The organism is Ruminococcus sp. YE71 (genome assembly GCF_900119155.1).
Classification (GTDB): domain Bacteria; phylum Bacillota; class Clostridia; order Oscillospirales; family Ruminococcaceae; genus YE71.
The window spans coordinates 1-48,470 of the sequence record NZ_FPIR01000024.1 but is presented as its reverse complement, the minus strand read 5'-3'; the positions used below and the strand labels follow the sequence as shown (position 1 = coordinate 48,470).

The window sequence follows — 48,470 nt, the reverse complement described above, 5'->3', positions numbered from 1 at the left end:
GTTGTTCAGTTCTGCCGATCTCTCAAAAAACTTCAATGCCTTTGCTATATCTGATTTTGTTCCTTTTCCGTCACGGTACATCTGCCCGATTTTATACAGCAGGTTATCATCGGCAGCATCCGTTTCCATATTGAGAAAGCCTTGAAGTGCTTCTTTATAGCATTTTTGCGCTTTTTCATCATCCTTATCAACATACTGTCCCCGGCTGTACATCTGACCAAGTGCGAATGCCGCATACGGCATTCCTTGCTGATATGATCTTTCATACCATTCAAAGGCTTTCTGAAAATCTTGTTCAACTCCGGTGCCGTAATAATACATATTGGCAAGCGAAAACTGTGCATACTTGTTGTTCTGATTAGCAGAACGTTCAAACCAATCATGCGCTTCAATGTAATCTGTTTCTGTTCCAAGTCCGTACTGATACATTTTGCCTATCCGGTACTGTAAGTACGGCTTTTGCTTGTCCGCTGTCTTTTCAAGTTCCCTAAAAGCAGTCAGCGCAAGTTCATAATACTGATAAGATTTTGTTTCGTCTTTTGTTCCGAGCTTTTCAGTCGAGTACAGCTTACCAAGTGCAAAAGTCGCAAGGGCATTTCCTTTGCCACTCTCAGCAAGCAATATTTTTTCGGCTGTTTTTATATCATCGGCTGTCGAATCTCTGTTGTAGATGATCTTCTGAGCCTTTTTATATTCTTTCGACCAATCGAGTTTATATCCTTTTCTGTTATCGCTGATATTTTGTTTTTCATGTTCAGTCTTTTCATATTCATAGGTGTAGCTCTCATCAACCGGATCACTATCCTCCGGGATAGGAACATTTGAACGTAAATTCCTATTTTTTTCTTTTATAAGATTGGGTGCGGCAGCTTTTTTTACTTCTTCCGTCATTGTAGGTTCGTGAGCATCATCTTCGTATTTCAGCTTGTATATTTCCTGAAGCAGCTTGTTTCCGGCAGCGTTATAAAAATCTTCAATATGATTTACGGCATATTCTTCAACCGGAGTTTTTATGTCGGTTCGTTTTCCGTATAGTTCCCGATACTGTCTGCTCATATTTTCGAGCTTAGCTTTGAACTCGTCAAACTGTGCAGACAGCTCGCTGTCGCTCTCGATTATTTCATCAACACAGCGTTTGATCCTGTCACGGTACGGCAGCATTTTTGCGCGTCCGTACTGCCATGCCTTATTGGTCGGCGGCAGATCGTTCATCAGATCATTTACCTCTGCTGTCGGTGAAAACTTTTCCGTGATAGACGGCACAAGTATCTTCCGTTCGATTTCAGTAATGATCGGAGTCTGTTTCCGGGTCAGAGTGTCACTCAGAACAGTTGATTTAAGTTTTTCAAAAGCGCCGGTTTCTATCTTGTCCCTGCCCTTTCCGGAATAGGTCACTCGTCTGTCCTCACGGCGCTCTTTTTCTATTAGCTGAAAGTGTATGTGGACGTTATCCGTGTTGGTATGTATTGCCGCAATCCACACTACATTATCCGCATCGAGCTTGTCAGATTCATTTATCATAGCGGCTATCGCTTTTCGTGCGCAGTCCTTTAGCTTATCCTTATCGAGAGTTGTTCCGACTATCCAGCCGTTCTGAATGAGATAGTTGTTGTCAAAGCTGATAACGCCAAGATACTTAGGACACCCCTGTTCCATAGCTGAACGTTCAAGCTGACGAAGCTGCTGTTTTTCAGCTTCACCGAGAAGATCACTTGAAGCTGAAAACAAACCGTCAGATTTATCATCGTTACCCATGTATTCGAGATAATCGTAATACTCCGATTTCTTGTCAGCTATTCTGTTGCTGAACGCTTCGGGTCTTTCCATGTAGTCAAGATAACCGCCTATGTCCCATGTATAACGGAACGAAGTTTTAAGCACAACGGCGGGCATTATTTCCGACCTCCGAAATTCGTGCTGTCGGTTCTCAGTCTTTCTGCCTTACGACGGTAATTCTCCAACGATTTTTTCAAAAAGATGCTGCCATCGTAATTGTCGCTGTCCTCATCAGCAGAACTGAACGGAACCGAACCGTCTTGCGGGAGCGAGTAGCCTATAAAAATGTTTATCAGATCACGAAGCTGATAAACGATCTTCTCAACGTCACCGACACGAAGATCAACCTCGCGTATGGTAGAGTTTGTTTTGTCGGCTGTGTCAACAACTTTTGAAGTTGAAGTGAGCAAAAGGTTTTCAAATCTCGTCTGACCTTCCGTATAATTATACTTGATCTCACGGTCATCGTATATGCTGTCTTTCACTTCGTCGATCTCCAGTATTCCAAGTTCAACACCCTTCTGAAGAATGAAGCTGTTAAGCAGCGTCGATACCGGAATATTTTCAGACAGGCTGATCTGTTCAAGGACAGCTACTGCTTCTTTATCAAGTGTGTATGTTTTCTTTACTTTTGCCATGATAATTACTCCTCACTTTCTGTTATTTGAAATGAACAATGCCCATTAAGTCATTTGACCTAATGGGCATTGGTTTTATACCTGTTATGCTATTTTAAATCACGCCGCTGTGTCTTTGAAGTTGAACACAGCGATCTCCGTCAGAAGTCCCTCACACTTATCGAGAATAGCTTCTATCTTCTTCATCGTAGCACCTGTGAAGCTGACCTCTCCGCACTGTGAACATTTCAGGCATGGGACATTTCTGATGATAACGATACAGTTTTCCAGTTCGGTCATGTATGTTGTGACCGATTCGGTAATATCGCCTTTACAGTAAAAGCATTTCATACTTATGACCTCCTTGTCTTGTAGTCATCGAGCCATTTATCCTCCGATGGATAGTATGCTGTGATTATCCAAATATATTCACCGTCTGAACCGCAGACAACGTGCAGATAACGCTTGTTCAATGCCATGCCAAGAACAAGACAACTCGGATATGGATAATCTTCGGGATACTGTTCGATGATCTCACCGTTGTCAACCGCCGAAACAATATCACCGTATCTTATGCCGCGCACTCTGAGCCTTTGTGCGGCATGACCTGAAACGATCACATGGTCATCGTTCTTTATCATTCTTTTCAGTTCTTCAATGTCAAGCATTGCATCATTTCCTTTGGTGATTCTTTACTTTATTTTATCATAACTCTCTCTTTTTGTCAAGCAAGATATGATTCAAAAGCAAAGATTTTTAAAGCCTAAAAATCAGTATCAAACTTGCATAGACCTTGCTTTTTTCACGACACAGTTTCCACAGCTTTTAACTACAAAGTAATCATTGTTTTTGAAATTCACAGTGGTAAAAAAGTTAATGAGCATAAAGGAAGTGCAAGCACTTCTAACGAAAAAGTCCGCAGTGCGGACTTTTTTTACACTTTTGAGTGCTTGCACTTTTTTTCAAAACAGTATGTACGACCATACTTTTTAGTATGTATAGCCATACTTTCGAGTATGTACGACCATACTTTTTAGTATGTATAGCCATACTTTCGAGTATGTACGACCATACTTTTTAGTATGTATAGCCATACTTTCGAGTATGTACGACCATACTTTTTAGTATGTATAGCCATACTTTCGAGTATGTACGACCATACTTTTTAGTATGTATAGCCATACCGTTTTTTCACAGCGCAGCGATGATTTTTTCGATTTCATCGTCTGAAAAATCATTTTCAGACGACAGAATTGCAAACAATTGCTTTGAATCCATGCCGTCAACGCTGAGATTTTCAAGCTGCGGGAACAAAAAATCGTTGAGTTTTTCATTCGTTTTTGTCATTCTCACAGCGCAAATCAGTATCAGATTCATCATAGATCTGACCTCTGAACGCATATCTTTTATCTCACTTCTGAGAACAGACTGAACCACATCGGGGAGCATTTTATGCATCCCCTCACGCTGACAATCAAGGTAAACTTTCAGAATTTCATTGCAAAGCTGATTACGAGACATTCCTCTTTTATAAGACAATTCATCAATCTGCCGCAATGTTTCATCTGAAACATCTCGTATATAGATCGTGTTTCCCATTGATTTTTCACTCACTTTCATTCAATGCCGCAAGATAATCATCGGCATTTCCGTATTGTTTCAGGAACTTTTTCGACCTCTCAAAACCATTGATCGTAAACAATTCATCGACGGCATAGAGAAAGAAAAACTGTTCGTAGCTCATCGGATTTATCGAGAATAGAAACAAATTATCGGTGTTTGGCATGAGTTTTTTGCCGGATAAAATGTCAAATTCCTCAATAAATGTATTGCTTGTTTCGGCAATTCCTATCTGAAATTTTGTGTATTCATCATCGGAAAACCGTGCTGAAACTATATCTTCATACGATACATTCAGCACTTTTTTTCGTCTGCCATTGTAATAGGAAAGCCGCATTTTATCTTCGTATGCTTCAATTGACAGCATAGTCACGGCTTCTTTTTGTGCTTTTGTTTTGAAATAATAGAAGAAAAAAACTACCTGAATCACGATAAGAATGAGGAAAAGCGATGAGATTTTTTCAAGAAACGGCATCAGAAAAAGTAATAACAGTACAAGGTTTTCGCCGACTATTATTGCAATTTTCTTCTTGTTTTTTGATTCTTTTCTCAGTTTTTCTTTGAAGTGTTCTTCTATTATTTCTTCATCTTCGGGGTATTTATAGTAATAATCGTTCATGATTTTACTCCCTTTTTCTTATGAAACAGTAACCATACAGCTTGCTTTCAAACCGCCGTCAATGCTCTCACAGGTGATGATCGCCTTGCCATTTCCGACTGCTGTTATCTCTCCGTTCTCATCTACCTTAGCAATATCCTCGCGGTTACTTGACCATTTAACGGCTTTATTTGTCGCGTTTTCGGGTCCTATAACGGCATGGACAATGGTCTTGCCGCCTATACTCAGCTTAATAAGATTGCCGGGAAAATCGCTCTCGATGCTTATGGTATCAACGTGAACAACAGGCGGTTCTGTAACTTTTATAGTAGTAGTTGTTGTAGTTGTTGTTGTAGTTGTTGTGGGTGTTGTAGTAGTTGTTGTAGCCGGCGGCTCTGTCTGAACCGGCTCTGTTTCAGTTAATTTTGTTGTTTCAGTTGGTTCATTTCCACCGCCGCCGCCACCGTTTCCACCACCTCCACCGCCGCCGTTCTCGGGCTGACCGGAGTTAGTTTCAGATGATATTGTGCTTGATGATGAGCTGTCAGGCACACTTGAAAGATCAGTCAGAGCACTCAAAGATGATGATTCTATGCTTTCTTCAATGCTCTCAGATGCATCCTCACTTGATACATTTATATCTATCTCATCATAGGATTTACTGTCATCAGAATCAAGAATTGTGCTTGTTTCATCTGTCTGACTGTCATTATCATCAACTGGTTTCAGCTTCAAAAACTCATCGTATTTAAGATACTTTACGTCCTTTTTATCTATCTGAACATATATCTGTTTCTTGACTTCTTCGTGAAGCTGACCTTCAATTTCGTCGCCAAATTCATCCGTTGTTGGTGGATCACGATACTCTGGAATGACTGATTCAACAAACACTCTGACGTACATATAATCGTCGATAACACCCGCAACATGGACATATTCTGATATATCTGTACGCTCGGAAAAGCTGTATTCGGGAGCGTAAGAAGTCTTTTTTTCATGCTTTGAAAACGTCTCGAAGTCATACGGAACAGGCTTTGCTCTGTCATCTGCTCCGGCTTCTTTTATTACACTTAATGCATAAACAAACTCTTTTTTATCGGTCAGATACATAGGTTCTGTTACCTTTATTTTGTAGTTGTTCATGACTATCGGCGTATTAAGGTCGATAGTATATGAAGTGTTTTTAGCGCTTGCTCTGACGGCAGCATAGATGATAAACAGCGACAGAACAGTAAGAGTTGTGATGATAAATGTCAGATATATAGCATTACTTTTTCTTGCATTCATCATTTTTTACACCTCTGCTTTCCGCATGAGCGAGCCTATCAGATCGTCCGTGCCGTCTGCGATAATAGCATCGAGTGTGTCTGAATATCCAATTTGTAGGTTCATTCTCTTATGCATATACTCAACAAATTCTTCCTTGAAGTCAATTCTGAGCTGCTCATTTCCGCTTAGTTGATAGCCGTAATCTGCTTCATCAAGAGCGTTCGGGTTATTGTTTTCGATATACAATTCTGAGAAATAGCGGTTGAAAATCACCTGTGTATCCTCCGAATTACCCATATAAAGCAGATTCAGATCGGTCGCACGGCGCGTACAATGCAGCTTGTTGCGTGCGCTGTCAAGAGCCATAAGCATTTCACCCGGCTCAAAATCTGTTGTACTTTTCAGCTCACTTTCCGTAAACTGAGGGAAAGCCTGATGCAGAACAGGGAGTGCGGAGCTTTCCTGTTTCAGCAAAACTTTATACTGCACAAGCTGAAAAATTATCTTTATCCTGTCCGCAACTCTCCCCGATGAATTGATACCGTTGGGAAGAAAATCGAGGATAGACTGTGTTGCAAACCACAGTCCCGAAAAGTATTTTCTCGAACGGCGCACAAGTTTTTCAATGAATTCTGTACACATCGGCTTGTATTCCGAGATGAATCTGTGCGCTTCGTCGATAAGCGCGACAACATATTTGCGGTCATAAGGATTGATTATGTTGCGGTTTATTCCTCTGTTTTTGCATATCTCAGCCCACATCATCGACAATATATTGAACAGCTGTGCGTTATAGATCTTCTCGTCCATTTCCGATAATGACTTAACGTTATATACGATAAGGTCTTTATTTTCGACCTCAACGTTTGTGTAATGGTCGAATATTTCATAGCTGCCGCCCTTAGAAAGCTGTCTCAGCTTTGGCTTTAATCGGGCAAGTATTTCCTTGTCAAACTCGTTGTCTGCGGCATCATAGCGAGCATTACAGATGCTCAGAACATCGCTGAAAATAGGAAATTGTTCGTTGCTTACCGTGCTGAGATTGGTCGTGTTGTCTATGTTTTTCTGACGGTATGCTTCAAGCAAAAGGTCTGAAAGGATACGCAGTTCATCGTCCGAAGAATCGGGATTCAGTTCCGTGAAAAACGTTTGTATCCTCGATAATTCTTGCAGGAAATTCTGTTCTGCGGCTTCTTTTTCGGTCATTTCCTCTGCCGCCGCATCGACTGTGATATTAAGCTGCAAGGGGTTGATACAACTGTCCTTTGTCATACGAATTATCTGACCGCCATAGACCTTTACCATCGGAGAATACTCGTTTTCTATATCAATAACCATTATCTTGTTTCCGATAAGCAGCTGATCTTCGAGCATTGTTTTGAGAGTTATTGACTTACCGCCGCCCTTAACACCCATAGCGATCATATCAAAAGATGGTCGGCTTTTGTCTCGCGTAAAGGTGTTTAACAGCACAAGCCCTCCGGTATCTGTCTGTCCGAAGTACATTCCCATAGGGTCAATATGCTGTTGATAGTAGAACGGAAACTGCCTTGAAAATGTATCATAGAGCGGAAAAGGATTGCCGATCTTATTCGACGGCAGCACCATATTGAAGTATTCATCTATCATCAGATTGATAGGAATGAAGCCGTGAATACCGTCATCTTCAAGTATTTTACGGAGTTTTTTCAGCTTGTCATCAAGCTCATTATCTTGCTCTGCCGACAATATAAAGCGCCATGTGACCTGATATACCTGTTCATTTCCATTAACAATATTATTATAAAGCCATTGGATTTTCTCAAACTCTGTGCTATTATCCATAGCATCCGAAACATTCTGCTTAATGCTGCTCCGGCTCATAAGCTCGTCCATAGAACGCTTTATTTCGCCTTTCAGTTCCTCACGGTCACGCTTTTTTACGTCAAGCATGATGCTGACATCACTATTTTGAAGCACATAGCTTGCAACTGTAAGGTCATTAAGATTCGCCGGATAATCGTTAATTACAAACACCGAAGTATGGCAGATCCCATCAATAGTAAATCTGTCTTGTTTAAAATCTATTCGGTCAGGATAGATATACTCGTTCAAATCCGTACTGTGTTTCTTGCGAGGTTCTGAATCAACGCAAGCGGTTTTATGCAAAAGCATTTCAAGCGAATACTGATCGAGCCTTTTGATAAGTACGTCGGACATAGAACGAGAAAACATTTCCACTGAATCCTCAAGCTGTTTCTGACTATCGGCATACAGCAACAGATACGACAATCTATCTCTGTGTTCGTTGGATAATCTTTCATATTCATCAAGTCTCTGTAACAGATTATATCTGACAAAATCATCAGAGTAAGTGCTTTTATATCTGAGAAAATCCTTTTGCGTACTCAGATCGGGTACAATATCAGTGAATATATACTTGTGTTCGATCTCCAATGCGGCAGATGCCTGTGCAAAATTATTAAATACACTGCTTCGTTCTGAATCGCTGTAATGAAAAATATCTATTCCCATAATTGCTAATGCACCAACGTAATAGGTTTTCTTTTTCATCACATCGGTAAGTTTTACACATCCGTTTTCACCGCCGCTTTCAGTACGCTCGAATGTAACATAGCCGCCGGTTATCTTTGACGGATTAAGATTTTCTCCGCTTTTCTGCTTTCTTTTCTTGTTTTCTTTCCTTAGCAGCTTCACTTTGCTCTTGCCTCCTTCTGTATTCCTTGTATTCCTCACTGCTCTCTCCGTATATAGACTTAGGCTGCACAGCGTAGAATATCCAGTCCTTTAAGCCTTGAATAAACAGCTTTGTCGGGTCGGTCGGTGCTTTGAGAACACATACAATATAAACAGCACAGCTAAACAAGGTAAAAAGCAGCTTAGACCAAACTCCTTCAAAAAAGAGAGGATTTATAATCACAGCGCATATCACAATCGTCACAATAAGTCCGACGATCTTGAAGAAACTGATACTGTTATGTATCTTGTTTTCTTGTTTTGTAGATTTAGGAACAAGTCCCATAAACATTTCCTCCAATCATAAAATAATAGCCGCTCATCTCTGAACGGCTATTACTATCTATGTTTAGTTTTTGGGCTTTTTCATATTCGGGTCGAATTTCTGACGAGGTTTCTTAGAATCGGCGGGTTTGGTGCGCTTCAGATTTGTTTTACTTCCGGTAAAATCACTCGGATCATAGAAACCTCCGCTGCTTGCACCGACATCACCGAACGGGTCAAAATCAGCATAGGAACTGTCAGTATAGGCTTCGGAGAAGTATGCTTCATCAATCGGTGAAGTTGAGCTGCCGCTTGTGATAATACCGCCACCCGGCGCTTCGGCTGGAGCTGAATAAGCAGTTTGTACTGGAGCCGAATATGAAGGTGTCGGAGCATCGGAGCTGACCGGAGCAGAAGAAAATCCGGCTGTCTGTGCTGACGTGACAACAGGTTTCATTACACTCGACATCATTTTCCCTCTCGAAGTATAAACGCCGACATTCTGTAATGCACCGCCGGAGCTGTCTGTAAAGCCGCCCGAGCTGTCAGGACACGCATCGACAAGATTTCCGGCACCGTCAATACCCTTGACAGAAAGACCGCCCGATGCAAATCCTGAGCCGCCAAAAGCGATAATCTGAGATTCATTGTACAGATTTCCATCGTTGTCGATATAACCGCCGTTAGCGCCCTTAACAGGTGTCAGACCTCCGGTTGAAGATACGGCAGCCATGTTGAGTTTACCGCTGTTGCCTGTGCCGCTGTATCCCTTAACATTCGACAAAGGCTTTCCGCTATTGCTCACAAAATTGCCCGAACCGTCATCAACGGCAGATACAAGATTGCCGTTTGCATCCTCTCCAAAGAAACGAACATCAGCATTTCCGCTAACCGCTTTCCCCCCGGCTGTTGATGGTGTATCAGCGGTACTTGCTGCGGTATTACTGTCTGTGTTGCTTGTACCATTTGGTACTGCCGTGTTTGTTTCATCAATGGGCTTATGGCGTTCTCTTTGTACTGTCCGAGGGTCAAGTCCTCTCTTTCCATCACCGGAGTTATTAACTCTGTCATTCATCTGCCGTCTCGCTGGCGAACTGCCGCCCATACTTTCCGATGATGAATTATTGCTTTCTCCGGAACTGTGTTCAGCTGTTCCCGATACAGCCGATGAAGAACCTGAAACTGAATTACCGCCGCTTACTTTTGAACTTTCATTCGGAACAGCCGTGCTGCTTTCACCGCTGTCCATTATACTTTTTGCGTTATCATAGTCTTGAATCGCTCTTGCATTCTCTGAATAACCGCCTTTAAAGCCTTTACGAGCACTGCTTAATACTGGAGCATGACCCAATACAGCTCCGGCAACAGCCGCTGTTTTCCCGGCTGCTCCCTCGGCATTCTTAACGCTATTTGAAATACTCTTACCCTCTGCCGCAGCCTTTCCTACTCCTCTGCCAACAGCTCCCGCAATCTTAGAAGGAGCTTTTGCCAAACCAACGGCACCCTGAACAGCGCCCTTAGTGAGCTGTGCCGCACTTCTCAGACCCATGATCGTATTCAGACCACTCTTAACGCCGGCATCAATTCCGGTCAGCTTTACAATGAGATCGGGTCCGTCAATCACGAATTTAGCGCCTGCAAGTGTGATAAAAAGAATGACCCAAAAATTTACCATGCCGTCACTTATACTTCCGGTCCCTAAAGGGTACTTCTCATAGACAGCACTCATTACCGCAAGATAAAGCCTTAAAATGAAAATAACAGCGATATAGCAAATATTACAGCCCAACAAATTCATAATGACCTGTTTGCCCCTGCCGCTATTTGTCATATCAGTTGCAAGTGCTATCGGAGCAACGATCTGTGCAAATAAAACATCGAATAAAAGCGAAGCTAATTTGATACCTGCAAAAAGCATACAAACAGCAGTTACTATCAACATTACGAGAAGTCCCCAAAAATTATAGTGATAACGATACAAAGATTCGTTAGCATACTCTTTTCCGCCAACTAATACTGCATTTATGATCTCACCTATCTCAGCATCATCTTCATCGTATTCCGCAAGGTTTTTCCACTTAATATCATCGACGTTTTTTCCCATTACCTTTAGTTCTTTTTCTTCTTCTTTGAGTTTTTCTATTATGCCGATGTTTTCTTCAATATTAAGCCATTCCATTACGGATAAGGAATGACCTTGATACTCGATTTTCAAGGATTCAAGTGCTTGTAGTGCATCATAAATTGTAGAAGCTTGTAAAATATGTGTGCTTATCCAAGCTGGATTAACATAATAATACCAATTAGGGGGCAAGTGATTTCCAATTCTATTAGCGGAAAGCGCATTGGCTAATTTGAGACAAAGGAAATGCTGATAATTCCAAACAAAGTCAACATTATCATATTGCTTAACTTCATTCCAAGCAAGACCAAGCCCCCTTTTCCATTCAGTTCCCCATCTGATCGGTCTATAATACAGTTCTCTTTGTTCTGCTAAACTTTTACCTTCTTTTTCGGCTTCACTAACAGCATCAACATCCTCATATGCAGGTAAAAGCTCACCTGTTTCAAATATTTGATAAGCGGGATTCCATTCGTTTCCTTCTTTCTTGACAACGCAATAGATCGTAGCGCCATCATTTGCGTGTATCTTTCCACCGACCTTACAATAATATACATTACCATATTTTACTACTGTAGAATCCGATTTGTTTTCCCAAATGGTAAGATATTCAGCTATGCCGGTTTCTGTATGAGGTCCAGAGACATCGGAATACTTTGTTGACATTCTATCTATCAGTTTTAGTTTTTCCAGTTCATTCAAATCTTTATAATCGGTTTGAAAAGAATATGCATCAGTATAATAGTATTTTAAATTCTTTTTTGGTTTTTTCTCATATTCATCGGGGTCAAGAGCTTCATTGATATTTATCGTATCTACGGTGATTTTTTCAGATACAAGTGTAGGTTCATTATTATCTATGGATTCACCCATATCATATAGCTGATTTATTACGATTCTGTCTCCGAGTTTTACTTCCTGTACTGTTCCCGAACCATCATCAATACTATAATCAGCATAACCATCGAAAGCAGTATCTGCAAAACTTGTACCCTTTGTTTTCAAATCGGTAACTGTCGAGGAAAGTGCCGGCAGCGCAATTATGAGCATGGCACTGCACAGAATATTTCGCAAAAAATCACTTATCCTTGCTTTATCAGCATTCAAAAAGAGCAGTAACGTAGCAAATATCAAAGCCGCAGATGCGACAGCACCTGCAATTGGGTAGATAGTTGATTTAATATTGAATATATCCTTGATCAACTCATACAAATTCAATTCTATCAGTTTATCTATCGCTTTATCAAATCCATTTATCACATCTGCTAAAAAAGTGATTATTAGAAAACCAAACGATCTAATATGATCGAGCCAAATAGTTCGTACAGTTGCGTGTTTGGTTATCCATGCACTTAAGCTCTCCCAATCCTTTGCAAAAGCTGTTATTCCGGTTGTCAAGGATAATAATAATGAGACGAAAAAAAAAGAAAAAACACTTTTACAACTCTTTTTTCGCCCAAGTTCAACATACTTTTTCATAGTCGATCTCCTTTTTGAAGTTTTTGGGGTCTTACGCCCTTTGCAAGATACATGATTCACGCATCACACACCTTGTAAAAGGCGCACAGACCTTTCAGTATGTGCGCCTGCGTTTAAATCATGCACCAGCCGATGACATAAGTGCCGAGAGCAAATCAGGACCCGCCGCGAGTACAACTACTCCGACACCGATTGAAATCGCAAACGGCTTAGCTTTCTGTAAACCCTGCGCACCGCCTGCGATAAGTACGATAGCGAGAGCAATCACTGAGATACCGGCAATAGCAGCTGCAATGATCTTTAAAGCACCGGAGATCTCATTCAGAAACGAGGTGATGCCGCCGACATCGACCATAGGTGTGAGTACGGGGATCGCGGCAGGGGCATCACCAAGTCCTAAAGCCGAACAGGTGAGCGCATTGGTGAACATTGCGGCAAAGAGCATAACAAGCATCATGCAGAATGTCGCGAGCTTCTTGTTTTTCTTTTTCATAAGAAAAACCTCCTTTAAATATTTTTATATACCAAAACGGCACAAAGATATTTGCTCTGTGCCGTCAATTTGGTCTTTGGGGTAATAAAAACGCCCTTGCAGGTTGCAAGAGCGTTTAAACTATTATAAATATTACATCATGCTGATAATTATGATGACTTAATTATCTCCAAAACTTTCATTTTTATCTTGTCGTATTGTTATTTTACACACACCAACTAAATTACTAATCTCAAAACTGATTTCTTTATTATCCGAGTAGTAGGTGAGCTTTTCAGTTCTAAAATCTTCTTCTGTATAGTTTCTGTGATCAACAGATGGTTCTTCAGTTTTTGATTTATTCTCATAATAAATTGATGATGTAGCGGGGCGGGAATTAAAATCATTTAGCCACTTTTCAGCAGAATCGGTTATGACTTCTTCTAATTCATCAGGTTGTCCGAAAACATCAATTACTTCTTCTTTTGATGAACCAAAGGTGATCTTACCCGGTGTAGTTAAACCGATAATATAAACGGTACCGTATTCATCGTTTGTTGAGAGCATTTTTTTATATAAAAAACGAGTATTGTCAAGTTCTAATGCAGTCAAAACACTTTTATTATCCTTTGGTTGTATGTTAATATGTATGCTACCTTCTTCTCTTATAAATTCAAAATATTCAAGGGATTGAGCAGTCCCATAAGATTCAACTAAATCATCATATCCCCAACCTAAGCAATCAGACCATCCTCTGTCATATAAGTCCTTTAATGTTGTTTCGCCAAGTGTATAAACTTCATTATTCAGCACAAACTCAAGATCAGTCCAGTCGCTGCTTATCTTGACTGTTGAAGGCTCAGGTGATATACTGTCAAACTCACTATAAGTCGGCTCGCTTGCATCGCTTGATTCATCGGTGCTGGTATCGGTATCGGGGACTGTACTTGTTTCGTCAGCGACACTTTCAGATATGCTGATTGAACTAACATCGGCACTCTGAACCGATTCCGCTGTCGTTGCTTTTGTTTCTTCCTTCGATGAAGTTGCTTCGCTGTCATCAGCGCTGTTTCCGCAGGCTGTTGCGGTCAATGCGGAGATAATCAACGCTGCTGTCAGTAGTTTTTTGCTTTTTCCTTTGTACATTTCAAAGCACTCCTTTCAAAAACTATTTACAATTTTACCACATAAATCAACAATAGTCAATACTAAAAAAACAAGTGTTGTGTAATTTGAAATTCTGCCACATGGCAGAATTATTACCGTCTGCCATATCCGCTGTTTGGCATTATTGGTATAGCATTTTCAGACTTAGTGAATTTTAAGCGAATCATCGCTTTCGATCATAATGTATTTATCATAAAATAATCTGTTGTTATGATTTTCATAATAGTATTTCAACTTTGCGAGTGTATAGATAAGCGACATTCTGAAATCATAACATATTTCATGTTCATCAAAAAAACGATGCACCCACTTCACGCCATTTGTTGACACATCATCAAATTCGATTATCTCAGATTCATTCATCCTGATGATCTTATCTTTTTCAGAATTATAATAATGACTGAAAAGCGGCGGCTTAGGAATATTATTCTTCTGACCACTTTTATTTGATTCAGGATATATCATAAAGCTAAGATTGTCAGCTTCCATATCTTTTTTTATGACCCGAATGTAATAATCCAAAAGCATTATTTTTTCATAATCATTTTCGGCTATATTCAAATATCCTAATATAGTTTCAATACTCGTAAAATACTGAATTGTCGGATCTTGTTTTTTATTTTCAAGGCTCTCACGTTCTTTTCTACGTTTACTTTGGAAAATCATCTTTCATCACGATCTTTCCCGCTTCAAGAATTGCCGCTCTTGCCCCTCTGTAAGTACAAGAGCGCACATCAATTGCTTCACTGAGTGCATATGCGGCTTTGGAATAATCACCGTTTAAATAGCATATTCTAAACTCAGTCAGAAAAGCATAAAACGAAGAATATGTCAAAAAACTTGAACGGAGCGATGAGCTGTCTGCTTCTGTGTATTTTTCACATTCATACTCGTTCAGCCTTTGAAAAAAATCCTTTAGACCCAACAGGGCTTCGTCCTGTTGTTTTTTCAAAAAAGCATTTCCGAGTATTTCATTGAACTCTCGACAGCTTTGTTCCATTCTCTTTGATATTTTATCATATTTGTTAATGAAAATCAACCCTCTTTCTGCCACATGGCAGAATTTATATCGCATATTTCTTTTTCAGCATTCTATGATTCTCTGCCACATGGCAGAAAAATCAGCGTCTGCCATATCCGCTGTTTGGCATTATTGGTATAGCATTTTCAGTTCTTGTTGTTATCTGAGGTCTGCTGTTTTGAACTTCGGTCTTGCATTTTACTATCTGTAAGCATTCATTATAGTCCTTGCCGAACCGTGGCTTGATTCTCTTACAGACATATCCAAGTTCTCTGTATTTCTCCATGAGCATCTCAGATTCACCGTTCCCGGCATCATCGTTATCAAGTGCGAACATCAGCATTGTGATATTACTGTTTCTCGAAAGATACGCTGACAATGCTTTATCAGATTTTCCCGACAGCGACAGCCGATTAACGCTGCGAATACATCTATTATCAGGCATTCGGTTTTCGCTTTCAGCTTTTCTTTTCTCAGTCATCAGAGAAAAGGTCATGTGGCTCATAAGGTCAACCGGAGCTTCAAAAATATAAAGAACGTTATTCCCGGCAGGATAACGTTCTCTGTCAGCCGATACATTGAAGCTGTATGCTTTGTCAGAACCGGCAATATTTATAGGGTGAAATTTCTTCTTTCCATTTTCGTTTTTTAGCGCGGCTATGTAAGTGTTTGTAATCTTACTCTCCGCAAAACGTGCTGTTCCACTCTCGTCGTAGCCTACAAATACACAATTATGATACTTAGCTTCTTCATATATCATTTTTTCTTTTACAAGTTCTGAAACAACAAAAGGATCAAGTTTTCTTTCATTTATAAGATATGCAAATACTCTTTTCATTTGTCCTTCGGCTTTAGGCGGCAGAACAAAATCCTTAGTCTCAGGTGCTGGTCTTATTCCATCAAGCTGCGGCGCTTTTTTGTATCCGCTTTGCCGTGGTGGTTCATCGGGTGTCCCTATCAGCTTTTGCAAGGATGATTGATAATCATATCCCTCTATATTCTCAAGCCAGTCTATGACATTTCTGCCATGAGATTTTCTTGAATTCCAGTACCATGAACGCTGATCGGGCATTACAACAAGACTGTCATGTTCTTTACAAATATACGCTGAACCTTTATTCTCGAAGGTGAACCCATACTCAGAATTAAGAAAGTCTATCATACTTGTCTGCTTGACTTGTTCAACCTCCTCCGGAAGATACTGAATATATACATTACCGTCCCATTTTGTTCTCCATCTCGGCATTTTTATCCCTCCTACTATCTTTTAAGTTTTGGTGACGGGCGAAGCGGAATCTCCTTTTTGGGCTGTTGGTATTGCTCATCCTTGTCAAGCCCCTTATCGGGGATAAGATCATCATGATCGCCAAGTTCGTTAATGCCTCTGCCTATCATAGCCGAAGCGGTATATTTTTCAACCGTAGAAATACAGCTTTCCATCATTTTCTTCTGTCCGCTTGCAGCCGCCGCGATAGCCGGTGCTTCTTTCAATGATTTCAATATCTCGTTTGGATTTTTGGAAAGCTCGGCTTGAAGTTCCGCTCCGCTCGCACTAAGCTGATAACCCGCAGCATTGAGTTTGTACATAATAATATCGGCAGTTGATGCTGTCACAAGATCTTCCATCGTATTCGATTTTATTTCATAATCTATTGCCATAGCGACAGCCTGACCAATGTTTTCAGCATAGCTGTCCTCAACCATTTTAAGCTGTGTAAGCACTTTGTCAGCAAAGCGCTCACTCCGCAGCAATTCGCCCGGATACTTCCCGATCCGCTCTGTCTGATCGAGGTACTGCATTATCTGATCGAGCATTATCTCGTCTTTCTTTTCAAGATACGCTTTGAATAATTCATCATCAGACAATTCAATAATATATTTTCGTCCGTTAATCTCGCGCTGTATTTCCATACTATCTTCCTCGCTTTTTTATCATTCGCCTTTTTACATATCCATGCTCAGCAAGCCAACTTTCAGCTTTTTCTCGGATTTCAGAAGGTACATCACTCATATCGAGAATAATAAAACAAATATTACGCCACATTTCGTTTTCATCGTCGGGAACGGTTATGCCGTACTCTTCAAAGAATCTAAGTATTATTTTCTTGTCAAAGCTGAGATATGCTTTACGCTGTGCGATAAAAAACTCGATCACAGCACTCATTTTCCGCATACCTCCTTATCTGCGATAACCTTGCTGATTACTGATTGACAGATCAACACCTTGTCGCTGACTTATTTCAGCCGCAATGCTTTTTCTTTGATATGCATTTAAAGCATAGGCTCTTGCTATAGTTTCATGCTTATTACGCTCACTGATAATGTAAAGCGCTTCGGGAGACATATCAACCTTATAAGCATCGCCGTCACTATCGACGCATTTCACAGATACCATCTGTACGTCTGATGCTTTCAGACCATTTTTGTTAATGTATTCTCTTGCATGATCGTATGACATCCAGTCGTCCACACCTTTTAAAAGCAAACTCTCAGCACTTAAAACAGGCAATTCACACAGATAACAGCCTGAAAAAACTTTGCAATTTAGTTCGCCGCCGTTTTCATGTGTTCTCTTGCCTTCTTCAATTATTTCACTCATAAAGCTATCAGTCTGCATAATATCCACCTCACTTTCTGCCACATGGCAGAAAATCATTTCCTGCCGACATTCTTTTTGCGACTATCAGACTGACTATCCTCTGATGCACTAACTGTTTCCGCACTTTTTAACAATTCCTCATACTTCTGCCTTGCTATTCCCGCCGCTATGCTGCTCTTAATTGTATGCTGATTCAGAACGTACAGCCCTTCGGGAGTAAGGTCTTTTACTCCGGGACGACCGTCATTATCGTAACACTTTACAGCGACCATATCAATACTGTCTGCTGACAGCTTGTTATCGGTCATATACATGATAGCTTCATCCCACTTTTTCCACTCGCAGCTATTCAGTTTTATTTGCTCCAAAGCAAACCGGGGATTACTCATTATGTATATCCCTTTGAACGCCGAATTTGACATTTCCGGTGTATCAGTATGCTTCTTTTCTCCATTTAAAAGAAGATCGTAAACAACATCATCGGGATCAAGGTACATCATCACAAACTCCGAATCATCATAGGTTCTTTTCAGTCTGTCCTCCAAATACTTAGGCAATTCGTAGGTACGAGGGTCATTTTTAAAGTATGCTTCAAGAATCAAAAGTTCAGATGATACTGCATCTCGTTCGTTTCTTTTCTCACGTTCATCTCCGCAGCTTATTACAAACTGTTCGCAGCGCACCTTAACATTATCATCTACACCATTTTCGGGACGAAGCAGCGATTTTCTTACGTTCTCCCAATCGGGAACATCGGTAACATCTGAATAACGACCCGGATATAGCTTTACCATATCTCCCTCAAAATGGAATTTTGTGAAAACAATATCCTGATCGCCGTGTTCCATATTTTTCTCTAATTCCTTTGAAAAAAGCTCTCTTGCAGTTTCGTAAAGGTCAAAGCGCAGACCGGGCATATCTGTACCTGTTGTCTGCAACAATAATTCTTCTGCTGCTTTTATATCCGCAGCGTCCATGCCGCTTATCTGCTCAATTCCATTCAGATAGTCATTCGCTAAAAAAACAAACCGTTCGTTTTCAAGAAGCTCAGTGATCTCATCAACAGGTACTTCCGCCGCCTTTGCAAACTCGGAACGGACAGGTTCGGTCTCAACACCAATATATTTCAAGCGTTCTTTGCAGTCAGTGAAAACTTCATCTATTATCTGCTGCTTTTTTATCTCGGCTGCATTTATTATACCTTCATTCTCGGTATTATTATTTTCAAAAGAAACATTATACTTATTTTTTGATATACAAGCAAAAACCTTTTCAGTCAGATCCTCATTACCCAGTTCATCATATATAGCCTTTTTGATGCGATTCATTTTGATCTGATCGTTCTCCCAACCATGAATGGCAGCACCGTCAAAAGCCGTAAGGATATTTCTGATCGTTTCGTCTGAGATATCGGGAACAGCTACTTTCATATCATCGCGCACCCACCAGAAAGCAAGATCATCAAACTCATCATGTATCATGTCGATAAAAGTCTGTCCGACTTCCTCATAGGACACAATGCGTTCTCTGTCAAACAAACTCAGCTTTACGCCATCTTCCGCTTTTTCCATGTGCAGCTTATAACGAGGGGTATCCCTATCATACTTATAGGTTGAGCTTGTTATGCCATCATCGCCAAAGACGATTTCTGTATCACCATTATAATCCAAAAGACCGAGTGCAAGTTCTTTTCGTATATCTTCACCATTATGAAAGCGGCGGGCTATCTCAAATACCTCCGGTTCTCCTAAATGTCCAAGTATGCTTTTTTCGCTCGGTTTATGCTTATCAATATAATTGTTCTCAAATAACGGATAAGCTAAACTTTCCCATTCATCGGAGGAAAGCGATTCCTTTGCAACAAAACGTGCAAGATCGGCTTTCATAAATTCCTCACGATCTTCCAGTGAGAAACCATACACAAGCGGAAAGTATTCCGAAAGATAATCGCCGCATTCAACGGCTATCAGATTTTCAGCTCTGCCAAGTTCATCATGATACAACGGATTAAAGCTACTATCTGTAATATTCCAATACCATGTTCTACCGTTAATATCTGCAAGATCAATATAATATGTAAATCCGTTAACTGAAATGTAATAAACTGTGTCTCTGTTCGTTTCTTCGTCAAAGGATTCTGAAAACGGCTCAAAACCGTATTCTTCAAATGGATTCTTCATTTTTTTCGCTCCTTTTTGCTGTGAAATTTCCTTTAAATACTCAGATAGGGGCTTGACATTTTTTGTCGTGTATGCTATACTAATATCAAAGCAGTAAACTGAAGTCGTTTTGGATAATTGGTATCCTATAGTCGTGAACAGTTTATCTGCTTTTTCTTTTTTTATTGCTAAAATATCTTTCTCATGTTTAAGCAAATAATTCAATAAGTTTTCTTTGCCATAAGCGCTCGTTACTTTATTAACCGTTCCTTTTGTACCTCTAAGATCAAGTGCTATCGGCACAAGTATATTATTATTTTCTTTGTTTTTTAATTCTGTGATCAAAACTAAAGTACCCTCATGTTGTCCTTTTATTACCAACAATGGGACTCTTATGGCTTTTGATAGTTGTCTTAACACATTTTCAGATATATCATGCCCCTGACTATGATGATTTACTTTATTATTGCTGTCTAACAGACAATTTTTTAAAACACTTTGCTTCACCGTTATTTTTTCTGAACTTGCTCCAAAATAATGCAATATAAGAGGAGTATGTCCCAAAGAAACCGTTTCATAATGTGGTATTTCACCACTTATAAACCTATCTATTTGTTCAGAATACAGTAGGTCATCAGCATTGTTAAGCCTCATTCTTTCTTTTTCAACATCTGTAAAATCTGACATAGCTTTTTATACCTTCAGCAATTTTGAGTTATTATTTCTAAATAGCATTTTTTTAATATACTATTTAGCATCTTTTTTTCAAAGAGCTTTATGTTTTCAATGAAAGACGCTGCCATACATAATTCTTCCCATGTCAAGAATGTATCTATCATAAAATCTTCCTTAACGTTTTCTTTTTCTATTTTCATAAAACCATAAAGATCACTTAGGATATTTGCAAGCTGTTCGGGAGAAAGACCATAATTGGGATATGCTTTGAAAAATTCATACTGGATATAAATAATCAGATATTTAGTGTATATGACACACTTATCTGAATAAATACAAATATCGCTATATGAATCAAAATGTATATTTGATAACTTAATAATCATTTTTACCACCCTATGTTAGGAGATTAATTATGAATACAAAATTTGAAGAAGCTATTTATATCAATAATAACATCAGAAAGCCGTATTCTGTTGAAGAAATAAGTGAAATGCGTAGAAATGATCTTGATCAATTTCTTAGTGTTAAAGGTTTCTTATTTTGTCCGGAGTGTAATCTACCACATCTTGCACACAATTCTTGTAATAATAAAACAGATTATTTTTCCACATATCCTAAAGATGAACATGATGAAAATTGTTCGTGTATATGTCAGAAAGCTGATCGAAAAATACTTGTTCAAGTTGACCAAGATATTAGCTTATCGAGAATTAAAAACAGACTCGAAGATTGCTTATCTTTGCTTATTAATGATAAAGCCGTTGCGAACAATCCATTTAAGGTTTTCAGAAATGAACAATTACTAAAAAAGGCAATGCCTACCAAAATAAACTATGATTCTGATTACTATATTCCGAGAAAAAGACTTACACAATACATGGATAGTGATTATGCAGACCAGTTTTACATCTTTTATGGCAAAGTTAAATTAAAATCAATATTGATTTCTGATAAATATCATCCTCACATTTTTAGAATATACCATTTCAAAGAAAATCGACTGGTTTGTTCTTTAAAATTCTCTGATAATGTCTATAATCATTTGCCTGATACGGTTAAAGCAATTAAAAATTGTAAAGATAATAATGATAATTATGTTTATTCATGCAATATAGCATTTTACACTAAAATGACAAGTTATTATAAAAAAGATTCAAGAGTAGTTGGCAATACATTTTTTGAAGGTGTCATAAATAACTCAGCAAAAATCGTTTTTCAGGATATTGTCCAAGTCAATCGACCTTAACATTTCTTCACATTCGACACCCGCATAATACTCTTTTATTTTACAGATATTTGAGTATAAATAACCATCACGTTCGTTAACTCGTTCGCTTATCAGGTCATAATAAGTATATGGATACAGATCGTCTGAATTTATCTGTGAAAAACTCAAATTTGTCCCCTCGATTATAAAACCGAATTTTGAAACCAATAATGATGTGATCTCTGATACCACCTGATTCTCGACCGCGAGTTTACCAAGCAAAATCAGCATTTCTTGTGAGTTTAATTCACCTATAATCAAATCCCCGATATGTGTATCATCAGTCACAAAATATCTATGCTTCATTCTTTACACCCCTTTGTCAACTTTTGGTTTTAAATCACATCTATCAGCGAATACTCGGTATAGTTGAAGTAAAGCAGCTCGATACGGCAGCCGAGATCATCGTCTTTTTCTTCGTGAGAAACAGCAGCGACCGGAATTATGTTTTCATGCTTTTGCATCTTCTCGATCAGCTCGATGAAAAGCCTTGTCATATCGCCGTCAAACTCGGTAAGCTCCTTGTTGTCAAATTCTATGGTGCTTTTTCTGAGAGCCAGCAGCTTGTTTGCATCGACGTATGCGCCGAGATGCTGAACGATAAGGTCTGTTTCCCTTGCAAAGCTCCTTCTTGTATCAAGAATATCAGTCAGCTTATCTATTGACAGTTCCGGTGTACAGAGAATTATCTGATCGTTCCCGGTGTTATCCGCAGTCCAGGTCTGTGATTCATCAGTTCTGCATAAGTAGTTGATATACGCTCTGACATGAGCCTTGTTTTCAAATCCTCCCTCAGCGCCAAACATCATCTTGTATTTTTCACTCATGGTGAACCATCCTTTCTGAAATGTTACAAATGTTACTTTCGTGTATTGTTTTGGTATGCCGCTTTAGAGCTGTCGAGATTAATCAGTTCTTCGAGAGCCTTTGCAGCATTTTTTGCGGTCACGGCTATCTCACCATTACCAAATTCCTGACTGTGAGCCGTTCTGAAGTATTCTTCAATAACGGAGTATTCCTTGCCTGACAGGGCTTCTTGCATATTCTGTTCAACAGTTCTCATAGGACTATAATTTCTAAGTTTCTGACCTACAATTCCTAAATTATACCCGTACCTGTTAAGTTCCTCTGCTGAGGTAGAAATTCTATCTATCAGTTTTTGCATTTTGTAATCAACTTTTGAACAGATAAAAAGCTGTCCGTCATTATCAAATGCCGAGTATCCAATATCACCGACAGATGCGTATGCAGGCAAACTCATTCCGTCATTTGTCTTGATTTCAAAACCATTTTCCCACATTTTTACCGCCATGTCCGTATCGGTTTTTTGCACACCCTCGTTTTCACGATAGCTTACATACAATGCAAATGACCGACAGTTTTCCTTGAAAAACTCAATAAGCCGCTCCGCGCTTTCACGTTTATTTATCAGCTTACCCTCGATCATGAGATCGGCAGATTCGTTTTTATAGGTTTCAAAATATCCGCTATTATCAGCATTATCAGCATACGCTGTTTGCCGGCATGAGGTATAAAGAGAATCCATAAAATGCTTTTCCGCATTCTGCGGATCATAAGCTAATGAATTCATATATTCATCATACGCGCCGCGCATATCACGCTCATATATTATCGCTTCGACCAGTTCACCTTCGCCGGAATTTGCATCCGGGTTATAGTAATTCCACATTACTCTTTCGGGCGGCATAGAATAGAACTTATCAAACCTTTCAAGTTTTTGCTTATCAAGCAGAATATCAATATCGCTCCACTCTCTCAGTTCATCATCCGAGTTGTCAAATACTATATTGTCCTTTTTTGCAAATTCAAGAGCATCCTCAACGGTTTCAAACCAAGCATCTTTTATATAATCAGCATCGCCCCATGTTTCAGTGAGCTGTCTGTCATCAGCATTTGTACTGATGACAAATCCGTCACCGTCGGGAGCAAGCGAATAAGTTATCGTCTGTTTGGCACTCTGTCTGCGCTTTTCAAGTTCATCTATCTGCTGACTTATGGACTTTACCATCGCTTCAACGAAATGCTCAGTAACTTCAAGCGTTTTCAGCAATTCTTCTTTTGATTTACTCTTTTTGTATGTTGCAATATACGGTATAGAGTTAATGTCTGTCTCATAACCTAACTGCTTACATACAAGGTATGCGGAAGATTCGGCTTGTATCTCCTGATTTTCTTTGCTTTCATTCTCAAAGGGACCACCTTTTCTGTGAAATACCGAGTGAGCCGATTCATGAACGTAAGCAAGTACCTTTTGGAGATCGCTCATGTTTGAATTTAGCGTTATCGTATTATGTTCCAGACTAAAATAACCGTCAAGACCATCTTTCAGCGGCTTGAATGTTGGTTTTATCCCGCAGACCTTTTCAATTCCGGTAAAAATAGCGTTGAACGTTTCCTCATCTATCTCACCTTGCAATGGCTTCACCAGTTCCGGCGGCTGAACACCTGTTATCTGAGAAATATCATATACCGGCATCAGCTTATATCCCGCTATCACTCTTTCAGATTTGGTTTTTGAATCCTCATTCTGATCTTTTGACTTTTCGTCATCATCCTTATCTTCGTCCTCTATCTTTTTGGTGACAGGAGCAAAAACCCATATCTTGCATTTCTCTCCGGCTGTAATATGTCCACCGAGCTTATTCCATGCTGTTTTTGAACCAACGTAAGTTGCTTCAGGATATTGCATATATATAAGCAGCTTATTCTTTGTAGAATATTTGTGAAGCTGTGCGCTGAAATTCAGGTAGTTCATAAACTCATCTGAACTGAATACATCATCGACCTTAGACAACAGTTTTTCGTAGGCTTCTTTTTTCTCGTTTTCTTTCCTCTCCCAATATTCTTTCTTTTCCTCGGCTGAAAATGATTTTTTATTCTTGCCTGTCTGAATTGTTCCTTTGATCGTTTTATCTTTATCAGAAGATACAACTGCTCTTCCATTTTTAGCTTCTATTATTCTTCTTTCACCGCGGTCACTGATTGCTGTGATCCGCTCGTTGTTAGATAAGGACTGATCTATTAACGAAGTTGCAGCATCAAGTGAAATTATGCTTTCTGTGCTTGTTCCGTTATCAGCATATTCCTTTTTCTTGATATAACCAAATTTATCAGTCTGTAATTCATACGTTCTGATCGAAGTGTCTGTATCCGATTCAACTATAATAACATTTGCCTTCTCATGATTATTCAAGTTGATCCTGATTCTCCATTTGTCCCTTAAATCAACTATCGCATCATGTTTTTCGGTGTATTCGGGTATAGTGCTCAGAAAATAGTCACGGCTGCTTATTGTTCCTACTGTTGAACTGTTCTCACGAAAATCAACAGGAATATCATGAGCCTTACAAGTCTCGATCAGATCGCTTGTAATAAGAATATCGCTATCGCTTTGAAGTTTATTTTCTTTTAAAAGAGAAAAAGCATTGTCGGCAGCGGTCATGAAAGCACCGTCATAGTCCCTTGTGCGATCATCAGTATAGCTATCATAGATAGTCTTTAATGCATCAGGCATAGACATTAGAACCGCATACTGTAACTCGATAAGCTGAGTTGTGGCTGTTCCGCGCAGCACTCCGCTTGTTGGTTCTATGCTACCTCTTTCTATCTCACCAAAGAAATCGTACTCTGAAAGATCACGCATGATAGTTCGTTCTTCATGCGAAATATCGTTATAACTTCTAAGTTCGGCAGACAGCTTTTCGTATAGCTGTACTGAATAAAAGCCGTATTGTTCCATAGTCCATAGCTCCTATTTTTTAATCCATTATTATGTCAAATCCAATACGCGGCACATACTACCGCGCATCAGACCTGACTGTTTTTATTACCTCTTTATTCTGCCGGAAGTTGTTTTCATCATCGTATCCGGCTTTTTCTGAACTTCCGTATCAGGATCATCCGCCGGACTTGCATCTTCCATAGCAAAGAATACATCATCCTCCGGAGTATCATCCATTAAGTTACTTGTTTTTTTATCGTTTGTAAGCTGCTTAGTCAAGAACTCCATTCTTTCACGCTTGGTCTTTAACTCCTCCGCATGATCGAACGGTTTCTCTACGGTTTCCTTTGCAAGCCGCAAATCGGTATTCAGCTTTTCAAGACGTTCGTTGTTCTGTTTCAGCAGCTTAGGCAAGCTGTTAGCGAATATGTTTTCAAGTCTCGTTGTATTGCCAATATTCGCCTGATCGTCATTGGTTTTAGTTCCGTAATCGGTTCTGTATTTGAAATTTCCTTGTACGCTTATCTCATACGCTGACCGCAAAGTGAACATCGTTTCACTATATACCTTACTCGGAGAAATATAGACAGGAAATCCGGAGTAGTAGCCAACGAGAACGCTTTCGTCTGCTGTTGCTGCCGCGGCTTTGGTTCGTTCCATGTATGCCGCGCATTTTTCACGTTCGTCTATCTTTACACCGTTAATCATCATCTCGAATTTTTCGGGCTTACTATCCTCAAAGCGTTTCAGATCATCGGTCTCCTTTTGAATTACAGATTCAATATTCTCAATCTGCTGCGGCAACTCATGTTTTATTTTGCGTTCAAGTTCAATTATCAGCCTATTGTGATCGCGTTCAAGTGCTTCAAGGTGTACAAGCTCATCTTTGAGTGTCAGGAACTCAGCAAGATACGGATTGTCAGTTGTGGCAATCTGCATATCCCTGAATGTCATAGCACTTTCACTAATATCAGAGATCGAGCGTGAACAAGCTATTTCGGGGTCGAGAAGCTGCTGCTGTCCCGTTTCCTTGTTTCCGAGCAGATTTGCCATGTACGCATCAAATGATCCTTTGGTAACAAGGGTGTACACGGCTACCTCTGAGTTTTCATTTCCTTGTCTCAGACCTCTGCCCTCGCCCTGTTTCTTATTTGCCGGAGTAAAGGGAAGATCAATGTTATACATAGCAACTACCTTGTTCTGAATATTAACGCCAGTACCCAGCTTCTGACGCGAACCAATTACAACTCGCTTTCTGCCGTTACGAAGATCATCGTACATGGCTTCACGCTCCTTGTCATTTTTCGGGTCGTTCGCCATACAAATTTCTTCACGCGGTATGCCTTGCGCCACAAGATCATCTCTCAGAGCATTATATGCCGAGAATCCGTTTATTTCGTTTACGCCGCGATCCAGGAATACGATCTGTACTCCCTTGCTGTCATTTTTCTTATCGTACCACTCCTTCACCAACCGTGCGCACGTTTCGAGCTTTCCGTTCGGGTCACTCGGCAGCGCCGGGTCTAAGTATCTTTGGTCTAAGCTGCAAAGGTTGGATTCATGCATTATGAGCAGCATATTATCTATATCGGGAGAAACACCGCCCGAATGTATGCGCTCTGCCCTCTCCATAAATGATTCAAGAGCCGCCTTCTGTGCTTCGCTCTGTTCACAGCTTACGATTATCTCCTTACCGCTGTAACGCTTCGGAATAATTATATTCGTTTTTTCTGTCGGAACAATGTCCGCAAATTCGTGAATCTGCATTTTAAGTTCCGGTACATTATTGAATGAGTTAGCTTGCTTTCTGAGTACAAGTCCCGAACCGCTCGGTGACGGTGCATACTTGCTCTCAATAACAACGTAAGACTTGATCCAGTCATCAGCTGTCATTATTCCGGCTTTTTGCAGTCCCTCCGGGTCACAAACGCTCATCATATTGTACCATTCAAGATGCGAATTGGTTTCCGGTGTTGCCGTTGCCAGCGTCATAAATCCGGTACCGTACTGTTCGCGCATATACCCGATCTTCATTCGGAAATCCTCAGCACGTTTTGACGGGCTGTTCTGTAATCCGGGGATATTGCCCATCTTTGTCGGCTGATACATATTTTTGAAATACAGATGATACTCATCGACGATAAGGTAGTTAAACCCGAAATCTTCAAAAGTATAGCTGTTATCTCTGTGTTTTTCCGTCAATTCCTCAAGCTGTTCTTCAAGTTTCTTTATTGCAGCTTCTATTGCCTTAATGCTGATTTTTTCTTCTGAGGTACTCCATCTGCTATCGAACTGTTCGAGATATTTACGGTACTGATCTATATTCCGGTTAAGGTAGTCGATTTGATATTCGTCACTCATCGGTATCATGCCGAATGTTTCAGGTGTCATGAAAACCACCTCGGCATCAGATGAAAGTATCGAAGCAACTGAACGCTGTCTGTTTTTCTTTGTGCTCAGATTGTCAGAAAGCACATAGATTTTCAGATTCGGATACAGCTTCTGTACCTCGTCTGCGCTCTGCTTTATTATCGACTTCGGAGACAGCCACAGAACTCTTGAAGCAAGCCCTCTCGATACTCTGTCAGCGGCTATACAGCCCATTGTGTAGGTCTTTCCGGCACCGACATCGTGTGCAAGCAGCATATTTCCGTACATCGCCCTTGCAACAGCATTCTGCTGATGCGGATAGAGCTTAATATCGGGATTCATTCCGGGGTGCGAAAGTCCTTCACCGTTATAGGTGCGCAGTACGTTACAGTTATATCTATCATTGTACAGCTTTACATACTTATCGCTCCTTTCCGGGTCATCCCATATCCATTTTTTGAAGGCAGCTTCCATCTGCTTGCCCTTTTCCTGTGCTTTTCGTGTTTCAGCTTCATTGACCACATATTTATGTGAACCGTCAGGAAGGTCAATGCGGTCATTTACTTTCAGATCACGACCGTTAAGCTGACGTACAAGTATCTCATAGCAGTCCATGCGCTTTGTGCCGTAGATAACAGTTTCAGCTTCACTTGTGCCAAATGTACGATTAACAAGTTTATACTCGCCTAATGGTGTTCTTGTAACTGTGTTCTTATAATCAACGTTTACATTCGCGTATTCTTCAATAAACTGATTGTAATCGTCTGTTTCAACTATCGGGTGTCCAAGCTGAAGAACTATTTCACCGGGCTGAAGCATTTGAGGTTGAATGCTTTCAAGTACCGAAACGTTATCATTGAATTCCGGCTCAATCGCGGCTACTAACTTCGCGGTTCTGAGTTTTTCACGAACGTCACCGGAAAGGTATTCGCTCGCTTCAACATATCCCGACAGCGGGTCATCATCCTTTATCTTAGCGGGATCTCTGTAAATTTTTCCTTTAAGAGAAGAAATAACCTCTTCAGCCGGCATTGAAGTCAGTTCCGACATATACGCAATGTCAACGCGGCACAACTTGTCGATAGACACGATCAGCGCATCCTGCGGAGTATCTACTTTCAGAACTTCAACCTCCGGTTGAATTGTTCTACGATAGAAAATAGCTGCCTTAGAATACTTTACTGTATCGTCCTCTTTTTCCTTGACTTCAAACGAACAGATCGTATTGTAATAACGGTCTGATGAAAATACTGAGTTAGCACTATCCGATAAATATCCGTACTTCTTTACGAATCTGTCATACTCAGAATTAAGCTGACTTTGCAGTTTCAGCATTTCCCGGTCGTCACAGCCGTCAGCTTCGGCTCTGATAAGTTGCATACCAATATCGCGTATCTTGCACATACCCTTGATACGTTCAAGCCTTTTACCGCTCTCTTTGCATTTTTGCATTATTTCATTGTTTCTGAAATAAACCTCGCCACTATCTATAATAGTATAGGTCTGATTAGGTATGTTCGGATCCGCTGGTATGACTTCTTCATCGCTGCCATTTTGCATTGATAGTCTTGCAAGTTCCGATTCCGTTATTCTGCCGCGGATTTTCGATACCGCTTCTTGAATTTGTTCATCAAGCGTTCCGCGTGTCGGGTCGGCAATTATGTCAATGTTCTCACTATCCTCTCCATAACGTGTGTTTTTCTTTATCGTACCAAGTATCATGTCAGGATGCTTGATAAAATACTCATTAAGCCGGAAACCATCTTCATTGTAGCCGACCTTAGTCCATTCAGGCATTATTGTTGTCATACCCTCACGCTTCTGTAAAAACAGAATGTCGGTCGCGGTATCAGTATCCGCGAACGTGCCTTTAGGCAATCTCACAGCACCAAGAAGTTCACTTCGGGCAGCAAGATAATTTCTGAATTTCTCGGTTTTCTTATCGAGCGTGAAAGTCGAAGTAACGACCGCGATAACGCCGCCGGGACGAACCTGATCTATCGACTTCGCTAAGAAATAATCGTGAATGTTAAGATTCAGCTTGTTGTACCGCTTGTCATTGACACCAAAATCACCAAACGGCACATTTCCGATTATTACATCAAAGCTGTTGTCCGAATAAGCGGTTTTCTCAAATCCCTTGATCTGAATAGCCGCTTCGGGATAAAGCTGTTTTGCGATACGTCCGGTAAGATCGTCGATCTCGATACCATAAAGCTGTGAATTGTCTTTCCAGTCAGCCGGGTACTGAGCGAAGAAATTGCCTATACCCATAGACGGTTCAAGAACGTTGCCGCCCTTGAATCCGAGATTGCCAAGCGCCGTATAGATACCATTTATGATTTCGGGGGACGAATAGTAAGCGGTAAGCATGGACGATCTTGCCGCGCTGTACTCGCTGTCTGTAAGCAGTTCTTTCAGTTTTGCATACTCATCTGCCCATGACGCATTATTTGCATCAAAAGCATCCTTTAATCCTCCCCAACCGACGTATTTTGCAAGTATCTTCTGTTCGTCGGCTGTTGCATTTCTGTTCTCAGCTTCGAGCTTTTTCAGCAGTGTGACCGCTTCATAATTCGCCGCGAAGCGTTTTCTTGCTCCGCGCTCTGTGATATTATCCGGGTCGAATACATAATTTTGAGCCTTACTCTGCGTTTTCTGCCATGTGGCAGAATTATTCGTTTCAACAGATTCCTCAATCGGTGATTGATCGTCAAACATTGACATCTGCTGATTTTCAGTAGTCTCAGTATCGCTGTAATCAGAATAGCTTACTGTCACAGTATCTTCAGCAGCTTCATTCTCAGCTTTGTTCTCTTGTATCCTTGCCGGTTCCGGGCTGTCAACAAAATGAAAACTCATCAAAACGCTGCCATCTTCAAGATGAGAAGTGTACTCGTTTCCGTTAAAAGTCCATTCAGATGCCTTGCCCCATTCCATATGACGGTCTTTTCCGTCGGGCTTTCCGTCAGCACCAAAACGCTGTGAAGTAAAACCGACCGTATTTACAGATGATATGTATCTGAGTTCGCCTACACATTGAGGACGTACACCGTGTTCACTTATCTCGAATACCATACCCGGCTTTACAGCCTTTTTGAGCTGATTCAAGTTCTTGACTGTTGGAATATCAGTCTTTTTATTCTCAGTAACCTTATTATTATCAGTAACTGTTATCGTTTGCTCTTGTTCGATTCTTCCTATGTATTCATAAAAGTCGTTATTCAGCAGCTTATCATATCCGATATTCTCAGTAGTAGCGTAGCTGCCTTTATCCGTTGTGATTGTGCATTGATCTGTGTACCATTCGAGCGCACCTGTCAGAGATACGACCTCGGAGATCTCTCCGGTCACGCGATGACGGAATCTGTCACCGACTGCCACCTTATCAGCTGTAATTGTTTTTTCTTCGATTTCGGGATAGATCTGATTGTTTTCGTTATCGAAAAGAATACCGCCGCCGTACAGGTCGATAATCTTCTTTACTTCCTCAATGTAGTTTTCGGAAGTAAACAGTGTCAGCTTGTTTCCGTCTGTTACAGTCGTACCATATGAAAGAACTGTATCCTTTATCTCGGCAAGAGAAGTCTCGTTTGCGCTGCATACAAATACGACTTCTTTGAGTGCGGAACTGTCACGCTGTTCTCTCTGAGCGCGTATAAGTTCAGCATCACCGACGTATCTATATCCGATATTATCGAGTTTGTCTTGCCATGTTCTGCTCCTGTCACTCCAAGCCGCATCGGAGAATATAGTCTGCTGACCATTATGTTCGGTAAGTTCAGCATCCTTATAGGTTCTCATCCTGACGTTTTCTTCGTTAGCTTCGACGATCTCAGCATAGACTTCATCAGTCATTACCGGCTTAAATCTGCTGTCAAGCATCTTCTGCGGCGGCAGATAGATGACATCACCGACACTAAGTTTGAATCCGTCAGTCCTGTCGTTATCTTTATCGGTTACAAGTACAACATAGCCCGCTTCACGGAGTTTGTCAATATAATCGTTCTTAGCATGGTCAGGAAAACCGCACATTTCCTTGCCTTGCTTTCGTGTCAGATACAAGCCAAGTTTTTCAGATGCTATCCTTGCTTCTTCTCCGTAAATCTCATAAAAATCACCCACTTTATAGAGCATTATGTTTCCATAGTATCTTTCAGTGATACCATTTATTTTGAGGACCTCATCGCTGAAAGCTCTTTCAGCCGGAAAATCACCTTCGATCTTCTCGATCAGCTTTGTTTCCTGATTGTAAACCGCATAACCGAGATAGCCATCAGCTAAATAATCATCGCCTGCCTTGACAGCTTCTTCGACAGACGAGTATTCCATCTTATCGTCAATACCGCCGTCAGAACCGGCATTGGTTATTACCTGATGAATCTTTTTTTCTTCTTTAAAAGAAATATTGTTTTCCTTGATATAAGCTGCTCTTGCTTCATCATCACCGTCAATTTTTACGATAATTCCATTTTCATCATAGTCGATTGCAAGGTCACAATCATTATAGTTCAGATATACACGGCTAAGTCTGTACGGCTGATTTCCAAGATTTTTGAGCCACTGCTGCACAAAATTGTTGCAGTCCTTCTGACCGACCGAGCCTTCCGTGTACTCATCATAAATGCCGAGTGCTGATTGTTCATAGCTGACTGCCGTAACTGTCTGCTTTTCATCGTCGATCTTGAAGTCGATTCGAGGGTCATACATTATATCGCTGTTCTGAACATAGTTATGCGACATAATAAGCTGAGTACCGTACCTGTCGATAACTAAATCATCAAAGCCCTCAGCAGAATAAATCTCGGAAATATGAGCGCCGCTCATAACGTCAGGATATAACTTGCACAGCGCCTTATAGTTCCTGTGAACCAAAGTGTTAGTGATCTTGACAGCTTCGGTTTCTCCCGGCTGATTGTTTTCGGTTTCTGTAAGGTCGATCTTCTCAGGCAAGAGCGTTTCAGCATCTTCATCAGCAAGCGCTTCATCACGCTGATCGCGAGAAATAAAAGCTATGCCTTTCTCATTCATTTCATCGACCCATTCATCGTGTATAAGACTCAGACGGCTGCTCTGAAGAATACCGCCAAAGGTATCAGCATCACAGTATCTCATCGTGATACCGCTCTCACTGACTTCTTCAACCTCCATAATATGATCGTCATAGCGGATAACATCACCTGCACGAAGGTCTGATGCTGACGCACTTATCAGCTTTCCGGTCATACGCTGTAAAACAACGTCTGTCCTTATTCCATAATCATTAAGTATGTCAATATTCTTCTTATATCGCCTGTTTTCATACTCCTTGTCATAATAATTGATCGTACCGTTTCTATACTGATTCTGTTCTTCAATATAGTCTTTAATATCCCACAGACAATCGCGTATTCTTTCGAGATGATCGTCACGACGAATATAAACATCATCTGCTATGAATTTCTCGACACGGCTGACATACTCTTTCCAAGAAATTGTTTTAGTGCATTCGGGCTTTGAATGAGAATAGTCGCCGCGAGTCAATGAAAACCCTTTGCTTTCATAACTAACCCAGCCGCCGCGAGTAGAACCGCCGCCCCATCCGTAGTAATTCTTAACATAATCGGCTTTTTCTTTGTCTGTATGCTCTTCTGGAAGATACGCTGCAAAGGAAAACTTCTTGCCAAAATGAGAATCTAAAATAATATCATCTATTTCATCTTCGGATACAAAATGCTCATAGGTTGGCTGATTATCAAGGCTTGAATCAAACTGTCTGCGCTCGATCTGAATATCCTTGAGCCTGTTCAGCAGCACTTGTGGCTCGTGAAAATGCCAACGCAGAATGTCGCGGTTCTGCGCATAGTCGGCAATAAACTGTTCAAGCCCGTCTATGTATTCCTGTAATGTATCCTTATTGTAAAGAGCATTTTTTATGCGCTCTGTGCTGTCGGGAAAGCCGCCTTTGAACATTTCTTCGGGAATAAAATACTGATACACCTCACTATCAGTATCCTGATTCAGATACCACAACGAAGCTGAAATATCAGTCAGTTCATTATCCTCAGCTCTGTCGATTATCTCTTTAGCGCAGAAAGTTCCGTTCATGAACATCGCTTCAATGCGTCCGGCAGCTTCTTCCCACGATATGTGTCTTGAAACGATAGCTTCGGAGCGTGTTCCTTCACCTATGGTTATACCGTTTTCATCAAATCTTGCGGTAAGCTGTACATATGCTCCATCGGATAGCGGAAAGAAGTAACCTCTGCTGTCGCGGCTTGTAACTTTGAGCCTTCCTATCTGATTTAAGGATACTATCTCTTTTGTCGGAAGATATGATACATATTTTCTCATAGTACCGCAATACTCAGCTTTGAGAAATTCTACATTATCATATTCGTTTTTATTCTTCTGATAGTAAGCGGTTATACGTTCGAGCGATTCTCTCTCGGTACTTCCGCATTTAAGAACGAAGTCGATCATTTCATCGCTTATCTCGGCTGTTGCTTTCAGATTTCTTTGAACTGTTTCTTCTTTTTTGGATTTACGACCGCCTTTTTTAGATTTTGGCTTTTCAGCGGGCAGATCTACAAAGAATGATTGCTGTTCGCCGTTATCTTCCATTTCGTCCACATCGTCATCGGCTGAGAAATAAACATCTTCTATATCGGAATCAATTTCTTCTGAATCAGATGAAATTATGCCGTTTTCAACCATGAAACTGTAAATCTCAGCGACCTCGCCCCACGGCAGATCAACTTCTTTTGTTCTTGTGAGATAGTTTCCCTCCCACAGAACTATGCCCCAATCGTAGGTTTTGTAACCATAGACATTATCACCGTCACCTAAGAATATCTGTGAAAAATCATCGTTAATGGTTTCTTTTAAAAAGGTAATGCGTTCTTCTGTGCTGTGTTCCGCCGAAAAGAATTCGTGAATATCGGCAGCAGTATTATTGAAAAACTGATCGTGCTTTAGAATCTCGTAGATAATATTCTCGTCAGTTATCACCGGCACCTCAGCAGAAGATACCTCCGCAGATTCGGCGTTCAGTTCAGCCACTTCAGGCACCGGAACAGCAGCCGGCTCGTTTTCACCGTACTCTTTGGTTATCCTCTCATATTCCTCGGTATTGAATGCAATAAGGTCATCAAAATGCAAGCCGTCAAATACGTTTCGATTCATCTGGTCGATGCTGTCGTATTGGTCGGTTTTGAAATGTCTGCCGTCTATCTCGGTTACAAGCGTAAAGTTAGTCAGATCGGCATAAACGGTCAGTTCGTGTTCAGCATCGTTGTCATCGTCAATTATGGTATAAGCAAGATCTATATGTTCAAGATGATTAAGTGTATATTTAAAGTCTAATTCTTCATTATACTCTCTGTAAACATAGTCTGCCAAATGCTTTAATGCTGTTCTTATTGCCGTAGAATTAACAAGGGGAATAGCGGTAATTTCGTTTCCGTTTACAGTTTTCAAGCTAACACCGCTTGTCGAATTAAGAAATTCGGTAACATCCTTTTCAAGCGCCGCACATTCCACAGTTTCCATAGGGTCATAATAATTGATTTTATTATCAACTCTGTTGTCATCAAACTGAATGAAGCCGTACTCATTAAGAAATACTCTGCCTACAACCTTGTTCTCGCTTGCAAACATTACAATCTCATCTATTGATGAAAGATTGATATGCAAATCGAAAGCATCAAGTGACAGAGTTGCAGAATCAAGCATTTTTCTGTATTCTGTTACGGTCATGCTGTCAACAAGCGTATTCTTGCTGTGATCGAAGCTGCGAAGCAGCTCGTTCAGATATTTTGCATCTTCATCGCTCATTTCTTCCAAACTATCAAGAGCAAAACGGATAGGCTCATGATCGTCAGTCAGAATCTCCGCAGCCGTAAAATCTCTGCCATGTGTCAGAAAACGAAGTTCTGTACGCTTTCCGTTGACATCATCATATATCTCATAAGCATTTACCAGTTCACCGCCGAACATATCCGGGAACACCTGTGCTAAAAGCATCTTGCTATCAGGTTCAGCAACCTTTGCTGTTTCTGATTCATCTTGCACAAGTTCCTTTTCACGGAAAAACTCCGGCATTTCCTTGAAGCCGAAGCTGTCACAGTAGTATGCGGTATCTTTCCCATCAACAGAAACAGCGATAACATCAGATATAGAAAGACTATGCCCTTTGAAATCGTCGGGACGATCAGTATTGAACTTTTTATAAAGTGCTTCAAGCGTAGCATTACCCTCGAACTCTCTAATCTCTCCCTCATAGACAAGTCTATAATCATTCTGACTGAGCTGTATTCCATCGCGTTTGATGGTTTCCATACTCATAAAGCGAATACCGCGATATTCGTCACCGCTTTTAAGCTGATAGATCTGATATTTGCACTTATTTTCATTATTATTCTTTTTATTTAAGTAGTCCGTCACCGTCTTTTCAAAATCATTGAGCATTTCATGTGTGCCGTCTTGCAGCAGAGCACAGAAGTTTTTGAAAAACACCGTATCGGAGAATATTCTATTATCAATGTAAAGTTCTTTTGCCATTGCAAACGAACTATCGTTTTTTCCGTATTCACAACGAACCGAAGCAGCATAACGCAGGCAGCTTTTATAAGTGTAGGCTATGCTGTCTTTGGTTTCTTCATCATAATTGCTGCACAGTTCATTGAGTTTGTCACTGTGCTTATCAAAATAATCAGAAGCAAGCTGATTTAATGCTTCCTCAATAGATACGAATTTCGTTTCATATCTTACTCTTAACATTCTGTTTATGTTATAGAGATCATTAACATCAAGTATTGGTCTTTCGGGGAGCGGAGCGCCCACTGTATCTTTATCAGAAAACAGAAATACTCCCTTTCCGTCCTCTCTGATAACCGGAATTCCGTTTGCATCGCGCTTAACTCTGCGACCGAGCACTTTCCACTCATCGGGAGCGGCAGCCATTTCTATTGACGGGTCATAATAAAAAAGCATAAGTGCATCGTTAAAACTCATTTCATTAAGTTTTATTGTAAAATCTAAGAAATCCTTAAACGATGACTTGTCAGCAATATGATTAAGTGCTTCATCATATCTTTGTTTATAGGAAACAAGCTGTGACATATAAATCCTTCTTTCTTATGTAATACAAACCGCATGACAGTTTTTAGCTGTCATGCGGCTGATTTGAATTATCCTATCGTTTAAAATTTCTTAGTTTACCTCGGCTTTGAACGCATATGCGGTCTTGATACTGTCTGCTGCTGTGCCTGTGTGTTCTGCTGTTCATTATTAAGCGCAATGCCCATTTTTGCATTAAGCTGCGCCGCAAGCTGCTGACTGAGCTTTGCATACGAACCACTATTTACGATCATTATCGCACTCTGATAGTCCTCATGGTAAGAGCCATCCTCTTTATTATACTTGAATACCTTTTCCGAAGGAGAAGAAATAATGATCGGCTTCTCGCTGTTTGGCTTTGAAGGCTTTACAAGCGAAATACTGCGGATTCCAAATTCCGGCGCACCCTCGCTGCCGCCGAGCGTAATATATGCCATGCCGACAGACTTGTCATTTTCTGAGGTCGGAGGGGTCTTTCTCGGTGTAACAGTCATTTCATTTATGTTGGAATCCACGCTTTTAAGTGCCGGGGGATCATACGACCCTCTGCTGAAATGCCTTTCGGATTTTGTCATGTGCTGATACTCGGTACATATCGCTTTGTTCAGAGCTTCCTGTGTTTCCTGTTTATAAGCAAAAAACACATCTTTTGATTCACGCCTGCCGGTTTCTTTGTCTGTACCCATAATGTGCGGCATAGACACATACAGCTTTGTCTGAACTTCTCCGGTCTGCTCATCAGTCTTATAAACTTCATAGAGCCTAATGTTGCTGACAGCAATATCAGAATCTTTCAGCAGAATACTTGCGTTAGCAAGCAATTTGCTTTTTCTTGTCTGACCTTCGCGCAGATTTTCGTCAACCTTTGCGTTGTACTGATCTACTCCGCCAGTAGTTACTGTTACTTCAAATTTCATAATGATTACTCCTTTAATTACTTGTCGTTTCCTTTGAGCTTTCCAAATTCATTTAGCATACCATTGAGACAATCTGCGCAGATATACTTACCACCGAATGAACACAAGCCGACTTCTGAATAACAGAATGAACAAACTGTTTTAAGGTACATCAGCTTAACTGCTACACCTACCAGCTTTTTACCGTCGAACAGTCTATAAAATGCAGCTGCCGGCTTTTTATCTGCGATCTCAAGATATTCGTTGTTGTTTTTCGGGTAATAACGGATTTTTCCGGTTGAAGTTAAAGTCATTTTTTTAACTTCATCTCTATCAGGTTTAGTTGGCACTAAAAAGTAATAGCTCCTCTCGTGATAACCATATAACACATCACCGGCTTTTAAACCAAGATCATCCATGAGTTTGATCGGCAGATGAGTTACCACGCTTGAAAAAGAGTTTTCCCACCCTACATAGTACGAAAATAATCCGGCATTTACAACTCGCAAAATAATTACTCCTTTTTTCTATGCAGTATCATTGATCGGAACTGACTGCACAATAAATTCAATTCCATACAGTTGCATAAGCCTTCGGCATACGCTTTTGGCAGATGCGTATGAATTATACTTCCTTGCATCTTCAATACAATCAACTGTTTCGGGAACAACTCCAGATGACAGCCGGCATTTATGTCCTGTAAAATACAAACACGGCGAGCTGTCCTTCTGCTTTAGAATCAATGCCATAAGACCACCTCCTTTCAATGACTTTTCTGCCATGTGGCATAAAAAACAACCTTTTATCAACGGCAGAACTTATATAAGGCTCTGCCGCTCATAAAAAGGCACCTGCTCTTTTAACTTTCGTTAAAGAGCAGATGCCCAAAAGGGTGATTAGCTATCTGTTATTTTGATGCTTATTTTTTTCTTTTAAAGAAAACAAGCGCACAGGCAGATGCTAAGATCACAACTGTGCCGGCTGCTGTACCCGTTGAGGGGTTAGGAGTATCAGTATTCGGCGTTCCAGTATTAGTTGTAGGCGTATCGGGCTTAGAAGAATCAGTAGGCTTATGCTCGTCCTTCATTACGACCTTCTGTACCGTGCCATCGCTGTTGACCGTGAATGTTACAGCTGTTGCGATAAGGTATCCATCAGGAGCCATTGTCTCAACAAGTGTATATGTTTCTCCGGCTTTCAGCTTACCGTAGATCTTATGTACCTCGGTCGTAGATACCCATTCGTCAATAGTGTTTCCGTCCTTATCGACCAGCTTCAGATGAGCGCCGGGAAGTTCCTTGCCCGTAGTTGCATCCTGCTTGGAGATCTCGATCTTTGTTTCCTCGTTCTTGATCTCCTTGACCGTTGTTTCAGCGTAGAAGATCTCAACTGTTTCAGGAGCAGCTACAAGATAACCGGCGGGAACAGTAGAACCAACCTCTGTTATTGTGTAAGTGCCGACAGGAATCTCACCAAACTCAGCAAGTCCCTTTTCGTCAGTTGTAGCTGTAATTGAGATTTCTCTGCCGCTGTCAGAAGTACCTTCAAGAACAAAATCAATGCCTGAAAGATTGGTCATGCCCTCAGTCTTTTTCTGAACCGAGAACGTTCCGGTTTTCTCACCATTGAAAATCTCCTTGATGGTAGTCTCAGCATAGAATACTTCGACGGTTTCCGGCTCTGCTACAAGGTAAGCTGTCGGAACAGTCTCACCGTTCTCAGTTATGGTGTAAGTGCCGACAGGAACATTGATAAATGTTACCTTACCGTTCTCGTCAGTCTTTCCGCTTACAGAGACTTCTTTTCCGTTATCGGAAGTGCCTTCAAGGATAAACTCAATACCCTCAATGTTGAACTGTCCTTCTGTTTTCTTGACTATCTCGATGCTGCCGGTTTTCAGATCATTGAAGATTTCTTTAGTAGTAGTTTCAGCATAGAAAACCTCAACGCTCTCCGGCTCGGCTACCATGTATGCAGTCGGTACGGTATCTCCGTCCTCAGTGATTACATAAGTGCCGATAGGAATGTTTTCAAAGAGTGCGATACCGTTATCATCGGTAACAGCATCGATCATGATTTCACGACCGCTGTCAGAAGTTCCTTCAAGAACGAATCTGATGCCGCCGAGATCGGTCATACCCTCAGTTGTTTTGTGAACCTCGATGCTGCCCTTCTTTTCATCGTTGTAGATCTCAACGATGCTTGTCTCGGCATACATAACGTTCACTTCAACTGCATCCGCAACAAGGTATGCGTAAGGAGCAGTCTCGCCGTCCTCAGTAATAACGTAAGTGCCTACCGGGATATGGTCAAAGTAAGCAATACCATCGTCATTAGTTACGCTCTCGATGCTTACCTCTGTACCAAAGTCAGAAGTGCCGCTCAGAGTAAACTTGATGCCGCCGAGATTGAGCATACCCTCAGTTGTCTTGTGGATTTCAACGTTGCCCTTCTTCTGAACGTCTGACATTGAAATTGTGTCGATAGAGCCGTCAGTTGAAACGATGAATGTAACATCATCAGCAAGTTCATAATTTTCGGGAGCAGATACTTCATGGAGAATGTATTCCTTGCCAGCCATAAGAACTGCGACGATCGTGTGTGCTTCTTCCGTAGAAGTCCATTCCTCGATAACGCTCATATCATCAGGATCAATGATCTGTAATACAGCACCGGCAAGTGCCTTGCCAGTATCAGCATCATACTTGGTGATCTCAATGCTTGTCGGCGTATCATACATAGTAACTATGTCAACGCTGCCATCTTCGGAAACCTTAAACTTAATATCATCTGCTACAACGTAACCGACCGGAGCAACTTCCTCATGAAGAATGTACTCCTTGCCGGCTTCGAGCATAGCCTTGACGATATGCGGCTTAGTTGTGCTTATCCACTTATCGTAGATCGCGCCAGTCTCATCAGTGACCCACATTTCAGCACCGGGCAGCTCGTCCTCGCCGGTAAGCGACTTCTTGCTGAACGATACGATAGTCGGCTTTTCAAGCATGATGATTTCATCAATGCTGCCGTCAGTAGAAACGGTAAAATAAATGTCTGCCGCAAGGGTGTAACCCTTCGGCACATCAGCTTCATGAAGTCTGTACTGGATACCGGCTTCAAGTTCAGCTTCAATGACGTAAGCATATTCAGTTGTTATCCATCCGTCGATAAGCTCGCCATTCATATTGTAAAGTTCAAGCGCAGCACCGATAACCGGATTTCCTTCATCATCGGTCTTTAGAATCTCAACGTGAGTAGGCTTGTCGTTCATTGTAATCAATGTTGCGCTGCCATCGGTCGAAACCTTGAATTTAATATCGTCTGCAAGACAGTAACCCTTCGGAGCAACTTCCTCATGCAGATAATAAGTTTTACCAACTTCGAGCATAGCCTTGACAATGTGCGGCTCGTTGGTGCTTATCCACTTATCATAGATAGTACCGTTTTCATCAGTAACCCACATTTCCGCACCGGGCAGCTCATCATCGCCGGTAAGCGACTTCTTCGAGAAAATCACAACAGTCGGCTTTTCGATCATTACTACATGATCTTTGGTTCCGTCTGTCGAAACAGTAAACGTAACATCTGCCGCAAGGTAGTAGCCCTTCGGAGCGGTTTTCTCATGCAAAGTATAAGTCAAGCCTGATTCAAGTTCAGCTTTGATCTCATACGCATACTCATCAGTTACCCACTCCTTGATTACCTCACCGTCAGGTCCGATAACCTGTAAGGTAGCACCAGGGATATTGTTGCCTTCATCGTCTTTCTTTTCAAAAAATACATCTGTCGGCTTATCCTTCATGCTTATCTTGTCGATAGTGCCGTCAGTCGATACAGTGAACATCTGATCGGGTGCTATGCAGTAGCCCTTTGGAGCAGATACCTCATGCAGTACATACTCCTTTCCGGCAATGAGCTTTGCCGCTATGACGTGTGCCTTATTCGTTGAAGTCCATTCGTCAACGACCTTTGTTCCGTCAAGAATCTGTAATACAGCACCCTTGAGCGGTTCATTTGTTTCAGAATCATACTTTGTGATACGAACCTCGGTCTGAGCATCACGCATTTCAACGTGCTGTACAGTACCGTCAAGGTTTACAGTGAACTCAACATCCTCAGCTACGGTATAGCCGTTAGGAGACTGAGTTTCACGGAGAATATAACTCTCACCGGGAACAAGTTTTCCGATGATCTTGTGTTCCTCGGAAGTCGATTCCCACTTGTCGATTATATTCTCATTCATATCAAGAACAACAAGTGTTGCTCCGGGCAGCTCGTCCTCGCCGGTAAGCGTTTTCTTGCTGACAATGATATTAGTAGGTGTGTTCTCAACGCTCTTGACAATTTCGGTGTACTCGATAGTCTTATCGGTATAATCTGCTTTGAACTTCTCGCTGTAACCGGTGTCGTAGTAGCCGGTAGGAGGTGTCTTTTCGGACAGCGTGTATTCCTTGTCTGCGTAAAGTGTGGTATTATTTACAGCAATACCATTTGCATCTGTTGTGATAGTATCAATGATCTTGTTTCCGTCAAGAATCTCAAATACAGCACCTTCAAGATACTTATTGGTTTCAGCACATTTCTTATATACTGTCAGCTTGACTTTCTGCTTATTATTCTTGCAGTGATAATCGGCAACAGCATATCTTGTGCCAGCCACAAGCATATCTGTTGTAAGTTCAAATGTCCTTACGGCATTCTTCGGCAGATAGTAAGGAGCAGCCGGGTCAGTTTCAGCAATAGAATACTTTCCAAGCGGCAGATCCTTTACAGTTGCTCTGCCGTTTTCGTCGGTAACAAGCTGAGTAAATGCTGTTGTTTCGCCGAAGCGGAACAGATCAAATTTTGCGCCCTTGATAGGTTCATTTGTGTCAGCATCAGTCTTGATTATGTTGACCTGACCAAGTATCAGTTCATTAGTAAGATCAACATTTTCTGTGCTGAACGGAGTGCCGATCTGAGTGAATGTCATTTCAATGTTCTTAGAACAACTGAAAATGTGCTTAGTATCATCCGGCACATAGCCGTCAGGAGCAGTTATTTCCTTGATATAATACTGATAAGGAACATACCTATAAGCCGTAATTCCTTCTGCCACCGTAATATCAAGTCGCTTTCCGGCGGGCAGCTTTGCAGCGAATGCGTTTACTCCGCCATTAGCCGGAATAACTTCGATCTCTTCGTCCTTGACAAACTTAGTCACACCGTCAACAACAATGTCCTCGTTTGCATATAAACCGAAAAGACCTCCGGTAATGTCATTACCGCTGTCCGCATCTTTCTTAGTAAAGGATGCTTCAATGTACTTATAAGAGTTTGTGATAACCGCAGTTGTACGAACTCCATCAGAATAGTGAGAAGTTGCACTTGTTCTCTCAGAATTGCACATATCACCGGGAAGATCATTTTCTTCAAAGACAATATCATCAGTATTTGGAATATTATTCAGTATTGCCTTTCCGAAAAGGTCGCTTTCCTTATTATAGTCAAGAAGGAAATTCGTTCCCTTTGCAGCGCTGTCCGCAAGTCCTACATAGGAATATACTCCATCGGACAGCTTTTCAGCAATAATGTATTTTCCTCCTACAATGTGCGCCTTGAAAGAGATGCGGCGGTAAACACTTGAAAGCTGATCTTCATCGTAAAGTAATTCGCCGTCAATGTCGATAACGCGCTTCTCAACGGTCGCGTTAGAAGAAACTTCCCAGTTGGATACTGGAATTGAAGCGGTCTTGCCAGCAATAATCGTGAACTGAATGTCCTCCGCAGGAGTGTAATTGTTCTCGATGCCGGAGATTTCATGCAGAATGTATGTGCCAGCAGGCAGATTTGCAATAGACAGCTTTCCATTTGCTGATACAACAAATCGAGTTGAATTTGAAACGCTCGGTGTACCATTTACCATATCAAGATAAATGAATTTTCCGTCTGTTCCCTTGCTTGCCTTAACGATCTTTGACTTATCTTCGTTATAGATCACGAAGTTGATCTCGCTTGCATCAACAGTCGAAATATCTACCGTGTGTCCGCTCTGATCGAGGAAATTCTTAGTTACGTTAAGATTGCCGCTTGTTTCCTTGTTTACGAATTTATGTGCAACAGTAAAATCAGCATTAGCATAGTCAGCAAGGCAAACGCTCCATGTTGCAGGCAGAATAAACTTAGCACCATCGTCAGCAACCGAAATAGTCTCTGTAACCTTGTATGTTATAGGAGACTTTGCATAGATCGCATTATCCGCATTTCGAGCATAGCTATAAACCGGAAGATCATTGAACTCTATCGTCCCGTTATTTTTGATCTTTGCGGACTTTGTGTAGGTTTTACCGCCGCCCTCGACAACAAACGTTACATTTGCAGCCTTTGTGCTTTCAACGTTCTTGTTGATTGTGATCGAGCCGACTTCATTATCGTCCTCAAACTCATTTACATTACTGTAATCGAGCTTGTAAACATGAGAAGAAACCTTGAATCCAGCCGGAGCTGTAAGTTCTTTAGCATAATACCCGTTTGCAGAATACGGCAGACTTAAAGAACCTGATCCATCAGCGCCAATTTCAAGCACCGCTACTCTGTTGGTATCAGACTTTGCGTTTGATTCAGAAGTATAGATACCGTAGGTGCATTTTGCATTTGCAAGAGAACTTGTGCTGCTGTATCCGGCTACAAGTGCGCTATCGGAATTGACTTTTTTGAACTCAAGATCATGATAGAATACATCATATCCGGTGACGCTCATAGCCGATGCAACCTTACCATCGTTGGCATTATCGACCATAACACCCGATATACCGTTGCGAACCGCCGAAGTCGCTTCAAGTCTCCAATGTGTGCTGCCGTTACCAGTATCTATTGTGCATTTCTCGGCAACGGACTGACTTACGCCCCACTTGCTGACAAGCTTTTCAATAACCATTTCGCGGTTTGCAAACTCGCCGAGATATATCCACGCATGATTGTTCTGCCAACCGACACTTGAACCATTAGCATAATACCCCTCGCCAAAGATTATAGAACCGGGAGCAAGTGTTTTACCATTCTCATCTTCCCAATACGGTCTGAGGATAGGCTTGTCAGTAGCATTCTTGTAAGCAGTAGTATTGGCATAATCCTCGTTGTAAACAGCGTTCTTAACCGTTTTTTCAACTTCTTCAACTGTTATTCCATTTTTGGTGCAATACCAATGGAACTGTGAAGCCGACGTGATACGCTGACTTTTAGAATCATACAGCCAATGCTCTGTGTCAACCGGAACGGGAGCCTGCCAGATATACCCGGTCGAGGACAGTCCAAGCTGTCTCATAGACCAATAGATGATACCTGTGCAGTCAACACCATACTTCTTAACATCACTTGCCGAGTAGAGTGTTCCTCCGGTTCCTACCGTCGAGGATATTTTATTGTTTCCCCACGGATCAGAAGCTCCCTTGCCGCCAAGTGTGTACTTTGTACCTAACAGCTCACAGGCTTTGGAGATAAATTCGTCACTTGTAGGAAATTCGATCTTATCCTCCGCAGCAGCCGCTGTGATCGGTACTGTCATAACAGGTAACGACGAACCAATAATTGAAAAGGCTGTCAGACCCGCCATAACGCTTGAACATATTCGTTTCGCCAGCTTAGAAAATTTAAAACTCATACGTTCAACACCTTACCTTTCTGCCTTTCGGCTAAAATTTTATTTAAACAAAAAAGCCGAGCACTTTTTATATGCTCGACTTTTTTGATTATTTTTTCTCTTTTTCTGCCATGTGGCAGAGATTTAATAGCTCCAGTGATATACTTTAGATTCTATTTGAAAAGTATAGTCTCCGGTTGCCGGATACTGATATGATTCAGTAATATCCGCATCACCGCCGTAATGCTGAACAACAAAGTAAGACGTACCATACTTATCGTTCAGTTCTACAACAGCCGCTCCTGTTGAACTGAATTGTGAACCAAGCATCAGATTTCTATGCGGAGTATCAGTAAATGGAGAATACCCACCGCCTATGTTTTCATTATTTGCGCCTACTGACGAACAAATAAGTCCATTTGGTCTAACGTGATGAAAACTTGCAAGAACAGAAAACTCGGCTGCTCTTAATGCCGCTGTATTCATAAATCTTGCGCTGATTGCAAGAGGTTGAACACCCGCAGACACTCGTTCTTGATTAACAGCATCTATAAACTCTTTTGTTTTTTCGTAATCTATTCTTACAGTCACACCATTAGTTGTTGTTTCCCAAGTCGGTGCATTTGAGTATTCCTCATCGGCATTGCCTTCTGTTTCAATTTCTTCATGCCATGTATTATTTTCAACACTATAAAATCCATAAAGTTTACTTCCATCATTGTTATATTTGTAAGGTTGAATCTGGAAACAGTAGTTTGATTCAGAAACAAGATTGCTTACCGTTGCAGTTGTTATATTCCCGTTTGGAATATCAATACCAAGTTTATAGTAATTAATGGGCCAGTTCTCAACAAAAAGAGTATCAGCACCAGCATACCAAATTTCATATCCATCACATTCAACCTGTTTCCATGTCAATGTACAACTTGTACCATTAACACTTGTTGAAGTAACATAACTTATATCCGGCGGAGTGATCTCTTGCGTTTCAGTCTGCTGATTGTTTGCCGTAGTTGTAGTAGTTGTTGTGTTCGGCTTTGCAGTTGTAGTTGTGTTTTTGGTGGTTGACTTAGTAGTAGCCTGAGTAGTATTGCCGCCCCCGCCGCCATTAGTACCGCCGCTGTTGGTAACAACAGTTGTATGTCCACCAACTGTTTTTGTTGTAGTTCCGGTCGTATTTCCCTTTTTGGTAGTAGTGGTCTTTTTGGTGGTCGAAGCAGCCTTTGTTGTACTTGAAATTGTTGTTGAAACAGGTGCAGTTGTTTCAACCGAAGTTTCAGATTTTTCAGTTACCGGAGCAACAGTAGTTTCAACGGTTTCATCTTCATCGGAAAAATCCTCTGTGACAGTCACACTTTCAGATGAATCCGAATCATCAGTTTTTATTTTATCAGATTTCATCTTTCGCACAGCGATCAAACCGCCGAAAACGAGAATGGCAGCGGATGCACACGATATTGCCGCCGTTAGTGCTTTCTTTGTTGTCATACACTGACCTCCTTATGTAAGAAAGTTTTTCCTTATATAAAGTATAACACATTTTCAGAAACAATTAGTTAATAAACTGTAAATGTTTGACTATTATCAAATTACTTTTATAGTTGCTTTTATTTTCTTCCACGTTTCGGCTTTATTATATTATCCGTATTCTTTACATCAGAAGGTTCAGTAATTTGTTTCGTTTGCGGTTTCTCGGTCACGATCTCTATACTGCTTGCGAGTTTATTATCAAGCTCTCTTGCATATTCCCTTGCTTCTTTTTCCTTATATACTCCAAATTTGAGATCCCACTTAATTGAATCCTTGTCAAGCTGCGGTTTGACTATAACATAATATTCGTCTGTTCTGTCCTCAGAACGAATGACCGCAGTATTAACGTTCAAATCACAGAGCTTGTATATTTTCATTTCTTTAAAAGAAAAGAAAAATTCTTCATACCCCTTTTTGAGCAGCCTTTTTTCAAGTGTCATCATTCGGTTTAGCCTTTTCTGTACTGATGGATTCGACCCTTTCACCACTTATGGATTCAGCCTTTTCAGCATTTACTGTCGGCTCGGCAGCAGCTTTGTTCGGTTCAGATTCTTCCTCACCGCCGAAAACAGCCGATTTTGTCAGCAGACCTTCATACATTTCACGCACCGAGCGCGGGACACGTTTCTTGTACTCAGATTCAATTGCCGATTCAAACTCTTTTGCAAGCCTTTGCGTAATGGTTGAAAAGAAATCGTTACGCTCTGACTTGTTCTGCTGCATATAGTAGTTTATCAATTCAAACTTTCTCAGATCAAGCGCCGAGATCTCCGTTTGTTCGCCGCCTACGGAAAGTATCAGCTTGATAGAGGAATCATTAGTATCACGTTTCTTATTCTTTTGCATTTTTCAAAAACCTCCTAAACAATAAGAGAACGGTCGGATAACCGCTCTCTTATCTTTTTTATTTACTCATCAACTCTCGTTCTGCCATAAACCACATTACTTGAAATCTGATGGTCAATGTAGTTTCCCTTTTCAGTCTCCCAGCGGATCACAGCAAGCGTATCGCTGCCATCGGGTCTTGTGTGATAATACGCATTATCATAGGATTCACTAAGATTGTTGCGCATTTCAGCCGCTTCCTTGTCGATGATGCGGGGGATAACCCAATAACGCCCATTCCCTCTGAGTATCTCATACTCAGTTGGATAGAAGTCTCTTATCCACTCCTGCCACTTCTGCCCCCAATAACGAATAGGCTCTTGCATAAGCTGACGTTCTTCATCGTTAAGGCAAATATCGAAGCCGAAATTCTTTTCCATTTCTCTGAGTTCTTCATCACTCATGAATTCAATGTTATCATTATCGTTCATAGTATAACCTCCTACTATGTAATATCAAAAGTCGATGAAATCATCGAGACTGTCG

General features: G+C 40.9%; 31 protein-coding genes. 1 reads left to right on the top strand and 30 read right to left on the bottom strand.

The features are described from left to right. The 20 genes from mobL to BT142_RS19280 all read right to left on the bottom strand — a co-directional run. Window positions 1-1,893: relaxase MobL (mobL, locus tag BT142_RS16725; RefSeq protein ID WP_139275816.1), on the bottom strand; the 1,893-nt coding region annotated here is incomplete at its 3' end. Next, window positions 1,893-2,414, bottom strand: coding sequence for a hypothetical protein (locus BT142_RS16720; protein WP_072419323.1), 522 nt, complete (start codon window positions 2,412-2,414; stop codon window positions 1,893-1,895). The genes mobL and BT142_RS16720, both read right to left, overlap by 1 nt. A 99-nt stretch (window positions 2,415-2,513) precedes the next feature. Then, window positions 2,514-2,744 carry a type II toxin-antitoxin system MqsA family antitoxin gene (locus BT142_RS16715; RefSeq protein WP_072419322.1) on the bottom strand — a complete coding sequence of 77 codons (231 nt, stop codon included), beginning with the start codon at window positions 2,742-2,744 and terminating at the stop codon, window positions 2,514-2,516. 2 nt (window positions 2,745-2,746) lie between these two features. Continuing rightward, the gene (locus tag BT142_RS16710; protein ID WP_072419321.1) at window positions 2,747-3,061 is read right to left on the bottom strand and encodes a DUF4258 domain-containing protein; all 315 of its coding nucleotides are present in this window, start codon (window positions 3,059-3,061) and stop codon (window positions 2,747-2,749) included. A 523-nt stretch (window positions 3,062-3,584) separates the two neighbouring features. Beyond that, window positions 3,585-4,013 (bottom strand): hypothetical protein, encoded by a 429-nt coding sequence (locus tag BT142_RS16705; RefSeq protein WP_072419320.1) that lies wholly within the window; start codon window positions 4,011-4,013, stop codon window positions 3,585-3,587. Then, window positions 4,000-4,632 carry a hypothetical protein gene (locus BT142_RS16700; RefSeq protein ID WP_072419319.1) on the bottom strand — a complete coding sequence of 211 codons (633 nt, stop codon included), beginning with the start codon at window positions 4,630-4,632 and terminating at the stop codon, window positions 4,000-4,002. The genes BT142_RS16705 and BT142_RS16700 overlap by 14 nt, the downstream gene beginning before the upstream one ends. An 18-nt stretch (window positions 4,633-4,650) precedes the next feature. Continuing rightward, a complete protein-coding gene (locus BT142_RS16695) occupies window positions 4,651-5,754 on the bottom strand; it encodes an Ig-like domain-containing protein (RefSeq protein WP_175545515.1) in 1,104 nt (367 codons plus the stop codon). Window positions 5,755-5,904: 150 nt separating this feature from the next. Further along, window positions 5,905-8,433: a VirB4 family type IV secretion system protein gene (locus tag BT142_RS16690; RefSeq protein ID WP_175545514.1), complete on the bottom strand. Its 2,529-nt coding sequence runs from the start codon at window positions 8,431-8,433 to the stop codon at window positions 5,905-5,907. A gap of 85 nt (window positions 8,434-8,518) precedes the next feature. After that, window positions 8,519-8,902 carry a COX20 family protein gene (locus BT142_RS16685; protein WP_072419316.1) on the bottom strand — a complete coding sequence of 128 codons (384 nt, stop codon included), beginning with the start codon at window positions 8,900-8,902 and terminating at the stop codon, window positions 8,519-8,521. 63 nt (window positions 8,903-8,965) lie between these two features. Continuing rightward, window positions 8,966-12,481 (bottom strand): DUF8208 domain-containing protein, encoded by a 3,516-nt coding sequence (locus BT142_RS16680; RefSeq protein WP_072419315.1) that lies wholly within the window; start codon window positions 12,479-12,481, stop codon window positions 8,966-8,968. A gap of 118 nt (window positions 12,482-12,599) precedes the next feature. Further along, on the bottom strand, window positions 12,600-12,974 hold the full coding sequence (locus BT142_RS16675; protein WP_072419314.1) for a hypothetical protein: 375 nt from the start codon (window positions 12,972-12,974) through the stop codon (window positions 12,600-12,602). A 159-nt stretch (window positions 12,975-13,133) separates the two neighbouring features. After that, entirely contained in the window at window positions 13,134-14,099 is a 966-nt protein-coding gene (locus BT142_RS16670) for a hypothetical protein (RefSeq protein WP_072419313.1), read from the bottom strand. 165 nt (window positions 14,100-14,264) lie between these two features. Beyond that, the gene (locus BT142_RS16665) at window positions 14,265-14,786 is read right to left on the bottom strand and encodes a hypothetical protein (protein WP_072419312.1); all 522 of its coding nucleotides are present in this window, start codon (window positions 14,784-14,786) and stop codon (window positions 14,265-14,267) included. After that, a complete protein-coding gene (locus BT142_RS16660; protein ID WP_139182281.1) occupies window positions 14,770-15,174 on the bottom strand; it encodes a hypothetical protein in 405 nt (134 codons plus the stop codon). Before BT142_RS16660 ends, BT142_RS16665 begins: the two co-directional genes overlap by 17 nt. A 67-nt stretch (window positions 15,175-15,241) precedes the next feature. Next, window positions 15,242-16,387, bottom strand: a complete 1,146-nt coding sequence (locus tag BT142_RS16655; protein ID WP_072419310.1) for a DUF3991 and TOPRIM domain-containing protein — start codon at window positions 16,385-16,387, stop codon at window positions 15,242-15,244. 14 nt (window positions 16,388-16,401) lie between these two features. Further along, complete coding sequence (locus tag BT142_RS16650; RefSeq protein WP_072419309.1) at window positions 16,402-17,052, bottom strand: hypothetical protein; 651 nt, start codon at window positions 17,050-17,052, stop codon at window positions 16,402-16,404. A gap of 1 nt (window position 17,053) precedes the next feature. Next, window positions 17,054-17,305 (bottom strand): hypothetical protein, encoded by a 252-nt coding sequence (locus BT142_RS16645; RefSeq protein WP_072419308.1) that lies wholly within the window; start codon window positions 17,303-17,305, stop codon window positions 17,054-17,056. Between the two features lie 15 nt (window positions 17,306-17,320). After that, window positions 17,321-17,782: a hypothetical protein gene (locus tag BT142_RS16640; RefSeq protein WP_139182280.1), complete on the bottom strand. Its 462-nt coding sequence runs from the start codon at window positions 17,780-17,782 to the stop codon at window positions 17,321-17,323. A gap of 11 nt (window positions 17,783-17,793) precedes the next feature. Beyond that, window positions 17,794-20,586: a MuF-C-terminal domain-containing protein gene (locus BT142_RS16635; RefSeq protein WP_072419306.1), complete on the bottom strand. Its 2,793-nt coding sequence runs from the start codon at window positions 20,584-20,586 to the stop codon at window positions 17,794-17,796. 14 nt (window positions 20,587-20,600) lie between these two features. Further along, window positions 20,601-20,774, bottom strand: coding sequence for a hypothetical protein (locus BT142_RS19280; protein WP_175545513.1), 174 nt, complete (start codon window positions 20,772-20,774; stop codon window positions 20,601-20,603). Between the two features lie 215 nt (window positions 20,775-20,989). Between BT142_RS19280 and BT142_RS18875 the strand changes: the two genes are divergently transcribed. Continuing rightward, window positions 20,990-21,823 carry a hypothetical protein gene (locus BT142_RS18875; protein WP_139182279.1) on the top strand — a complete coding sequence of 278 codons (834 nt, stop codon included), beginning with the start codon at window positions 20,990-20,992 and terminating at the stop codon, window positions 21,821-21,823. 356 nt (window positions 21,824-22,179) lie between these two features. Here BT142_RS18875 and BT142_RS16615 read toward each other — a convergent pair whose 3' ends face one another. The 10 genes from BT142_RS16615 to BT142_RS16565 form a co-directional block, all read right to left on the bottom strand. Next, the gene (locus BT142_RS16615) at window positions 22,180-22,671 is read right to left on the bottom strand and encodes a hypothetical protein (RefSeq protein WP_072419302.1); all 492 of its coding nucleotides are present in this window, start codon (window positions 22,669-22,671) and stop codon (window positions 22,180-22,182) included. 32 nt (window positions 22,672-22,703) lie between these two features. Beyond that, window positions 22,704-25,604, bottom strand: coding sequence for an ArdC-like ssDNA-binding domain-containing protein (locus BT142_RS16610; protein ID WP_072419301.1), 2,901 nt, complete (start codon window positions 25,602-25,604; stop codon window positions 22,704-22,706). A gap of 87 nt (window positions 25,605-25,691) precedes the next feature. Continuing rightward, window positions 25,692-37,058, bottom strand: coding sequence for a YodL domain-containing protein (locus tag BT142_RS16605; RefSeq protein WP_072419300.1), 11,367 nt, complete (start codon window positions 37,056-37,058; stop codon window positions 25,692-25,694). Between the two features lie 95 nt (window positions 37,059-37,153). Beyond that, window positions 37,154-37,972: a hypothetical protein gene (locus tag BT142_RS16600; protein WP_072419299.1), complete on the bottom strand. Its 819-nt coding sequence runs from the start codon at window positions 37,970-37,972 to the stop codon at window positions 37,154-37,156. Window positions 37,973-37,989: 17 nt separating this feature from the next. After that, window positions 37,990-38,460, bottom strand: a complete 471-nt coding sequence (locus BT142_RS16595; RefSeq protein ID WP_072419298.1) for a hypothetical protein — start codon at window positions 38,458-38,460, stop codon at window positions 37,990-37,992. Between the two features lie 410 nt (window positions 38,461-38,870). Continuing rightward, window positions 38,871-45,590 (bottom strand): SpaA isopeptide-forming pilin-related protein, encoded by a 6,720-nt coding sequence (locus tag BT142_RS16585; protein ID WP_139275814.1) that lies wholly within the window; start codon window positions 45,588-45,590, stop codon window positions 38,871-38,873. Window positions 45,591-45,713: 123 nt separating this feature from the next. Next, window positions 45,714-47,057 carry a CAP domain-containing protein gene (locus BT142_RS16580; RefSeq protein ID WP_072419295.1) on the bottom strand — a complete coding sequence of 448 codons (1,344 nt, stop codon included), beginning with the start codon at window positions 47,055-47,057 and terminating at the stop codon, window positions 45,714-45,716. A 119-nt stretch (window positions 47,058-47,176) separates the two neighbouring features. Next, window positions 47,177-47,542 (bottom strand): hypothetical protein, encoded by a 366-nt coding sequence (locus BT142_RS16575; RefSeq protein ID WP_072419294.1) that lies wholly within the window; start codon window positions 47,540-47,542, stop codon window positions 47,177-47,179. Next, window positions 47,529-47,945 carry a hypothetical protein gene (locus BT142_RS16570; RefSeq protein ID WP_072419293.1) on the bottom strand — a complete coding sequence of 139 codons (417 nt, stop codon included), beginning with the start codon at window positions 47,943-47,945 and terminating at the stop codon, window positions 47,529-47,531. Before BT142_RS16570 ends, BT142_RS16575 begins: the two co-directional genes overlap by 14 nt. Window positions 47,946-48,007: 62 nt before the next feature. Next, window positions 48,008-48,415, bottom strand: a complete 408-nt coding sequence (locus BT142_RS16565; protein ID WP_072419292.1) for a hypothetical protein — start codon at window positions 48,413-48,415, stop codon at window positions 48,008-48,010. Window positions 48,416-48,470 lie beyond the last annotated feature (55 nt).

What these genes read in the sequence shown, in the direction of transcription:
- BT142_RS16680 (WP_072419315.1), bottom strand. Translation starts at nt 12,481, where the DNA reads ATGAAAAAGTATGTTGAACTTGGGCGAAAAAAGAGTTGTAAAAGTGTT.
- BT142_RS16570 (WP_072419293.1), bottom strand. Translation starts at nt 47,945, where the DNA reads ATGCAAAAGAATAAGAAACGTGATACTAATGATTCCTCTATCAAGCTG.
- BT142_RS16605 (WP_072419300.1), bottom strand. Translation starts at nt 37,058, where the DNA reads ATGTCACAGCTTGTTTCCTATAAACAAAGATATGATGAAGCACTTAAT.
- BT142_RS19280 (WP_175545513.1), bottom strand. Translation starts at nt 20,774, where the DNA reads ATGAAAATAGAAAAAGAAAACGTTAAGGAAGATTTTATGATAGATACA.
- BT142_RS16715 (WP_072419322.1), bottom strand. Translation starts at nt 2,744, where the DNA reads ATGAAATGCTTTTACTGTAAAGGCGATATTACCGAATCGGTCACAACA.
- BT142_RS16675 (WP_072419314.1), bottom strand. Translation starts at nt 12,974, where the DNA reads ATGAAAAAGAAAAACAAGAAGCTCGCGACATTCTGCATGATGCTTGTT.
- BT142_RS16710 (WP_072419321.1), bottom strand. Translation starts at nt 3,061, where the DNA reads ATGCTTGACATTGAAGAACTGAAAAGAATGATAAAGAACGATGACCAT.
- BT142_RS16575 (WP_072419294.1), bottom strand. Translation starts at nt 47,542, where the DNA reads ATGATGACACTTGAAAAAAGGCTGCTCAAAAAGGGGTATGAAGAATTT.
- BT142_RS16585 (WP_139275814.1), bottom strand. Translation starts at nt 45,590, where the DNA reads ATGAGTTTTAAATTTTCTAAGCTGGCGAAACGAATATGTTCAAGCGTT.
- BT142_RS16645 (WP_072419308.1), bottom strand. Translation starts at nt 17,305, where the DNA reads ATGAGTGCTGTGATCGAGTTTTTTATCGCACAGCGTAAAGCATATCTC.
- BT142_RS16600 (WP_072419299.1), bottom strand. Translation starts at nt 37,972, where the DNA reads ATGAAATTTGAAGTAACAGTAACTACTGGCGGAGTAGATCAGTACAAC.
- BT142_RS16685 (WP_072419316.1), bottom strand. Translation starts at nt 8,902, where the DNA reads ATGGGACTTGTTCCTAAATCTACAAAACAAGAAAACAAGATACATAAC.
- BT142_RS16690 (WP_175545514.1), bottom strand. Translation starts at nt 8,433, where the DNA reads ATGAAAAAGAAAACCTATTACGTTGGTGCATTAGCAATTATGGGAATA.
- BT142_RS16615 (WP_072419302.1), bottom strand. Translation starts at nt 22,671, where the DNA reads ATGAGTGAAAAATACAAGATGATGTTTGGCGCTGAGGGAGGATTTGAA.
- BT142_RS16635 (WP_072419306.1), bottom strand. Translation starts at nt 20,586, where the DNA reads ATGTCAGATTTTACAGATGTTGAAAAAGAAAGAATGAGGCTTAACAAT.
- BT142_RS16610 (WP_072419301.1), bottom strand. Translation starts at nt 25,604, where the DNA reads ATGGAACAATACGGCTTTTATTCAGTACAGCTATACGAAAAGCTGTCT.
- BT142_RS16650 (WP_072419309.1), bottom strand. Translation starts at nt 17,052, where the DNA reads ATGGAAATACAGCGCGAGATTAACGGACGAAAATATATTATTGAATTG.
- BT142_RS16580 (WP_072419295.1), bottom strand. Translation starts at nt 47,057, where the DNA reads ATGACAACAAAGAAAGCACTAACGGCGGCAATATCGTGTGCATCCGCT.
- BT142_RS16695 (WP_175545515.1), bottom strand. Translation starts at nt 5,754, where the DNA reads ATGAACAACTACAAAATAAAGGTAACAGAACCTATGTATCTGACCGAT.
- BT142_RS16655 (WP_072419310.1), bottom strand. Translation starts at nt 16,387, where the DNA reads ATGCCGAGATGGAGAACAAAATGGGACGGTAATGTATATATTCAGTAT.
- BT142_RS16705 (WP_072419320.1), bottom strand. Translation starts at nt 4,013, where the DNA reads ATGAAAGTGAGTGAAAAATCAATGGGAAACACGATCTATATACGAGAT.
- BT142_RS16700 (WP_072419319.1), bottom strand. Translation starts at nt 4,632, where the DNA reads ATGAACGATTATTACTATAAATACCCCGAAGATGAAGAAATAATAGAA.
- BT142_RS16565 (WP_072419292.1), bottom strand. Translation starts at nt 48,415, where the DNA reads ATGAACGATAATGATAACATTGAATTCATGAGTGATGAAGAACTCAGA.
- BT142_RS16720 (WP_072419323.1), bottom strand. Translation starts at nt 2,414, where the DNA reads ATGGCAAAAGTAAAGAAAACATACACACTTGATAAAGAAGCAGTAGCT.
- BT142_RS16670 (WP_072419313.1), bottom strand. Translation starts at nt 14,099, where the DNA reads ATGTACAAAGGAAAAAGCAAAAAACTACTGACAGCAGCGTTGATTATC.
- BT142_RS16665 (WP_072419312.1), bottom strand. Translation starts at nt 14,786, where the DNA reads ATGATTTTCCAAAGTAAACGTAGAAAAGAACGTGAGAGCCTTGAAAAT.
- BT142_RS18875 (WP_139182279.1), top strand. Translation starts at nt 20,990, where the DNA reads ATGAATACAAAATTTGAAGAAGCTATTTATATCAATAATAACATCAGA.